This window comes from Phormidium sp. CCY1219 (assembly GCF_035615515.1).
GTDB lineage: Bacteria > Cyanobacteriota > Cyanobacteriia > Cyanobacteriales > Laspinemataceae > CCY1219.
In genome coordinates, this window is record NZ_JAJENT010000524.1 from 1 (window position 1) to 52,218 (window position 52,218).

Sequence of the window (52,218 nt, forward strand, 5' to 3'; positions counted from 1 at the left end):
TCGCCACTTTCCAGCGGTGGGGGGTTAAGGGCGGAAATTACAGTCATAGCACTCAGAGCGATCGGTGAATTTAAGTTAATTTTAGCTTGAAATTGCGGCGATGTGGGGTCTCATTCCTGCGGGTTGCCGTCAAGGTTAAAATTCAGCAGTTCTATAGAGAGATTTCAAACTGGGGAGAGTGTGGCGAAAGTCGAAGCCTATTATGCAGTTAATATTTTTTTACCCTTCAATTTTTTCTGACATAACCCTTAATCCAGGCGAGACTAATTTTGGCGATCGGTACCTCCAGCTTCACATAGTCGGCTTTTTATCAACTTGCAAAATTCTATAAAATCTTTCAAGCTTTTTAAATGATGTGAGTCGCCTTCAATTCTGTTAATAAGTTGGTCTAAACAATATTTTTCTTGAGCATCACCGGGATTTTTTTTTAGTATAGCGTCTATTCTTTGCTTCAAACACTTTTTTTAAATAAACGTAATGAAACTCGGCATGATTGTAGTCATCATTATAATTTCCCATTAACTCCGGATCCTTCGCCGACACATCATAATACTGAACATAATCTCGTAAAGGCTGTTGGAGCGGCTGCCTGGAGTCGAACATTTTTCGATTTCCCAAAAACCAAGTTTCAATACATCTGTTTTGAACGATTGGAATTAACTTTATATCCCCCAATTGAATATTTTCAGTTTTAATAAAATTGTCAATTTCTTGTTTCTTACTTTCTACCGTATCTTCATCAGCATCAAGACAAACTACTAAATATTCATACTTACCCGTTTCTTTTATTCTGCTTATTGCATCGGGAATATATTCATGGATAATAGAAGGGTACCCATGAGCGCTAATTAAAAAGTAGTTATTTTCCCAAACTTCATCGTAGTGGTTGACTCTCTGAAGTTCGGGCAGCATATATTGCAACCAAGATTTATATACTTTCTTTTCTGTACTTCTGCCTTCCAAAAGAAAATAAATATTCATTCCTCTTCTATTCCCTCAGGATATTCTTCCAGGATATTGATTAAATCAATAAAGGCTTTATGCCTTGATTTGGCAATTCCCAAATCTTGGGAATCTTTAACCTGAACGACACCACCTTGCCGCGTGACAATTTTCCAATGCTTCGGACTGATATTGTTGATAATATAGGGATGATGGCTGGTAATAATAAATTGCAACTCTTTATTTTCAAGGAGTATGTCTGTCATGCTGTCAATACAATTAACCCCCAGACTATTCTCAAATTCATCAATTAGAATTAAACTCCCTTTGGGGGATAAATAAAGTTCGCTGACGTACATTAATGCTTTTAACATCCCTGAAGATATGTTAACTTGTTTTATCCAATCATTAACTCCTTTTTCTTTAAAATAAACCACTGTTGATTCCCGCAACAACTCAGCCAATACAACCGGAATATCGTCAAGGTTTAACGCTTCTATTTTAATATCTTCTATTTCTGAAAATATTTCCCTAACTTTTTCTTTGATTTTTTGAAAAACCTCTGGGAAAGTTCTATACACCAAAGACAGTTTAAGGGAAAGAGGAAGCTCGCTTTCTTGAATGTCTTTTAAAGAAGCATTTTCGTACTGATTCAGCAAAGACACAGAAAGGGTTGAAATCTGTTCTCCGTATTTTAAATCCGCTAAAATAATTTTATTTATTTCCTCGGTTGCGAAACTAATTTCTTCTTCTTGTTTTAGCAAATGCAGGGTGCTTTGGCTTGGGGATAGTTTGGGAGTTTGTATTCCGTTAAAAAGTATTTTTTCTGCGCTTCTATCTACAATTATTTTGTCACTTTTCTCTAGTTTTTCCTTAATAAGTTTATACTCTTTGTCCGACTTGGCTTGACTGCCTAATAAGTGTTTTTGGGTTTCAAATTCTCCTTGCCAGCGATATCGTTGACCTTGACTTGTTAAAAAACATGCATCCCATTTTACTCCATTTAAAGAACCCCCATTTGCAATTTTTTTTAAAGCATGAATTGACCGAAGCACTTGTGTTTTGCCCGCCCCCGATCTGCCCACCAATAAAGTTGGGTTAGCGCTGAACTCAACCCGGTCTAATTTCCAATTGTATTCGCGATCGTGATACTCTAGAGTTTCCAGTTTCATGGTATTGTTTTCGATAGATAAGCGAGAGAGAAAAAGTTTAAAAAAGCTATGCTAAACTAGCATAGAGCATTAAGCCTCCAGGGGTCAAGTAAGATAAACAAATATTAACAGTTACCATTGAACTGGCTACGGCGATCGCCTGTGCCTGTTTTTACTGAACCTAGCGCCCTCCTCACGGATGCCTGAGTCAACAACAGTGGAGTGGAACTCGAGTTCTAACCACTCAACTGACGTTTTTGGCAAACTGTTAGCAACCGATCGCATGCCGCATGTCTTCAAAATCGGTCAGATTGTTTCGCTCTGGCAAAATTTCTTTTGCCTTCTAGAAGATAGTGTGGATGCGATCGCCTTTTTCGCTTCTTAACTTCCACCTTCAGCCATTTGTGCTTCAAATTCTGCTAAAGCTTCGTAGGTTCCCACCTGCCAAGCGCGTTCGACAACTGTAGGAATGATTTCGGCGATCGCAATATCTGGAAACGTGGGACTGGTTTCTGAGGTGACATACTCTCCTTCTCGGAACAAATAGATAGTCAGCATGCCCTTATGGTACACCCAAACTTCCGGAATTGCGATCGCTTTATACGCTTCAATTGTCGTTTTAGACGTCACATCAGTTTCGATTGTGAAATCCGGTGGCGGATCCTCCGGTTCGAGTCGGCGTTTTCCGATCGCCTGCTGATAGTTTTGGATATAGAAACTGGCATCGGTTTCAATTCCTGCCCTTCCTTCTCGTTTAAAGGTGGTCGATCCGAAAGGCTGATATCTTATGCCTGTTGCTTTCAGCAAAGTTTTGACAATATCGGAAATCAGATCGTTAGGGATTTCCTGTTCGGGTAAGGGAGCCATAATTTCTAAGGTGTTGTGACTGTAGGCGATTCTGGCGGCTCTTTTTTCGCGTAATTCCTCTAACAGAGACTCGAATTCTTGCCAACTGACGTTGGGAATGGTAACGGTGCTACCGGGAGCCAGTTGCATGTGACTAACGGGTTTGACAATTGGAGTAATAACAGTCATAATAATTACCCAAAGTGATGATTAATTTATCTCTCGCGTTTCTCTGGGTGATGCTGTCAGTTTTGCCAGTGGATTTCGGCACCATAATCTAGCGCAACTCTATCCTCACCCAAATCAGAAGCGCTATCGGGTTTATTCTAGCAGCCAGCGAAAGATGTCTGCCACAGTTAGCTGAATTTTACTGGTAAAAAGGGGCGGGGTAATTTGTTATTGTGGCTCGTCAAATACCTCCGGTTGTTGCTGCTGACGATCGACAAAAGTTGGGTGGGCGATCGCCCACCGCAACCTGAGAATAAAACAGCGCGCTTACACCTTAAACTTTTCGGTAATGCGCTTCATTGCAGACTCGACATTTTCGCGGCTATTAAATGCCGAAATGCGGAAATAACCTTCGCCAGCCGCACCAAAACCAGAACCGGGAGTGCCTACCACATTGCAATTTTGGAGCAATTTATCGAAGAAATCCCAACTGGATAAACCATTGGGGGTTTTCACCCAAACGTAAGGGGCATTCACGCCACCATAAACCGTCAAGCCGGCTTGGGTGAGTTTTTCCCGAATGATTTTGGCATTTTCCAGATAGAAACCAATCAGTTCTTTGACTTGTTTTTGCCCGGGTTCCGAGTAGACAGCTTCAGCACCGCGTTGCACGATGTAGGACACGCCATTAAACTTGGTAGATTGGCGACGGTTCCACAGTTTCCACAGTTCTACATCGGAACCATCTGCGGCTTTTCCGGTGAGGCTTTTCGGAACCACAGTTAAAGCGCAGCGAGTTCCGGTAAATCCGGCATTTTTGGAGAAGGAACGGAACTCGATCGCGCAATCTTTTGCCCCTTCAATTTCATAGATGGAATGGGGCAGATTGGGGTCAGTAATAAAGGACTCGTAAGCGGCATCAAACAGAATGATAGAGCCATTGGCTTTGGCATAATCGACCCATGCTTTTAAATCTTCTTTAGTCGCCGTGGCCCCGGTGGGATTATTGGGGAAGCACAGGTAAATTAAATCGACTTTTTCCGAGGGAAGTGGGGCGGTAAAATTATTCTCGGCAGTGATGGGCAAATACACCAATCCTTCGTATTCGCCTTTCTCGTTTACCGATCCGGTATGCCCCGCCATGACATTGGTATCCACATAAACGGGATAAACCGGATCGGTGACGGCAATTTTGTTATCTTTGCCGAAAATATCGAGAATATTTCCGGTGTCGCACTTGGAACCGTCGGAGATGAAGATTTCCGTGGCGTCGATCGCGCATCCGCGCGCCTGAAAGTCATGGGCGGCAATTTTCTCGCGCAACCAGAGGTAGCCTTGTTCGGGTCCGTACCCTTTGAAGGTGGCGCGATCGCCCATTTCCTCCACCGCTTTCTTCATCGCATCGCAACAGGCTTGGGGCAGGGGTTCGGTGACGTCACCAATGCCGAGTTTGATAATCTCCGCCTCCGGATTCGCCTGGGCAAAGGTGTTCACCCGTCGCGCAATTTCCGGAAACAGGTAGCCTGCTTTTAATTTCAAGTAGTTGTCGTTAATCGTTGCCATAGTCAATCCTTACAAGCGCCGTAGTACAGTTTACGGCAAAGGGTGACATTACCGATAGAGGGTGCAGTTGCGATCGCCGCCCAGGGGAAACCCAAACTCTCCCGCGATCGCCTTTACAGCGCCCCATGCGGGGAATTTACCATCAATTTTCCAGAATTTCTAACTTATTCTAGCCATACAAGCGCAAATTAAACCCTTTTATAGGTTCCTTGACTCCTTATTTTGCCGGGAATGATTGAGCGTTTTTTTAAGTTACTGCGAGAGTTATTTTTTCTGGATTCTCTCCTGCGCGGGAATGACAAATGCCACCTTTTTACCTCATCCACTTAGAAAAGAGATTCTGTTAATGTTCGGGGAAGTTACACTACTTGTTTTATACGAAATTAATTCGCAAATTACAATTTATATACAAAACAATCGAAGCCTCATCTAAGTGAGCCGCCCGTTTGAAACCGGGCGGTATTTGTCTAAAACCACAACCACCCAAACAAGACCATTGCGATGCCCACGATCGCCGCCACTAAAGTTGCCGTTTCATTGAGCGGGTTAGACTTTCCCAAGGGTTCATTGGGGGTAGTTGGGGGGTACTTTCGTTCGCGAACGGTTTTCCAATCTTGGGTCGAAATCGTTTTGGATAAGCCTCGCCATACGCCGGCTTGCACGATCGCCTCTTCGCTTTTAATTCCGGTCACCACCACTAAAACTCCCTCTCTTTTCGGTAAAGCATAGCACTCCAATATTTCGGCTAAATCTTCTTTTAAAAAATCGCAGTTATTTCCCACTTTATCCGTTGCCAATTCTTCCCGTTCTCGTTCGAGATTTCCGGAGGATTGCATTCGGGGGAGATTGTCGGATAAGCGGGAGAGTTCTTCCCAGGAGACTTGAAACCCATCTGCACCGCCGAAGACAATGGCGCGGTCAATATCTGCATCCAAATTGTCGGCTTTATCTGCCTCTAAAAAGCTGCGTAATGCCCGCACTGCGATCGCCCTTAATTGGGTGGAGGTTTCTGGGGAGTCTTCCCCCACCCAGGCGATGGAATTGCGGATTTTGCGATCGCGAAAATCCAGTCGCCCTTTTGCCTCTAACCCCGTCACCAGCAACAACAACTGACGCCCATACCGGGCCAAAACCAGAGAATGTGCTTCGCTTTGAATTAATTCCGTCACCCGGTTTGTGGTGAGAATCGAAGGGGTTTGGGGAACCCAGCAATAGCCATTTTCCTGAGAAAACCCGCGACTCCTGACGTAAATTTCCATCGTGAAAAACTCCTATCCAATATTGAGCCAACTGTCACCCTGCAATACTGCAAAACCGCTAGTATTTTTACAGCCTTTAGCGAATTCGCGCACCGCATCTTTGAGATGGCTATCTAATCTCAACCATTCTCGGAGGAAATTAAACAATCCCCACTGGCGGCGATCCAAATGCAGTTTGAGCAAAAAACGCAACAAATAGCGCAGGGGTTGTTCGCTATCTTGGGGATTGTATTGGGCGTCGTGACTGGTTTTTCGGAAAATAAACAGCGGTTTGCTATCCTGCTCTTCGATGCGAGAAAATACCACGGTTCCCACGGTTTGCACGGGGGTGACGACAACGGCGACATTGGGCAATAAAGAAGGCGATCGCAGCAAATCCAGCAATCGCGCATACCCACTCTGCACGCGCCTCACCAGTTCCGCAGTGGTTTTTTCATTTTGCAGGTATTTTTCACAGCGAACCGGCGCTAAAATGACCAACCTCGGCGCATCTAATTCCCGATACACCCGTTGAAACAAATTGGCAATTTGCTGAGGTTTGTTAATCGTATCATGCCACCGACCATTTTTCTCCATCAGGGCGGGGGTATCGATCGCGATCGCCACCGCCGCCGATTCGCGTAGAAAGCTTTCTACCTGTTTCTTCTCTTCCCGAGAACTTCTGGCGGATAAATATTCGCCGGGATAATCTTGAAACTGCAATTCCAAGGAAGGAGTTGCCCCTTTTCTGCCCAATTCAAAAATAAAAGATTTATAATCTTCCGTACTTTGCATCCATCCTTTGGTTTCAAAACTATCGGGCAAGTTTTTTAGTTCTGCCAACCGTTCTTGCAGCAGTGCCGAACTTTCCAAATCTGGCGTCAATTGTAAGTCGGTGAACCCGATATTGCTTTCAAACTGCTCGTACATCGCCGTTAACAGACTGGTTTTGCCAACCCCACTCGGTCCGAGCATCGTCAATTTCAGTTCGTGCATGGTCTTGAAAATTTTACCGTTTAGATGTGTTCTGTGGATGGTTGTTCGCGTTTTACCTGGTTCTAACAAAAGCGCGATCGCCTCTGAATGCGCTGCTTTCATCGGCAATTCGCGAGCGACTTTTATCCGTCGCCTGGTGGCAACCACTTCTCGACCCCTCCATTAAATTATACCCGGTTTTCTGGTAATTTCCACGGCGCGATCGCAAATTCGCCGCTGGGGGCAATTTTAACGTAAAAGAGTTTATCGAATCCTTCCCGATAATCGGGGAGAACTAACTTTTTCTGGGTAATGTAAATCGCTTTATCCGGAACTTTTGCTTTGCCAGTGCGCTGTTGGTTTCGCTGCAAGCAGTCCCGCACCTTAGATTGAAAATAATACCCGATAACCATCGCGGGGTAATTTTTGGCGATATCGATAATCGCGGCGCGGTCTTCTCGGGTGGGATTGGTATTGTCTACCACCACTGAGTTGCCCGAGGTCAGGTTTTCTTTGATAAGCTGAGCTTGTCTTCTGGCTGGTTTTTTATTATTTCGCATCAAGTCTTTACTGATTAATACATGGGTTTGGGCAAAGTTGCGGCGGTAAAAGGTGCTTTTACCCGCCCCTTGCAAGCCGATAAAAATGATGAGTTCCATTGGGGTATTTTATCATTTACACTGGTTTTCTCGCACAGCTAAGGCTATCAGAATTATTTGATTCCAAACTGCCTGCTGCCTCATGTGCTATAATTAAGCACTGCTGCCGCCAACTCTGACGGCTTCTTTCATTATTATAAGTAGCCGTAGCCGTAGGGTGGGCACTGCCCACCTCGCTCCTGGGGTTTTGATTATTATCAGTAGGATGGGCAGTGCCCACCCTAATTTTCGTTGCAAAACTACACAAAATTTAACCATTAGCCTGCTATCGATTAGGAAAAAATTGGGTAAATTTGTGGTATAGATTTGGGGAAAATGTTCCCTCCAGGTGGAACCTTGCAAGTGGTGTTTCCTGGGAAATTGCCGGGGAAGGAATGGGAAAACCTTGGAAATGAAGAGGAAAGCGAAAGCAATGGGACTCAAACGCCGGAAAAAATTTAAAGTGCTTACTAAAGCTGCATCGATAAAAGTGGTTATCCTGTTTGTTTTTATTGCTGTTGTTTTAATCGGGAGTTGGTTTACAGTCGTGAGAATGCCGGGAAAAAGTTTTGCGGGAGATTTGCCGAAACTGACGCAGGCGGAGCAAGTGTTGCGGGATGAACTGCGCCAAGATGTGGATCGAATTGCCGGGTCGGAGATTGGCGATCGCAACTATATGTTTTACGAAAATTTAGTGGCGGTTGCCAATTATCTGGAAAGCTCATTTGCCGAATCCGGGTATGAAGTAGCGCGACAAAGTTATGAAATCCACGGGCAAGTATTCGATAATTTGGAAGTGGAAATAACCGGAAATAAAAAACCGGATGAAATTGTGGTGATTGGCGCGCATTACGATTCGGTAGTCGGTGCGCCGGGAGCGAACGATAATGGTTCGGGTGCGGCGGCGGTGTTAGCGCTGGCGCGGCGGTTTGCGGGGAAGGAAACGGCCCGATCGCTGCGATTTGTGGAGTTCGTGAATGAGGAACCGCCATTTTTTTGGAGCGAGGAAATGGGCAGTTTGGTTTATGCCAAACGGTGTCGCGATCGCGGTGAAAATATCGTGGCCATGCTCAGTTTAGAAACCATCGGATATTATTCCGATGCGCCGGGTAGTCAAGAATATCCCCTGGGTTTGTTAAATTTGGTCTATCCCATCACGGGGAATTTTATTGCCTTTATCGGCAATCTTGCTTCGGGAAATCTGGTGCAGCAGGTGGTGGGTTCTTTCCGCAGTCATACGCAATTTCCCTCGGAAGGGGCGGCGATGCCAAGTAATGTTCCGGGGGCGGGTTGGTCCGATCGTTGGCCATTTTGGCAGATGGGATATCCGGCATTAATGGTGACGGATACGGCACCGTTTCGCTATCCCCACTATCACACGATAGCAGACACGCCGGATAAAATCGATTTCGACCGTTTGGCCCGCGTCGTGGGCGGAATTGAACGAGTGGTGCAGGAATTGGCGAATGGGAAAATCGGCTAGGATGCTGATTCAATAGGCGCGATAAACCGGGTTAATTTCCCTACTTTGTTAAAGCAAATAATTGGCAGCATCAACCCGGTTTTTAACCTTTTAATTCCTAGCAATTTGACTAACTTATTTGGCAGCTTTATTGGGGGGAAGGCGGAGCCTCGGGGAGGGTTGCCCGTGAGCCGGGGAACGAGTCAAGAGGAAAATTATAATTGTGACGCCTTCATTCTCCCCGGTTTGCCGCTAATTCACTTATTTGACTTAGCGGTTTGCTGCGGATTGTAGTTATAGTTTAGGGCATCAACTAACCATCCATCGTCGCTTTTTACTAACTCCATCAACAAGGGAATTTCTCGGCCATTTTTGGTAATGACCGTGACTTCTAACCGATGGGTCTTGCCTTCGACGGTGGGGATGGAGAGGGTAGTGCGCTGGTACTGGTGCAGTTTGTTGGTTTTCACGAATTTGGCAAATTCTTTTTTGGAAGTGCGACTTTGCAAGCGTTCGGTGGTGGACTGATAAGCGCCTGTGATATCTCCGTCAGCAATGCGAGTGAAAAAAGCCGCGATCGCCTGGGGCAGTCCTTTAGTTCGCAAAAAAATCGCAACGGAAACGATAATCCAAACCAGAACTAACCCGCCGAGTAGGGCACCCAAGCCGATTCCGATATAAGACAACCAAGGCTGAAATGATTCCACCGTTTTCTCCTCTACAGGTGTTGACGAGTTTTGATTGTAATTCCTCCCGGGGCGATCGTTCAAGGAGAAGGTTTTTGGGGGGCGATCGCGAGGAGGAGGGCAGGGGAATTCTATACTTAGCGCCAAATTGCACTCTTGCAAGCCGCACAATTGCCGTAAATATACTAAACATAAAAAACATGTTGGGCATTGCCCACCCTACCGGAGGGGGATTGGAGAGGGATTGCAGGGTTGCAACGAACCTGTGACCCCTGGGCCTACTCAGGATCCAGCTTGGAACCCAGTCGCCTCCTGAGCCGAGTGGGGCGGCTATTTCATCATTTTAGCAAAACCATCCGGATAACCTGAGCCTAGTATTGTAAAGATCTGACTAAGTAAAACGAAGAACTTTATCTGTTTTTCACATTTTTTCAACATCAAAGGGTGTCACTCATGGATTGCATTAAACTTACCGGAATTCGCTGTTGTAGCTGCGTGGGGTATTTGCCAAAAGAGCAGGTACTCGCTCAGTGGTTGGAAGTGAATCTCCGCTTATGGCTGGATTTAGCACCTGCGAGTCAACGCGATCGCCTGGAAGATACCCTAGACTACCGCAACACCATCGCCACGGTTAAGCATCGGGTCAACACCGCGAATTTCGCTTTAATCGAACGGTTGGCGGAAGCGATCGCCCGACTTCGCCGGCGCGCCGAGTGGGGTAAACAAGTCAAAATTCGCGTCACCAAACCCTATGCCCCAATTCTCGATTTTGGTGGCAAAATTAAGCATGAAAATCATTCTACCCAAATCAGACTTGGGGCGATCGCAATGTAGGGGATTACCCTTTCACCCTTTCACCCATTACCAACTCCAAAAACCCTCTTATTAATCGATCGGGAGAAGCCAAATGACTTATCGCATATTGAGCATTGATGGTGGCGGAATTCGCGGAGTGCTAGCTGCCCGCATGTTGCAGCACCTCGAAGAACGGATTCAAGTTCCGCTGCATGAGTATTTTGACTTGATTGCAGGTACTTCAACCGGGTCAATGGTGGGCGCTGCGATCGCACTAGGAATTCCCTGCGAAAAAATCGTCAAACTCTACCGCAAAAAAGCCAAAAAAGTCTTTCCGTACACCACTCGCTGGACGATTAAACGACTTCCATTACTCTTACAATACGGTCCTTCTGCACCCAAATTCTCCGAAAAAGGACTGGTGAAAATGCTCAAAGATTTATTGGGCGATAAGCTACTTGATGACGTTACCAAACCTAAGCTTTTAATCACCAGCTACGACACCATTGGTCGAATGCCACTTATTTTTAAAAGCTGGAAGGAAAAATTTGCCGAAATTCCGTTGTGGGAAGCCTGCGTTTGTTCCACCGCCGCCCCCACGTTTTTCCCCGCCCATCGCCTAGAACTCAATGGCAAAATTATCAGCGCGATCGATGGCGGTTTAGCTGCCAATAACCCCACCGCCTGCGCGGTTGCTGAGGCGATTCGTCTGGGTAATCCTCTGGAAAGCTTGGAAGTCCTTTCTGTGGGTACGGGAGCGGCAACTAGCGTGATTCCCTGGGAACAGGCGCGCTCTTGGGGCACTTTGCAATGGATCTGGGATGGGCGCGTGGTGAAAGTAATGACCGATGCCCCCTGTGAAGTGTATCACTATATCACGGACTACATAATTGGCGATCGCGCTCGTTATGCTCGCTTGCAATTCCCTCTAGACCGACAGTTAACTCGCAAACCGCTGAGCGATGAAATGGACGATGCCAGTAAAGAAAACCTGAGCAATTTAATTGAAGCCGCCGATGCTTACATGAACCTACCCGATGTAGTTGACTGGCTGAATTTATGCTTCACATTTCCCCCTTCTGAATCCTTGGAAGGGTTTAATGCGTAGCTTCAAACGCCTTGCCCATTAACCCTAAAATTTCCTTCCATTTTCTAGGGTTGTTCCTCAGCTAAGGCTGAGTTTCGGAAAAAAATAAACGCGCTTTACCTGTAGAGAAGATTTTCAAATCGCCTCTCTACAGGTTTATTTTCGCTTGCCCTTTTCTGGCAAGGATGGCGGCGGGATGAAATGAACTCGAATCACTCTTCCGGTAGAGGGCGATCGCTCCGTCGGTGAGCCAAAATGGAGAGAGTCCAGCCGTCAATCTACCACTCTATTATGACTCCCCAAAACAACCCTCGCACCCGCGATCCGGCAGAGGAATCCATTTCTCACGAGTCGGCCAATTTTGCAGAAATGCCCACCACGCGCAAAGCATTAAAGCAGTTGAATATCCTGGTTGGCTTTTTACTCATTGTTGGCGTAGGAATATTAGCGGTTTGGTTGGTTTCTATTTTCAACGCCGAGGAATCCATAGAACCTCAGCCGAATGTTGAAGAATTAAGCGAATAATTTTAGGCGATTCTATTGCGATAAGTGGTAGGGTGGGCATTGCCCACCTTTATATCTCTCGGGAGAAATAGCTGTAAAAAAGGTGCGATTAAAATCGCCCGCTTTTTATTGCCTCCTCGACAAAATGAAGGCGATCGCGCAAATTGCCCACAACAGACCTAACAACCATTCTCCCCACCGCACGTATAAGGTTTGGGTTTGTCGGCGATAAATCGTTGCGCTATGTAACTGATAGGTATTCAGTTCGGAAATCCAGCGAGTTCGACCTTGGGGATCGACAATTGCCGAATAGCCGGTATTGGTGGCCCGAATTGCCCAGCGATCGGTTTCGATCGCCCGCATCACATCTTGCGCGTGGTGCTGGATTGCCATTGCTGCGGTATAATGAGCGTCGTTAGAGGCGCTAATAATAAATTCTCCCCCTGCAGCAGCTTGACGGCGAAACAGGGCAGAAAAGGCCGAATCGTAACAAATGCCGACGATCGCCCTGCCAAATGGCGTGTCGAAAACTTGATTCGGATTCCCCCCTTTTAACTGCGCTTCCAACGGAGACAGGCGGTTAATAATGCGCCCCAAAATCTCCTCAAAGGGAATGAATTCTCCCAAGGGCACTAACTTCACTTTATCGTAACTGCTGTAGGTTTCTCCGGTTGCGGTTACGGTAAATAAACTGTTGGTAATCCGATTTCCTTCCTTGCCAAAGGTGCCCACCCACGCCAGCACCCCTTTGTCTAAAATTGCCCGATAAAATTCACTGTAGCGCCGATTGTCTTTCGTCCATAAAAAGGGCAAAGCAGTTTCCGGGGTCAAGACGGCATCCACGCCGCGATCGGCCAGTTCTTGATAACCGCTGGTATAGCCGGCTAAGGCGCGCCGCCATCCCTCGGAATTCAGTTTAATGTCATTGGGAATATTCCCTTGAATAATCCCCACAGTTAAAGCAGTTTCCGCCGGGTCTATCCGGGGGATGCGATACAATAAAAATCCGAGAGAATGCAATACTAAAAACAGAATAATTGCGAGGAAAATCAGCAGGTTTTGAACCGAGGTAGTCGTTGTTTTTCTACCCTGAATGGGTGGATGGGCATGTTGCTGCCATGCAATCCAAGCTTCGGCAATTAATCCATTGACGGCGACGATCGCCGCCGTTACGGCGGTGGTTCCGGAGAGCTGACCGAGGTGCAAAATCACTAAATTCGTCGGACTTTGGGTATAGGCTAAAGAGGTCCACCACAGGGAGGTGGAACTGCCTAAATATTCCACACTACACCAAAGTGTCGTCCCGATTAAGACGCGCAGGAAGGGGGAAAAAAAGGCGGAGGAAAGCGGGGCAAATTTGGCGGCAAATAACCCTTGACCCAATGCCCAAATGAGGACTAAACCCGCGCCCCATAGGGTAATAAAGACCCAACAAAAGCTGGCGATCGCCAAACTGGCTAACCAGGGCACCCCCAACCAGGTCATCGGATGAATGCCGGTAATCCAAAATAGGGCGAGTCCGTGATAGGCAATTCCCCACAATACGGGCAACAGAAAAAACCACCCGTTCACCGGTTTGCTTTTGGTTTCCCGGTTGGATAAGAAAGCGATGGGAGGGCGTTTTGTGCCTTCTTCCACCACCAACACCCACAGGGGAACTAAGGCAATCCAAGCCAAAGGCCAAAGGTTGAGCGGGGCGGGGGTAATTCCCATCAAAATGCCACCTACAAATGCGGCGGCAAATTTCCATAATTTTTGGGGTTTTAGGGGGTTAGCGATAAATTTGGCCACGGGTTTTTTCTTGGAATTTAGCAATGCCCAGTTACTTATCTCAAGGTAGGGTGAGCCATGCCCACCCTATGGAAATATAGGCGGGTTCACCGAAAGGCTTTGCATTGAGCAAAAAATGAGGTGAACCCGCCTTTACGCTTGCACGTAAAAACCCCTAAGCAGGAGTTTAAGGAAAGGAAATCTTATTCCTCTTCGTCAATTATCGGTTCGTCTTCTTCACCGGATAGGGGAACTAAGGCGACGCCCACGATCGCATCATCGGCATCTAAGCGCTGGACTCGGACGCCGCGCGCGGCACGAGATTGGGAAGAAATCGCTTTGATGGCTTGGCGAATAATGATGCCACGGCTAGTAATCATCATCAACTCATCATCTTCGTTGACGATTCGCAGGGCAGCCAATTGGTCTTTTTCGTTGCGGAATTTAATCGCAATTACGCCTTTTCCGGCGCGCCGTTGCAGGCGGAATTGGTTCACCGGGACGCGCTTACCATACCCTGCAGTGGTAATGACTAATGCCCAAGGACCGGTAAAGCTGCTTTCTGCTTCGGTCTCGGAATCTTCGCTGTCGCCGTTGAGATTGTCTTCGACTTCGGGTTCTTCATCGCCTAGGGCAGCCATCTGGGCACTCACTTGGGAGGGTAGCACATCCATGCTGATAATTTCGTCCCCTTTGCGGAGGTTCATGGATTTGACCCCTCGGGTGGCGCGACTTAGGGGACGCAATTGCTCGTTATCGGCTCTGAAATGAATTGCCATTCCTTTGCGCGAGCTGATAATGATGGTATCGTCGAGTCTGGCTTTTCGCACCCAGCGCAAGCAATCTCCTTCGGAGAGGGAAATGGCAATTAACCCATTGGCGCGGATATTGCTAAAGGCAGAAAGTGCCGTTTTTTTGATATAACCGCCTTGGGTCAGCATCACCAAGAATTCCTCGTCGGTGAATTCTTCCACCGCCACCATCGAGGTGATTTTTTCGGCGAGGGGAATGGGGAGCATTTGGGTGATAGCTACCCCGCGTGCGGTGCGAGAGGCGGTGGGAATTTGATAGGCATTGAGGGAGTAAACCACGCCGCGATCGCTGAAGAACAGCACCTTATCGTGATCCCGGCACGTGAGAAAATGCTCCACCCCATCATCTTCTTTCATTTTGGTGCCGGATTTGCCTCGGGTGGCGCGACTTTGTGCCTCGAAGGTGTTGACGGGCATTCGCTTGATGTAACCTTGTTCGGTCATCATCACGATCGCTTTTTCGTTGGCGATCAAGTCGGTGGGATCGATTTCCCCTTCGGCATGTTCGATGACGGTTCTGCGCGGGGTGGCAAATTTTTCTTTGATTTCCAGGGCTTCGGTTTCGATGATTTCGAGAACCCGTTCGCGCCGTGCCAAAATATCGCGCAAGTCGGCGATCGTGACTTGTAGTTGTTCGTGTTCTTGTTGAATTTTCTCGGCTTCTAAAGCGGTCAAGCGTCGCAATTGCATTTGTAAAATTGCGTCGGCTTGCTCTTCGGTGAGTCCGAAGGAGTCGATTAATTCTTGTTTGGCGGTGGGGGTATCTGCTGCGCCTCGGATCAGGGCAATGATTGCATCTAAGTTATCCAGGGCGATCAATAATCCCTGTAAGAGGCGATCGCGTTGTTCGGCTTTCCGCAGTTCGTACTGGGTGCGCCGTTCGATGGTTTGGATCCGGAATTCGATAAAGACTTCCAGGTATCGTTTCAGGGTCAGCAGTTGCGGTTCGGCTTCCACCAACGCCAGCATGTTCGCCCCAAAGTTGGCCTGCAGGGGGGTTTGTTTGTACAGGTTATTGAGCACCACGCGCGGATAGGCGTCGCGTTTGAGTTCGATGACGATTCGCATTCCGTCGCGATCGCTTTCATCTCGAATATCCGAAATCCCCTCTAAGCGCTTCTCGTTCACCATTTCGGCGATTTTTTCGATCAGCGCCGCTTTGTTGGTTTGGTACGGTAATTCGGTGACGATAATCGCGTTTTTGTCGGGACGTCCGCGCTGTTCGATGACTTCAATTGCGGCTACGCCGCGCATGGTAATCGAACCGCGTCCCGTGGTGTAGGCTTCCCGGATACTGCTGACGCCGAGGATTTGTCCTCCCGTGGGAAAGTCCGGCCCGGGAATGTAGTGCATCAGCTCGATGTCGGTAATCTCGGGGTTGTGGATCGTGGCGATCAATCCATCCACCAATTCCCCGAGGTTGTGGGGGGGAATATTGGTCGCCATCCCCACGGCAATTCCGGAGGAACCGTTGAGCAACAGTTGGGGGATTCGCGCCGGTAGCACGATCGGTTCTTGCTGGGATCCGTCGAAGTTATCGAGAAAATCGACGGTTTCTTGGTCGATATCCCGCAGCATCGCATCGGTGCTGAGGGCTTGCAGGCGACATTCGGTGTAACGCATCGCCGCCGGCGGGTCGTTGTCAATGGATCCGAAGTTGCCGTGTCCGTTGATTAAGGGCGATCGCATGGAAAAATTCTGCGCCATCCGCACCAAGGCATCGTAAACCGCTGTATCGCCGTGGGGATGGTACTTACCCAGCACTTCCCCAACAACTCTGGCGCATTTGCGGAACGGGCGGTCTGGCGTCAAGCCCAATTCGTGCATGGCATAGAGAATGCGGCGGTGTACCGGCTTGAGACCATCCCTGGCATCTGGGAGTGCCCGCCCTACAATCACGCTCATGGCGTATTCTAGGTAGGACTGTTGCATCTCGTTACGCAGATCCGTTGGGAGTATCCGCTCCTGGGAGGTTGTCATAAGATGAAAAACTCCAAATTTGTAAGAGGAAAGGTAGCAATGGCGAAAAAAAAGCTTCACCTACTACCTGACTTCTAAATCTTTCCTATTTTCTGATATTATTTTATCATATTTCCCCCCGGCTAGCGAGGCTTTTCTGGCTCAATAGCTGCCGGAAATTTTCCCGGTGGCAACCACCCAGGAATCCCCTGCCGCGATCGCCCGGGATGACCCCCCGGATTGGCTTGGATTTCGCGCCCTCCCGAACATCGGAAAAGGCTGTTGTAATCGGCGGGAATCTTTATCAAAATTCTCGATAAAATCCATAGTCAAACCCCATCGTTTTTGAGGGTCTGTCGGTTTCTCTCAAACCGCTTTCTATTCGGCGATCGCCTGTAGGGCTTCTGATGCTGGTTCAATGACAATCCTGGGCTGCGATCGCGGCGGAAGCCGACGGGAGGGCGTTTCCCTTGCCTGGGCCAACTCTGGCAATAAAAACTGCACGCCAGGAAAGGGGGATTGAAGTGACATGAAAAGGCGAGGGGGAGTTGATAGTTAAACCTGGCGAATTTCTTAATTTTTACTTTTTAATTCTTCCTTTCTCCATCCGGCTTTCCACCCTTGGCACAGGTGGGGAAAGTCCGGCAAGATATCAATAGTTGAAAAGGTAACAAATGTCAAGCTCGATGAAACTACCAGTCATTTATTCGGATGAATTTCAACTGCACCAAACCGGGCGATCGCATCCGGAACGTCCCGCCCGCTTGGGTGCGATTGTCGAAGCGCTCAAAGCCTCTCCCTGGGCGGATCGCATCCAGTGGGAACTGCCCACGCCGGTGGAGGAGCGATCGGTGATGGCGGCGATCGAGCGCCTGCATGCGCCGCGCCACATCCATGAGGTTGAAGTGTTGGCCCATCACGGCGGTGGGAGAGTGGATATGGATACGGTGGTCTCTCCCCACAGTTACGAGGTGGCGTTGCTGGCGGTGAGTGGGTGGCTTGATGGGGTCGATCGCGCCTTGGCGACGGGAAAACCGGCGTTTGTGTTGGCGCGTCCCCCGGGACATCATGCAGAACGCGATCGGGGAATGGGGTTTTGCTTGTTTTCCAATGCGGCGATCGCGGCGTATTACGCGATCGAACAGTGCGGCTTAAACCGGGTGGCTATCCTGGATTGGGACGTTCATCACGGGAATGGCACCCAAGCGGCGATCGAAAGCCACCCCCAACTGGCTTACTGTTCCCTCCATCAGTCCCCTTGCTATCCCGGTACCGGTGACGCTAGCGAAACCGGTCAGCATCACAACGTCCTCAATTTACCCATGTCCGCCGGAAGCACCCGGGCTGACTATCAGCCGATGTTCGAGTCGAAAGTGATGCCGTTTTTAACGAGTTTTCAACCGGATTTATTAATTGTTAGCGCCGGATATGACGCCTGTGCCTCGGATCCGTTAGCCAGCATCAACCTGCAACCGGAAGATTACGGCATCTTTACGGATTACTGCCTGCAACTGACGCGCCGGATTGTCTTCGGACTCGAAGGGGGCTATCATCTCGATGCCCTCAGTCAATCGGTTGTCGCAACAATCGGGCGCTGCTTGGCCTAGGCGTCGCGCGGCCAACCGCCGATTCAGAGCGGCTTAGAACCGTTTGTAGAGACGCTTTCGGGCGTCTCTACCGTCCAGCAGGCGATCGCGCGATCGCGCTCGCCACAACCCGCAACCGGCAAGGGGATTATTTGCCAATTTTGAGCGGCGGTACCTCTAAGCCAACTTGCCACAGCGCCTCGCGCCACTTGTTGATTCTCGTTTGAATCCGCTCTTTATTTTTCGTTGAAGAGGTAATCGCTTCATCAAACTCCGGGTCGATACAGACTTTTTTGAGTGCCTCGATAATCTCCTCTTTTTTGCTGCGAATCGCCTCGGACTCCAAAGAAGCAAACGTCAGCATAATGACGTCATAAATGGCGCGGTTAATCGATTTTTCCCATCCCACCTCGGGATTGTAGCGTCGAAACGCTTGGTCGCCAAAGACATAGAAAACATCGTCGATGGTTTTGCGGAAAACTTCGCGATGATGTTCCAGGGTTTCTTCATCGAAGTTAATGCCGCTTTGCAAATAGCTATCGAGAAAGCGAGACAAGGTGCCGCGATAGGCGATCGGATCGAAAAAGAACGCAAAAAAGCGCAGAATCATTTCGCAGTCTTGCATTCGCTTGTCGATGCCACTCACCCGGCGAGCTTTTTGGAAAACCTCATCCTCCGACAGTTTGAGAATTAAATCGTTTAACTTGCCCCGAAAAACGCTGTTGCGAAGTTCCTGAGCATTGAGGGGCACAAAACCGCTATTGAGTCGTTCAAAGACATCGAATTTAATATCCGGGTGGGACTCTTTGAGGATAACAATACAGCGAATCGTGCGCGACAATAGCAAGCGTTGGTATCCCATGTCGAGATCTTGGAATTTCTTCCGGTTAATTTCCGGAAGCACTTTCAAGGCGCGCAGGGGAAACTCATTATTCAAAAAGCGATAAATTGCCGTTAGGCGCTGCTGACCGTCGATGACGCTATAGCAGCCATCATTCAATTCGGCGAAATAGCAAACTGGAATCGGAACATTGAGCAACAGCGACTCGATCAAGCGACTGGATTTGGTGCGGTCCCACACGTGACGTCGCTGAAACTTGTCTGCCAAAACCAGCGTATTGTCATCGATTTGTGCTTTGAGCGTTCGGATGACAAAATCGTAAGGGTGAGTGACGAGCTTTCTTTCCTTCAAGGGAATGTCGAATTCGCCGAGTTCTTCTTCGTCTTCCACTTCAAATTGTTGTTCGAGTATTTCCTGGCTGTTGTTTTGATTTGCGCGATCGCCAATATTTTGTTCGAGCATGGCCTCCCTCCTTGTTCTGCGCGTTGCTTGCTCTCTATAGCTATAGAGCTATTTGTACTGGCTGGGTGTTCCGAGTTCCGGGGGACGTAACCGTAAAGGCAACGGTTGCGGGCGATTTTTCATTTTTCCAGTGTAACAGTTTGTTGGAAATCAAGCATTTTTTACCACTCAGTTTTTCACTAACCGGCGATCGCCGTGGGATTTCTGTCATCCTAAAAGGAACCATCTGAAAAATTTTACACCCAGATCACACACAAAAGCCCCTATGACTCAGCGATCGCTGCTATTGGTCAATCCTCATGCGCGAAGAGGACTGCTAGCACAACGACAAGCGCTACAAATTCTGCAACCACTCGGATTTGAACTCATCGAAGTCTCTGCTGCAGCCCCGCAGGACTTGAGCGATCTGATCCGCCGCTATAAAACCGAGGTGGATTCGGTAATTATTGCCAGTGGTGACGGCACCATCAATGCCGCAATCGAGGGATTGCTCGAGACGCAACTTCCCTTGGGCATTCTCCCCGTGGGCACCGCGAACAATCTAGCGCGCAGTCTCGGCATTCCCTCGGCGTTACCGGAAGCCTGTGCCATTATTGCCCGGGGTCATCTGCGATCGATTGACCTGGGGTGGGTGAATGGCAAATATTTTTTCAATGTAGCCGGTATTGGCATCAGTGGCGAAATCAATCGCACCGTGAGCAAGCGGTTCAAGCGCCATTTCGGGGTACTGGCATATGCCTTCACCGCCATGCAGGTGCTATTGCGATCGCGTCCTTTTCGGGCAAAAATTCGCACCCCAACCCAGACCTATTCCGTCAAAACCATTCAAATCACCATCTGCAACGGTCGCTATTACGGCAGTGGCTTAGTGGTGGCAGAAGATGCCCAAATTGACGACCAACGTCTGGATCTTTATTGTATCGAAATCCGCCACTGGTGGGAAATGCTCCGAGTGCTACCGGCGATGCTACGGGGCAAAACGGCGCAAGGCATCCATACCTTGCAAGGTCAAGACATCGAGATCGTTACCCGAAAACCGCGCCCCATCGATACCGATGGGGAACTCACCACCCACACCCCCGCCTCGTTTCGCGTGTTACCTCATGCCTTGCGGGTGTTTGTGCCGCAAAGGCGCGATTGAGACCCATTGGGGCGCTACCCAACCGCCTCAGTTTCCCCCTCTGCAGAAGGTGCTACGGTGGCTTCGAGTTGGCTAACCACCCGGTCTAATTCGTCCACGATCGCACTAGAACTCACCTTGCGTTATGTTTCCACCAGGGAACGATAATACCACAAGGTGCCCGATTTGCCGCCTTTGAAGCGGTTCTTTGGTTGTTCGCCCACCACTCGATAATCTTGCAGGATCGACCGCGCCGCCGTGCAGCTTGTCTGCCGCACTGACCAGTATAACAGCGGGAGAGGCATGATGCAGGTGGGCGATGTAAGCTTCTTTGCGCTTTCGCCACGGGGGTTTCGGGGTGGTGTGAGCGTCGGTGCAGCCTTCCACGATCGCGGTGACGGTATCCCCAAAGCGACGGCGAATGTCTTCCCGGGTGGCGACTCCCCCTTGGTCCTCGATCGCATCATGCAGTAAGGCGGCGATCGCTTCGTCTTCTTGCGCCCCATATTCTAGGGCGATACTGGCAACTCCCAGCAAATGGGCAATATAAGGCACTCCGGATCCCTTGCGCGTTTGGGTCGCATGCAGGTCCGCCGCAAAAGTCAGGGCTTCGTTAAATCGCTTTGAAAGCATCAGATAGCAGTGTTTAGACTGTTTAAAGTTAAAAGGCGAAGGTTAAAATGGCATAGGTTTGACAGCGAAGCATCAAAACAACATTTTCCCCTCTGGCTCATTTTAAGCTAAAATGACTTCCCAATGGTTTCCACCCCGAAGGGGAATTTCTCTAAACCATTCCTCGAATTGTTAGTGGAGATTTGCTCTATGTAAAATAATATGCCTCCCCCGGACTATTTCTATCCGTAACATCCCGCTAGAGGAATTGAGCAATCTGGCATCGATAGCCTCAAATTTTGGGGCGATTGAAGCTGGCTCCGAAAGGGTGCCTGAACCCCAGAAGTGACGCGAATCGATTCGTGCTTCTATAATAAAGGAATGCGGTTTTTCATCCGCGCCCCCGTATCCCTTCGGGATTGTCCGGTGGGTCAGTCAAGCGCTGGGAAGAATTAACCCCTTGCACCGGCTAGCCAAAGCTCCGTTTGGCGGAAATTTATTCGCCCCGAAACGCGAATGGACATTAATATGGAAACACAAAAACCCGAAGATGTAGCGGCATACAACTCGCGCTCGTTAAACACGTTATCCCGGGCGATCGCGTTGGGATCTGCAGAAGGAGAATTTGCGTTAATTTTGGTGCGCTGCAACTATTCGGATTTGCAATGGGAAACGATCCAACGCTTGTCACGCCACTGTCCGATTCCCCTGCAAACCCTGCGGTTATCGCCATCTGCGACAACGCTTTACGGCACGATAAAAGAAGAATTAAACCCCGCCGATCGCCCATCAGTTTTGATGGTGGTGGGATTAGAATCGGTATTGGCCATTGATGAATTGCTGACGCGCCTCAACCAAGAACGCCCGTTATTTCTAGAAGAGTTTCATTTTCCCTTAGTGTTGTGGGTGGCGGACGATCTGCTGCACAAATTGAGTCGATTTTGCCCGGATTTCAAGAGTTGGGGACCTCCTTCGATTAAATTCGCGATCGCTCCCGATCGCGCGGTGGCTTTATTGCGCGAAAAAGCGGAAATTTTATTCCAGTGTATTTTAGATGCCGGTGCGGATCGAATTCAAGCCAATGCAGTGCTGGAATTGTTAAGCGATAACCACCGCCGAGAATCAACTTTTGCCTTGCAAGATATTCAACGTAGTGGAAACCCGCTCGATTCGGAATTGCAAGCCTGTTTGGATTTCGTGCGCGGGTGGGACGCTTATACCCGCGACGCCCTGGAAACGGCCCGGGAACATTACGAAAGCAGTCTCGCCTTTTGGCAATCCGGCGCGCCAGGGGACTCGCCGTCTAAACTCCCGAATCGGGCGTTAGAACGCGCCGGTTGCGTGTTATTTTATCTGGGGGTCTGTTGGCATCGGGCGGGGGTACTGCACGGCGGGGCGATCGCTTCGGCTGCGTGGGAAGAAGCACGGCGTTATTTTCAAGCCTGTGTTGAGGCGTTCGATCGCTGCGGGCGTGCGGATTTGGTGGCTAAGTTTATCAATGCGTTGGGAGAAGTGCTGCAAAGACAAGAAGATATCGCCGCACTCGAACCGGTGGCGGCGCGGGCGCTTTCCCTGCACGATCGCTACCCGGATCCGATCGCCCAGGCACAAGATCGCGGCTTTTTGGCTCAGGTGGCCCTGTGTCGCGCCCGCTGGGCGATCGCCAAGGAAGAAGCGTTAAGGGCGCTGGAAATTCTCGGCAATGCCTATGCTGCGGCAACTACAGTGTGCGAATACACTTGTTTGCACTGGGCCTGGTGCTATCATCGCGGTTGGTATTTACTGCTGCTGGGTCGATCGCGGGCGGCGTTGGGTGAGATATCCGTGGCGCTCCAAATCCTGGAAACGGCTCAAGCCCAGACGAAACCGGAGTACGACCCGCCGCTTTACCTTCGCATCGTGCAGGAGTTGCGATCGCTGTATTGCCAAAGTGGCGAGGGGGTTGCAGCCCTGGAATGCGATCGCCGTTATCGGGCGATCGCCTATCAGTATAGATTGTCTGCCTTTATCGGCGGCCAACCTTTGCTCCTGCGCCGTCACCCCATTAACCCGGCGCGCGTCTTGCAGAAACACTCGCCGGTTCCTTCTGTATTACAGGATCCGGCTGCTGCAAAAACTAGGGATAAAATTGGCCGATTCTCTCAAATCCACCACTTGCTGGAACGCATCAGCCGCGATGATTACAAGCTCACGATAGTTTGCGGGCAACCGGGCGTCGGCAAAACCTCCCTGATGCGGGCGGGTTTGGCTCCCGCTCTCGCACAACGGGCGATCGGGGTCAAGGTGGCGTTGCCGGTGGTGGTGCAGGTTAATGCCGATTGGGTGGCGGCTTTGTGCCGAGGATTGGTCAACGCACTGGCGGATGCGGGCTTATCTGAGATTGCTGAGGCGCAAGCCGAGCCTTCATTGCCAGCGGTTCTGGAGCGTTTATGGAACAATGTGGATGCCAATCTGTTAACGGTGCTGATTTTGGACTGGGTGGAAGAGGATTCTCATTATACTACAACTCGTGAGTTTTGTCAAGCCTTCGATCGCTTTTTAGGTGAGTGTCTCGATATTCCGTTCCTGAAGTTGATTTTGTGCTGGCGCGACGAGTATCTGCCCGCTTTTTTGAGGGACAATCGCCTACAATCCTTGAAATTAATGGCCAATTCCCAGGGGGAAGGCTCTTATTACCATCTAGAGAATTTATCCCTGGATGAGGCGCGCATCGCCATCGCCGGCGCGATTGAAGGCACTCCCTACTCCGTAGACCCCGCTTTGCGCGATCGCCTGGTGCGGGATTTGGCGGAGGGGGGAAACCGGGTGCGATCGCTGATGTTGCAAATTGTGGGAACGCAACTGGAAGCAGAACAGATAACCACTCTGGATGACTACTTGCGATATGGCGGGGTCGAAAAACTGCTGGAACGATTTATGGAAGCGGCGATCGCCTACTGGGGAAACCAGCACAATCCCCCGGTGCGTCTGATTCTCCAGGGTTTGGCGCAACATAGCCCGCACTCGGTATCCAAGGGCGAGTGTCCCCGCAAGACGCGCACAGAATTGGCAGCGTGGATAGGAGAAGGACGCGATCGGCTGGATGCGGTATTAGATGGGTTAGTGTCTTCTGGATTGGTATTGTGCCGCTTCGGGCTTCCGGAAAAGCAATATCAGCTTGTAGATCGCCGTTTTGTAAGGGCGATCGCGAATCCACCGGAATTCCTGCAGTTGTGAGTTACAATTATTCCCCACATGAGGGTGGGCATTGCTGAAGTGACCTGAAGCAACGTTCTAGTTAATCTGGTTGGTTAAACGATTCACTGTATCCGCCATTTTTTCCGGCTTTCCAGACAGGGGAAAAAACAAAATATTTTCGATTTTTGGGTTGTCCACTAATTCTTCTAAGCGATTAAATTGGCGCTCGCTAATGGAAATTCCATCATGGGCTTCTACATATTTCAGTTCATCTTTAAAGTTCCTTTCCCCATACACTTGAATAAACACGCGATCGACCCCCCAGGTTTGCCAATCCGCTGCAAAATATCGTTTCGCCCAGTAGGGGTTATGATGACAAATATCAAAGCTAACCGAGGGATTGGCGGCTTTCATGGCAGCGATCGCATTTTTTACAAAGTTAGTGAGTTGAGGGGTGCGATCGACTTTTCCGGGTAACTCCGCATGATATCCCAAATAATCATCCCATTGCACCGCATCAATGGTAGGGTATTGGGTGACAAACTCGACCAGAATATCGGTAAAAAATTTCGCGACTTCCGGTTGGCTCACATCTAGCACGTAATGCTCGACTCCCGGATGGGTGCGATCGATGCCCGGGACGATCCAGCCTCGCTCAACCGCGATATCGAATACCGGACTTTCTTCGTCTATTTTAATCCCTTTCTCGAAGTATGCATGCACTTCCATTCCCTGTTTGTGCGCTTCATCAATCAACCAATGAAGCCATCGGTCTTGAAACTCATTCGGACAACTTTGATAGCCGAATTTCGCCCGCATGACTTCGCTTTTATACATCGGGCAGGCATTTCCCCAGACGCCATGAATGATGGTGTTAATGCCGCGATCGCGATAGTATCGCACTCGTTCGCGAATGGTTTTTTCGCTGGCATTATTCGTGGCTTGATAGCGACTCAAATATATCCCTCTAATCTCTTTTTTCTCCCCAGGACTTTGCGGTGTTGAGGGGGTTGCAGTGGGTGTGGGTTCCGGTGAATTTGCTGGCGGGTTATTTTCCGCATTTTGCCCCGGCGGCGCTGGGGAAGGAATTGGATTTGTCGGTAAATCTGCTGGCGGATTCGATGTGTGCGGCGCTGGGGGAACTGTGGGGGTCGCTTCTGTAGAAGGCGTTCCATTCAAAAAGGGAATATTCCTGGGTAAATCGGTGGGTAAAAACCGACTCAGTTCTAAATGTTCTCGCTGGGTGAATAACCAATATCCCCCACCGAAGATGAGGAGGATGACCGAAAACGGAATGCTTGCACATCCACATCCACTGGGTTCTTTCTTTTTGGCGGACATAATTTGTTAATAATTTCTCAGATTGTCGAAGAATTGAGTTGTACGCAGTACCAGCAGTTCCACAGGGATGATAAGTGTTTGTGCTGGCCAAACATTGGCAAGGCTATTCTATTAGCCATCATAATATTCCGATAGTGCGGATTTGTCAATCTGGCGGTGAGGCGGAGAATAGCTGTCAGGAGTTGGCGAGAGGGAAAAGCGATCGCGCCTTACCCTTAACCTGCCCCCAGGGACGCGAATAGCACCCTAAAAGTGTGGGATTTCAATCGCCCCAAACGCGCAACAGTTGCGCCAACTGCCATCCCTGCGGCCCACCTGGCTACAGCACTTTCACGGTTTCTTCAAACTCTTCTATAATGATATGTACTCGGGCAAAAATAATTGCAGTGGGTATGGTGGGCAGATCCAGATGAGCGAGGTGCCAATAGCAACTGATTCAAGGAACTGCCTACCCTACAAACCTCAAAAATGGATGGGCAATTTATTTGGCATGAGTGCTTAGTAGAATTCCCAATGAAAACCAGACCTAACGGAGAGGAATTACCCCTTATGATTGCTGTTTCTGACCATCAAAACCTAACCCCAGAAGAATACCTAGAACTGGAAAGCCAAAGCGCCATAAAACATGAATATATTAATGGCGAGGTCTACGCAATGGCAGGAACAACCGACACCCATAACACCATTGCTTTAAACTTGGCCATGCTGATTCGCAGCCACCTACGCGGAACGGAGTGTCGCGTTTATTTTGCCGAGGTCAAAGCCCGACTGGAACAACGAAACTGCTTCTATTATCCCGATTTGTTCGTGACTTGCGACCCGCAAGACCGAGAAACATCGACTTATAAACGCTTTCCCAAACTGATTGTTGAAGTGCTTTCGGAGAGTACCGAAGCTTTTGACCGAGGGGATAAGTTCAACGATTACCAAACTTTAGACAGTTTAGAAGAATACCTGTTAGTCAATACCAGACACCAACGAGTGGAAATTTTCCGACGCAACGAAGTCGGGGGATGGCTGTTTCATGCTTATAGCGCCACTGATGAAAATTTTACCTTGGAAAGCATTAATTTAACGGTAGCTTTTGCGGAACTCTATGAGGAGGTTAACTTGGAGAGGGAATCGGCAGAACTATCAGACGCCTAAAGTAGAGGGATACTTTATTGAAAGTGGGAGGAGGGGAGAATGACGATCGCAGCGCAAATCATGTCTTTAGAGGAATTTTTCAACTATGACGATCGCACGGATACCCGGTATGAACTCGAGGATGGGAAACTGCTGGCTATGCCCACCGAAAGCGAGATAAATCGACGAATTGCCACCTTTTTGTTGGTGTATTTTGCCCAACTCGGGATTGCATTTTCTCGATTGACGATGAAGACAGAAGTGGTGGTGAGTGGTAGGCGGGCAACGGTGCGTCTCCCGGATTTGATGGTGTTAACGGAGGAGTTAACGGAGGAGTTGGCGGGTGCGAATCGTTCTCTGGTGACGCTAGATATGCCCCCACCGCAGTTGGTAGTTGAGGTGGTGAGTCAGGGGGGAGAAAATGAGGCGCGAGATTATCGCTACAAGCGATCGCAATACCAAGCGAGAGGAATTGCTGAGTATTGGATTGTTGACCCGATGCAGGAGCGAATTACGGTATTGTCTTTGGTGGCAGGACTTTATGAGGAAGCGGTGTATGAGGGGTTGCAGCGATCGCCTCTGCACTGTTGAAACAGTGGGAACCGCGCTCATCCTTAACCGCAGTGCAGGTATTGCAGGCGGGGATAGGCGGATGAGAGGGAGTCAGGAGTCAGGAGGGAGAGATTTTCATCTCTCGATCCCTTCTCCCCCAAGAAAAAAGCCCCCTGATGGGGGCGAGGTTGCCAAGACCCCACTGCGAGTGGATGTGGGGTGAATTCACCAGAGTTTTAGCCCTGACCCAGAGGAACTGCAGGGACGAGGGGTAGGGTTTCCGGTTTCAACAAATCGGTTAATATTTCAGCAGGTGGTTGCTGATGAGGCCATGCAAAGGCATGACGGAATGCGGCTTGCTGACAGGCTTGCATTTGACGAAAATCGATGATATCTCGAGTCAGCAAGGTTTCGTACTCGAACGGTAGGCGGACGTTGTGCAAGCCGGCATTATCGGTGCAGATGGCAATATCCACTCCCGCCTCGAAACAGCGATCGAAGACGATTTTTAACTGTTTGAGGTCATCGAGGGTGCCGGTTTTGAGATAGGTCGTCGGACAGACTTCCAAACACTGACCCCTTTTGGCCACTTCAGTTAATAATTCCGGATGCTTCAGGGGAATTTGAATCCCGTGACCGATTCGCATTAAATAAGGGAGCAATTCGGGATAGCAGCCCTCGGGAGTTTCGTAAAGGTGCCCAGTGGTATTGATGCCCAGAGTGCGGGCATAGTCGTATAATTGGATGAATTCATCCAGGCGATCGCCGTAGTGATTGTCGCCACCGGCTAAATCCACCGCACAGACATACTCTGATTTTTGATGGGCCAAATCCACGATCGCCCGGTTCACCTCATAAGGCAAACGGGCGTGCATGCATAAAATTTGGCCAGTGACGATCGGGTACTCGTTCACCTCAGACGCTTTCCCCACCACCTCCACAATCTCCGCCATTTGGTCGATCCGGGCAGATTGACTCAACTGGTCCGAAGTTCGTAGATAAGGGGTGTAGCGCAGTTCCAAGTACGCTAGATTTTCAAAAATATAAGCACCCCGAATCAGCCGATAAATAAAATACGGCAAAGTTTCGATAGTTTGGACCCCTTCAACCAGGGTGTGTAGTTCTAAATACTCATCTAGGGTATTGCGCGGTTTGGTGTAAAATTCCTCAAACGCCGGGTATTCGGGAAACCGACGGCCCAACGCCGGATCGTGACGCTGAAAATAGCGCCAGAGAATGCGAGGAACCACCGAACCGCCTAGATGTCGGTGCAGTTCAGCATATAAAGCCACAATAACCTCTCAGGATTGTCAATAATAATAGATGAACGCGATCGGTGAGGGGTGTAGATGCATTCTAGCTAGCATAGCGCAAAATTGCGATCGCCTTCAAGCCCTCAGCCCCGATCGAAAGATTACGATTTGTAACTCCAATCTTAACGAAAATTTATTTGACAAGCGTGACACTCTAGGATGATAATCGTAGATTGTGTAAACTTTCGCTTGTAAGACCCTTGGCTAACGTCGTAGTAATAGGTGCCCAATGGGGCGATGAAGGAAAAGGCAAGATTACCGATCTGCTGAGCAAGTCAGCAGATGTTGTAGTACGTTACCAAGGAGGGGTCAACGCGGGACACACGGTCGTGGTAAAAGACCAGACCTTCAAACTGCACCTGATTCCCTCTGGCATCCTCTATCCGGCAACCGAATGCATTATTGGTTCCGGAACCGTCATCGATCCGAAAATTTTAATAGAAGAACTCGTACGCCTAGAAGAACTCAATATTTCCACGAAAAACCTATTAATTTCGCAAACCGCCCATGTGACGATGCCCTACCACCGCCTCATCGATCGGGCATCGGAAGAGCGGCGCGGGACGCATAAAATCGGCACCACCGGACGGGGCATCGGCCCGACCTACGCCGATAAATCCGAGCGGACCGGGATTCGGATCCTGGATTTGATGGATCCGGAAGGGATGCGAAAACAGCTCCACTGGACGATTAACTACAAGAATACGATTCTGGAGAAGCTGTACGATTTACCGCCGTTGGATCCGCAAGAGATTATCCAGCAGTACAGCGAATATGCCGATCGCCTGCGGCCTCATGTGGTGGATGCCTCGTTAAAAATTTACGACGCAGTGCAGCATCGGCGCAATATTTTATTTGAAGGGGCACAAGGCACCCTGCTGGACTTGGATCACGGGACTTATCCTTACGTCACCTCATCCAACCCCGTAGCCGGCGGTGCTTGTGTGGGGGCAGGGGTCGGACCGACCACCATCGATCGCGTGATTGGGGTGGCAAAAGCCTACACCACCCGGGTGGGAGAAGGGCCATTTCCCACCGAAATGACCGAAGGCATTGGGGATGTACTGTGCGATCGCGGTGCGGAATTCGGCACCACCACCGGACGCAAACGGCGCTGCGGATGGTTCGATGCGGTCATCGGGCGGTATGCGGTTCGCATCAACGGCATGGACTGCCTTGCGATCACCAAACTCGACGTGTTAGACGAACTCGAGGAACTGAAAGTCTGCGTCGCTTACGAAATCGACGGTAAGCGCTGCGAAAACTTCCCCAGCAGTGCCCGTCAGTTTGCCCGGTGCAAACCGATTTACGAAACCCTTCCGGGCTGGAAGGAGTCTACCATGCACTGCCGCAACCTGTCCGATTTGCCCAAACAAGCCCTGGACTATTTGAAGTTCTTGGCGGAATTGATGAAAGTGCCGATCGCGATCGTTTCCCTCGGGGCCAGTCGCGACCAAACCATCATCGTCGAAGACCCCATCCACGGACCGAAACGCGCCTTATTGGATGCCAACGGCACCCCAGTGGAAAACACAAACGCCTAAGTGTTTCGCCGGGGAAAAACCAGGCTCTTGTCCGGGATGTTTCCGCCCTGAATCGTTCGAGAGCGGCGATCGCATCTATTCGAGAGCATCACGCGATCGCCCCACGGGCGATGGATGAAAAGTGCAATTGAATTGTCTATCCAGAATTTGATAGGATAGGAGATTGTGGCGTTTTGTCGCTCCCGTTGGGGGCGAGTCGAGCAGCGCCATGCCTCAGTTATAACGAACCAGTAACCCGTAACCCGTAATCAGAAAGATGGCAGTAACAGTTGAATGTCAAAAACGGGCCGAAGGCAGCAAGCCGAAAGCCTTACGCAGAGAGGGATTAATCCCCGCCACCCTCTATGGGCATCAGGGAGCTCAATCCGTCTGCCTCACCATCGATGCGAAAACAGCAGAACTACTGCTCAAAGAAGCCTCGGTGAACAACACCCTGATCGATTTATCCGTTCCCGACCTCTCCTGGAAAGGAAAAACGATTCTGCGGGAAGTGCAAACCCATCCGTGGAAACCCTTCCTTTACCACGTCAGCTTTTTTGCCGTCGCCGCTCAAGCCAGCCTGGATTTGGTGGTGCCGTTAAACTTCGTCGGCGAAGCCTATGGCGTGGAACAAGAAGGGGGCATGTTGGATCTGGTCGTCACCGAATTGCCGATCCAATGTGCGCCAGATGATATTCCCGACTCGATTGAAATCGACGTTTCCCAACTAAAAATGGGAGAGTCGATCCACGTTGGCGAACTGATGTTGCCCACAGGCGTCACCCCGCAACTGGAGCCAGAACGCACGGTCGCGACCATTTTGGCTCCCAGAGTCACCGCGCAAGAGGAAGAAGAGGAAGCGGAAGAGACATCCCCAGAGGTGGCTTCCCTTCTGGAATCCTATGGCGAGACCGACGAGGAACCGAGCGGCGAAGAATAAAACCCGCGATCGCTTTCATATTGTCCTCAAATAGTGGCGATCGCGCCTCGCTCCAGCTTTCAATTCACCCAAAGAAAGCATTAAAAAGGAAAAAGCGACTGAAACAACGGTTGCCTTTTTCCTTTTTCATTTGTAAGGTGGGTGTGGAACACCCCTAAAGGTTTTACCACACTCAATTCACACTTCTAGATTTATGAGCAAATACCACGTTTATGGCATCGGAAATGCTCTGGTAGATATCGAATACGAAATCTCCCCCGAGCAGATGGAAGCGATGAAAATCGAGAAAGGCGTAATGACCTTAATCGAGGAAGATCGCCAAAAAGAAATCCTAGAGCAATTGAGCAGCAGCCCTTGTAAAAAAAGCTGTGGGGGTTCCGCCGCAAACACCGCGATCGCCATCAGTCAATTTGGCGGGAAATCCTTTTACTCGTGCAAAGTAGCCAAAGACGAAATCGGTGCTTTTTATCTCGAAGACCTGATTCGCAACGGTGTAGACAGCAACTTAACCGTGCATCCGCGCGCCGCCGGGATCACCGGCACCTGTTTGGTGTTCGTGACTCCCGATGCCGATCGCACCATGAACACTCATTTGGGCATTACCGCCAACTTTGCCGATTCAGAACTGGTTCCCGAAGCGATCGCCAATTCTGACTATCTCTATATCGAAGGATATCTCGTCAGTTCCCCCACCGGGAAAGCCGCTGCCATTACTGCCCGCGATTCCGCCAAAAAAGCCGGGAAAAAAGTGGCCCTTTCCCTGTCGGATCCGAACATGATTAAATTCTTCAAAGAAGGTCTCTTAGAAATCATTGGCGAGGGAATTGACTTTATCTTTGCCAACGAAACCGAAGCCTCGATAATGGCGGATACCGATGACCTGAAGGTGGCGATCGAATATCTAAAAACCCTCACCTCCTGCTTTGCCATCACCCTCGGACCGAAAGGTTCCTTGATTTTTGATGGCCAAAACCTCATCGAAATCGAAGGGGTGAAGGTTGACGCGATCGATACCGTAGGTGCGGGAGATATGTATGCCGGTGCTTTTCTTTACGGCATCACCAACGGCATGAGTTTCGAACGCGCGGGCAAATTAGCTTCATTGGCATCCGCCCGCCTCGTTACCTCTTATGGACCGCGTTTGGACAAAGAAGTAACTCAATCTTTGTTAACCGAAATTTAACCCAAATCCCCCACCCAGGGTAGCGGTTAATTCGGGAGATTCGGGGGCGAAAACGCGCCAGTCGCGCCCAGAATTGCGACCAAACCACCTCTGGAAACTCACAGGGCGATCGCCAACCCCAACTCCAACATCCGCTTCGTTTGTCAAAAAAACCAGGGAACTCTCCCTGGTTTTTTGTTTGCGCTACAATTGACAAAACATTCAGGATAGAAATGAGCGAAACAACACTGCCCCCCGTTATCGAACACATGTTGCAGCCCGAATTCTATCCCCATCCGGTGCAACAGCCCATCAAGCTGATGCAGACTCATGCCTCTTTCGTACTCCTGACGGGGGATTATGCCTACAAAGTCAAAAAAAATGTCGATTTTGGTTTCCTCGACTACTCCACATTAGAAAAACGGCATCATTTTTGTAATGAAGAATTGCGGATGAATCGACAGATTGCCCCCCAGGTTTATCTGGATGTAGTGGCGATCGCATCTTTAGGCGATCGCTACCAACTCGATGGCAAGGGCAACATCGTAGAATATGCCGTCAAAATGGTTCAATTTCCCCAAGATGCCCTCTTTATCAACCTGTTCGAACGGGGGGCGCTGACCGAACAACACATGGAAGACTTAGGGCGAGTCGTGGCCAATTTCCACGCCGAAACCCGCACCGATGAGACAATTCGCAGCTATGGCACAGTGTCGCAAATTCGCAAAGCCATTGACGAAAACTACCAACAAACCGAATGCTATATCGGCGGGCCGCAAACCGAAACGCAATTTCAGGAAACCAAGGCATTTAGCGATCGCTTTTTTGACCGCAGACCCTCACTGTTCCAACAGCGCATAGACGGCGATCGCATTCGCGAATGTCACGGCGACTTACATTTAAAAAATATCGCCCTCTGGCCCGATAAAATCTTCCTGTTCGATCGCATCGAATTTAACAAAACCTTCCGCTTCGTCGATGTCATGTACGATATTGGCTTTGCCGTCATGGATATCGACTCCCGAGGACGCCCGGATTTAGCCAATGCCTTTTTAAATACCTACATCGAACATACCGGCGATTGGTCCGGCTTGCAAGTGCTACCGCTATATTTAAGCCGGCAAGCTTACGTTCGCGCCAAAGTCACCTCTTTTCTCCTCGACGACCCCAATATTTCTGATGAAAGAAAACACAACGCCCAATCTACTGCAGCCAATTATTACCAACAAGCTTGGAAATACACTCAGCAGCAACAAGGACGGTTAATTTTAATGTCCGGGTTATCCGGGTCGGGAAAAAGTACCTTGGCGCGGCGTTTAGCCAGAAGAATAAATGCCATTCACATCCGTTCCGATGCCGTGCGAAAACATCTAGCCGGCATTCCCCTGCATCAGCGCGGAGGGGACGAGATTTATACCGCAGAAATGACGCAAAAAACCTATGGAAAACTGTTGGAACTCGGGCTAATGTTGGCCCGGGAAGGATATCCGGTGATTTTAGATGCGAAATACGACCGCCAGGGGTTGCGCGCACAGGCGATCGCCGCAGCAGAAAAACAGGGATTTAATCTGAAGATTTTACACTGTTGCGCCCCGATGCCCGTCTTGCGCGAAAGGCTCAACCAGCGCAGTTCTCAAGCGGTTTCCGATGCCACCGCCAATCTCCTGGAAAGTCAGCAAGCGGCTGCCGAACCCTTTACCGAAGCGGAACGAGTTTACGTGCAAACAATCGACAGTACCCAATCGCTAGAATCCCAACTGCAACAAGTCAAGGGGTAGGGTGGGCACTGCCCACCGGATTACCTTGTTCCTAGCATGAGCTGGGCAACCCTCGCGTAGAGACCCGATTAATCCCGCGTCTCTACGCAAGTAAAATTATTTGTTTAATTGCTTAAAAACCTCTCTATTTCAGGTAGAAAATGGCAGAAGAAAAAAAAGAAAAAAAACCATCCCCAGTGAGCCAAGGAATTATCCGGGGATTACAATTGTGGTTGTTTTTTATGTTTGCCTTTGCGTTTTTGGGGTATTCTAGATTTTTCAGTATTGTGCTAGGCACGATCGCGGGAGTGGCAGGGGGATTGAGTGCGGCTTGGTGGCAGATGACGGATATTCCCACACCAAAGCCAACTTTCGAGCAGCAGAAAAGCTTAGCAAATGTGACCAAAGAACGGTTGGAAAAAACAGAGAATCAAGAGTTTAAGAAATTGTAATGTTCTGCGAATAAGTATCGGTAATCAGCCAATCTATAGGAATTTAAAAAAATGAAGTGCCGATCGCGCGACAACCCTGCCTTCCCTGGGGGAAGACAAGGGCGATCGCTGCAACGCGCAGGTGGGGATTTCATCGGTGCTTGGGGGGTGTCCTCAAGCCGCCAGAATTCAGGACAGGGGGTATCATTTCCGAGACAAATCCCCCAAAGGGCGATCGCAGAGCGAGCGATCGCCCAAAAAATTTTGTAGACTAGCTGAGATTGGCAATTCAATACCCTAAGCAAACATACACATGGAATTTCTCTCAGACACCGTAGTGCTGTCGCGCCTACAATTTGCGCTGACTGCCATCTTCCACATGTTGTGGCCCGTGTTGACCACTGGCATGTCCATTTACCTGGTGGTGGTTGAAGGGCTGTGGCTGAAAACCCGAAACCCTGACTACTACTACCACGCCCGCTTTTGGGCGAAACTCTACGTGCTTAACTTTGGCATTGGCGTCGCCTCCGGGGTGCCGATGGAATTTCAGTTTGGCACCAACTGGGCACCCTTTTCCGAAGCGGTGGGGAACTTTTTTGGCAGCATCATCGGGTTTGAAGCCTCCTGGGCCTTCATGCTCGAAGCCGCCTTTTTAGGCATTATGGTGTTTGGCTGGGAGCGAGTCAATCCCATCATTCACTATATTTCCACCATTTTTGTGGCCATTGGCTCCAACCTGTCCACCTTCTGGATTCTAACAGCTAATTCCTGGATGCAAACCCCTGCCGGCGTGGAAATGGTAGAGGGGCAATTTGTGGTCAAAGATTACTTTGAGGCAATTTTAAATCCCTTCATGGCAGTCAGCGTGCTGCACATGTTCTTTGCCACATTGGAAACCTCTTTATTTGTGATTGGCGGAATTAGCGCCTGGTACATTCTCAAAAAGCGCCACGAAGCCTTTTTTTCCAAAGCCTTCAAAATAGTCTTAGCCGTGGCGATCGCCGTAGCTCCCTTACAAATCTATATCGGACACTTAAGCGGCGAACAAGTCTACCGCTATCAACCCACCAAACTTGCCGCAATGGAAGCCCAATGGGAAACGGTTCCCGCCGGACAAGCTGCAGACTGGAGTATGTTAGCCATTCCCAATGAAACCGCCGAACAAAATGACTGGGAAATCACCATTCCCAACGCCTTGGGCTACATACTGGAATTCAAAAAAGAATTGCCCTATCCCGTGCGAGGTTTGAAAGAATGGCAACCCGAAGACCGACCGCACATGGTAGGTTTAATCTACTACTCTTTTCGGATTATGGTGGGGATTGGCTTTTTCCTCGCCGGCTTGATGTTTCTCAGCGTTATTCAATGGGTGCGCGGACAATTATCCGAGGGTAACATTGAAAAACAAACCTGGCTGATGGTGGGTTGGATTGCCGCTGCACCCCTGGGTTATATTGCGATCGAATCCGGTTGGATCGTGCGCTGTGTGGGGCGACAACCTTGGACGGTTTACGAACAAATCCGCACGGTGGATGCCGTATCTAACCTGCCAGCGAGCAATGTTTTAACCTCTTTAACTGGTTTTGCCACAGTTTACACGGTGTTATTTTTTACTGCTTTGTACTTTGGCAGTCGCATTATCCAACGCGGACCGAATTTTAAACTTCCCGTCCCCGGAGTGGAAGGCAAACCCGCCGTGGAAACCAAACCCGGAGAATTCGTTCCGGACCAACGTCCCATCGAAACACAACAATAGGAGGTTGTATGGAAACGCTCAGTTATTTTTTGCCGCAAGTTTGGTTTGCAATTTTGGCGTTGTTCCTCTTCCTCTATGTCATGCTCGATGGGTTTGATTTAGGGGTGGGTATCTTGTCTCTGACCGCTTCCTCTGAGGAACGACGCGGCATTTTGATGACCAGTTTGAGCAATATTTGGGATGCCAATGAAACCTGGTTGGTGTTGATGGGCGGCGCGCTGTTTGGCGCGTTTCCCCTCGCTTACGGCACGATTCTCAATGCGTTGTACATCCCGATTTTTATCATGGTGTTTGGCTTTATTTTTCGGGGGGTAGCGTTCGAGTTCCGCGAGCAAGCAACCCGCAAGTTTTTTTGGAATGTAGCCTTTGGCGGAGGCAGTTTTTTGGCTGCACTGGGTCAAGGGTTATCCCTCGGCGCAGTGCTATCGGGAATTCGTGTGGATGATGCGGGTCATTTTATCGGTAGCACCTGGGATTGGTTGACCTGGCAATCGGTTTTGGTGGCTTTAACGCTGATTCAAGGGTATGTTTTGATTGGCTCGACTTACTTGATTTGGAAAACCACCGGAGAGTTGCAGCAAACTCACTATAAAACGGCGAGAATTGCCGCTTGGACGACTCTAGTAGGGGCTATTTTGATTACGATTACGACGCCGGTGTTTTACGAGTACGCCCGCGATCGCTTGTTTCATCAGCCGCAAATTTATATCTTTGCCCTGATTCCGCTTCTGGGGGTGTTGTTGGTGGCGCTGCTGTTAAGAAGTCTGAACCAACAGAAAGAAAGAACGCCGATTATTTGGACGATTCTTATCTTTTTGCTGACGTTTATCGGGTTGGCTTTGGTTGTCTTTCCCTACATCATTCCCACGAAAATCACCATTTACCAAGCGGCTGCCGATCCGAGTTCTCTGGTGTTTATGATTATCTGGATTGGGGGTTTGATTCCGGTGATGTTGTTCTACAATCTGTACCAATATTTTGTCTTCCGGGGCAAGGTGACGAGCGGCAGCTATGGCGGGGAATAATTTGCGCTCTGCCTAGCGATCGCTCTAGTCTCTGTTAACAGTTTTAATCGGTTAGATTCGCGTCTTGGGGATGAATCTTATCGTCTCCCAGGCGCTTTTTTATTGGGAAAATGCGGGATAATACCGTAGGGTGGGCAACTTGTTGCCCACCCTACAAGGGTAAGTAGAGATTAGGAAGGAGTGGGTTTAGGGGTGGGGAGGAAATATCCAGTATTTCTCGGATGCTGCTACTGTAATTGAGTAGTTCTGATTGGAAAATTCTCTGGGGGAAAGATGTTTTTATTTTTGTCCAAGCTGTTGCCGATATTTGTGTATCCGTTGGGGTTAAGTTGTTTGTTAATGGTGGTGGCGCTGGTGACGTTGTGGAAGCGCCCGAAATGGGCCGCCGGGGCGATCGCAGGTGCATTGGTTCTGTTGCTATTGAGCAGTAATAGTTGGGTGAGTTATGGGATAGTGCGATCGCTGGAAGCGCAGCATGTGCCCACCGATGAGTTGCCCAACGCGGCGGCGATCGTGGTGCTGGGGGGTGCCACTAAACCGGCAATTCCCCCGCGCCCCTGGGTGGATGTGAACGAAGCGGGCGATCGCGTGTTGCATGGTGCCCAATTATACCGCCAAGGAAAAGCGCCGGTGGTCATCCTCTCTGGCGGGCGCATCGAGTGGAAAGGGGGCGGTCCGCCGGAAGCGGAAGATATGGCGCGCATTCTCGAAACAATGGGTGTTCCCGAGTCTGCTATCCTGAAAGAACCCAATGCCCTCAACACCTATCAAAATGCCGTAGAAGTCAGAAAACTGCTGGAAGAAAAGGGCATCGAAAAGCGCGTTTTGCTGGTGACTTCCGCCACTCACATGCCGCGATCGCTCCTGGTTTTCAAACGTCAAGGCATCGAAGCGATACCCGCACCCACGGATTTTCAAGTGTCGGAACAAGAACTCGCAGAACTAAAAGGCACTTGGCAATCCACACTGCTCAATATCTTCCCCGATGCTTACCGCCTGCAAGAAACGACCAAATCCCTGAAAGAATACATCGGAATGGTGGTTTATCGTCTGAAAGGATGGATTTGAAGCGATAAAAAGGGGGCGATTGAAATCGCGCCTGGGCTTTTCTTCGTCCGCCTACGCGGACTCATCCGTATGATACTTTGTCTCTGGCATATCGATAGATATCTGCCGCCTGTAAGGACACGGCAGTGTCGTGTCCTTACATTTTCTCTCGGTCGTTCGTGCATAAAACATGCTATAAATTACTTTATGTGCGATTTTAGGGTTCGAGTTTTATACAAAAAACAACGGGATGGCGAACCATCGCACTTTTCAGGCTGCTTTTTTAGCACAATTGCTGCTCTCGACCCATTCCTAATTGTAAATTCTAAATTCTAAATTCTAAATTCTCTCCTTTGTCAGAGGCGAGTGCTAAGATGGAAGTCCATCGATCGGGAATCCTGAGACGGTGGGGAATGATAGATGAAGCGCTTATAGAAAAAAATTATGCTTCCCAAAGAGTTTCCTCAAATCACGCCAACGCCGCAAAATTTCGCTGAAAGCTTGCAAGCGGCGCAAGTCACGCGGGAGTTTTACGAAGAACTGGAATATCGAGAAGAGTTTGAGAATTATTGCCAGTGGTACCGGGACAGTGCAGAATGTCATCGCCGAGAATTGGAGAAAATGCGGGGGGACATCAATATTTTGGGTTGGTTTAGCCGAGGCAAAAGATAAATTTTAATTATAAATTAGCAATTAGCGGGTGCTAATTGCTAATGAAAATCGCTCCGAAATCAGTGGGGAAAGGTTCGGCGACACAAATCCGATGGCAAGAGAAGAGCCTAAGAGATAACCTCTAGTTCATCTTCTCGGAAGTGGGCCTTAAATTTTTTATCAAATTGGACTTGCACGGGTAGGTTAGCGCTAACGGGTCTGCCTTGCCATTCGTTAGCGAAGCCGATCACTTCCCCTTCCTCACCCTGTACGTCATAGGGTTGATTGCGATTTTTGGGACTGTGGTACACGATAACAGACTGGATGACGCGAACGCGATCGCCAACTTTCATATCCTTAAACCTGGTGTTGTGTCTCTAACTTTCTGCACCGAATAACAGTGCAAGTTTACAGTATCTTCTCAAACAGCTTTTCTATCTTCTCATATCGAGACCCCGGTTAAGGGATGAGGCGGTGAATCTGCATGAAGAATTCACCCCAAACCCCTACAGGGTGGGGAAGACAGAGCAATTATTCATCGAGATTTTCGATAGGTGTCGGTGAGGAATCGGATCCGGGGGAGGCGAGTTGCCACCATAGAGCAAAGCCGACCACAGCACTGACGAGCATCACTCCGATTAACAGCAGGGGGATTTTCCAGGGGGAGGAAGCGGGGCGATCGCCGCTGTCGGTTTCCTCGGAAGACTCCTCCTCATAAAGCAGCGCTTGAGAGGCGCGAGACATTTCCGCTTCGGAAGACTCGGAGGGCAATTGTGTGGGATCGAACAGCACCAACTTTTCGGGAGAGATGCGGAAATAGGTTAAAACCACCGAGGTATTGTCGTGACCGTTTTTTTCATTCGCCAGATTTAGCCAACCTTGGACCGCCTCTTCCACAGACATCTCCCCATTGAGAACATCGACCACAAAATCCCCCCAATACTGCTCCACGAGATCGTTATCGCTCAACCCATCAGAGCACAGCAGCAGCAGACCATCTTCTTCCACAATAAAGCGCTGAATGTGGGGGCGCAGCAGTTCCCCATCGCGGGTGCCCAGGGCTTGCGTTAGCGCCCCGGCGTCTCGTCGTTGCAGGGCTTCGCGATAAAACGATCGCCCCATTCGGACTTCGCGCGTGGCCACATCATCATCCACCGTGAGGCGCTGACAGTAATGGGGGGTAATCCAATAGGCGCGAGTGTCCCCCACATGAGCGAGATAGAGTTCGTGACCGTTTTCGCTCTCGATGCCCTCCTCGCTTCGCACCGATTGGGGAAGCTGAAGACCCAAAACCAAGGTGGTGCCCATGCGCTGACGTTCCGCGCGTCCTTGCTGGTCATTTTGGGCGGCGATCGTGTTATTCACCACTCGGATAATCGCTTCGAGTTGCTCGCTGACCAGTTCTGGGCTGGCCAGATCCGGTTGGTCGGCAATTTCGGCCATCAACGCTTGGATAGGCAGTTTGAGCGATTCTACCGAGAGTTGGCTAGCCACTTCACCGCCTTCGTGACCCCCGACGCCATCGCAGACCATCGACAAGCGACCGAGCAGAGGGGTCTTGCTTTTTTGTCCGTCTTGCGATAAATCGGCTAAAGTCGGATAGCAGGCATCTTCATTGTGGTGTCGGTGCGGGCCAGAGTCGCTCAGACCGGCGACGCGCCAGCGCAAGGGCAACTGACCCGCCAGTTCGAGCAGCAGTTGATTGACTTGGGGGAGAATGGCGGATAAATCCGCATCGGGACGGCGCATTTGCTTGCCGATGTCTTGCAGGCGATCGCCCAGGGGTGGGGGAACCTTGCCCGCCCAAGTCAACCAGTGATAGCCGAGATCCTGCAAATCCGGTTTGGTAATCAAACCCGCATCAGCATAGAGTTCGCGCAACCACACGCGCCACCCCTGCACCCGGATATTGTCCGCTTGCAGTAAGCTCGAGGCGACCCCGACTTCTACCAGGGGCGTCCACAATTCCAGAATTTGCCACAACCAATAGACTTGGCGCACCGGTGGCGCTTCCGACCACAGGTCTAGCATTGCCGGATAGAGGGTGCCGCTTTTGCCATCGATGGGGGCATTCTCGAGTAATAGCAGATTTGCCGATTGGGTTTGGTCCCCCAGGGGACAAAAGCCATACACTTGGGGAATGTGGAGTTGCAGTGGATATAATTTGAGATAGGGAAGAATCGCTTCTGGCAGGTCTTCGGGGAAAAACGGTGGCGTTGCCGGTTGGGTATCGAGCCATATTTGCGGCGCGATCGCAGCATAGCGATCGCCCACCCATTCCTCGCGATACTGGGCCGCCGCTGACCCCACCGCCCACAAATAGCGATAAATCAGCGGGGTTTCACAGGATTCGCAGAACCGACTCCCCAAGGCGTTATCCGGTTTGCCACAAGCGGGATTAGGGCAAGACAACAGCGGCTCAAAACTGCTCATAAACTAGACGAGGTGGTACACAACAGTGTGAAGAGCGCCCGATCGCGCTAGCATCAAAGGGCTGACACCAGCTAAAACGGATTTGAGCTGACCGGAACGAAATACACTCTGCTTCGGTCCGGGATACCCACAACGGCGATCGGCTCTCGGTTTTTCTAGAGACACTGGATGAATTACCCCTTACTGGATCGGGGATGCCGTTTAGACTAGAAAAACATCACCCTAATTCTATCCCTAAGTTCTCGCAAGCACGGCGATCGCGATCGCGCAGGTTGCACCGCCATACCAACCTCACCCCATAAGGTGACATTATGCCAATCAACGCCACCCCGACTCTATTACAGATGGTTTATCAAATGAGTCCAACAATCCTTTGGTTATTGCTGGGGGCAATTCTCTGTTTGATGGAGCTGTTTGTCCCCACCGCTTTCGTGGAATTTATGATGGGTTTGAGTGCCCTCGCCGTCGCCGCTATCGCTCTGGTGGTGCCGAATTTCGCCCTCCAGGTGGTACTGTGGATTGCACTGTCGGCAGGTTCGATTTTCTTATCCCGCCGGATCCTGTCTCGCGGCAAACTCCCTCATACCCTCGCCGACGCCCAAGAGGCCCAAACCTTAACCGCAATTCCCCCCGGAGAAGCGGGACGGATCCTCTACGATGGTAACTCCTGGCGAGCGCGTTGCGACGACCCCCAACTGGCGATCGCACCCAATCAAAAAGTTCTGGTGGTGGGCCGCCAAGGCAATACCTTGGTTGTCGTTCCCGAATCTCTCCTGCATTCGTAAATCGCTTTTTTCTAATCCGGCGTTTCTGAGGCTTCCCCTGGGGTTAAATCCCCGCTATTCTCCCTCGATACGACGATTTTAACAAACCCAAACCCGGAGGTTTAACGTGGAATCAATCTTTATCATTGCTGCCGCTCTTTTCGGATTTTCTGGCATCGCCGGCTCGGTCAAAATCATCAACCAAGGAAACGAAGCCTTGGTGGAAACCTTGGGAAAATATAGCGGCAAAAAACTCGAACCCGGTCTCAACTTTGTGCTGCCTTTTTTAGACCAAGTGGTTTTCAAAGAAACCATCCGCGAAAAAGTATTAGATATTCCCCCGCAGCAATGTATCACTCGGGATAACGTGGCAATTACCGTGGATGCGGTGGTGTATTGGCGGATTATGGATATGGAGAAAGCCTATTATAAGGTAGAAAATCTCCAGTCGGCAATGGTCAATTTGGTGCTGACTCAAATTCGCTCGGAAATGGGCAAACTGGAACTGGACCAAACTTTTACCGCCCGCACGGAAATTAATGAAATCCTGTTGCGAGAACTGGATATCTCTACTGACCCTTGGGGGGTGAAAGTGACGCGGGTGGAACTGCGCGATATCGTTCCCTCGAAGGCAGTCCAGGATTCGATGGAATTGCAAATGGCGGCGGAACGTCGCAAGCGCGCGGCTATTTTAACCTCGGAAGGGGAACGGGATTCTGCGGTTAACAATGCCCGAGGTAAAGCCGAGGCGCAAGTGTTAGATGCAGAAGCACGACAAAAAGCAGCTATTCTCGATGCTGAAGCGCAACAAAAGGCGATTATTCTCAAAGCACAAGCTCAACGTCAAGAACAAGTGCTGAAAGCTCAAGCCACTGCAGAAGCACTGCAAATTATTGCCAAAACCCTGAAAACTGACCCGCAAGCTCGCGAATCCCTACAATTTTTACTGGCTCAAAATTATATTGAAATGGGCTTGAAAATTGGCAGCAGCGATAGCAGTAAGGTGATGTTTATGGACCCGCGCACTATCCCAGCTACCTTGGAAGGCATGCGCTCGATTGTCAGCGAACAACCGAACAATAGCGAAACCGTCTAACGGCTAAACCCCCGAGGATGAAGGAAAAATAACTTCCTTCATCCTTTCGTGATTCTTTGACTCGTTCTCCGACCAAAAAATTCCTCGCTTGCCCCGAAAAATATCTTTTAAAAAAGTTATTCAATTCGAGATTTAGTCGGCTTTTTTGAGTCGATTTTTAACCCTTAAAAAGCACAGAAAATCCCTCGCTTTAGGTGGGGGGTGAGCAGTACACAACCTCGGAGAATTCTATTCTGCAGTGGAGTCTTTTTCCTGTTCGAGAGCGCAGCGATCGCACAGACCAAAAAATTCTAAAGTATGATAAAATACTTTGAACTGGTGCGTGGTTTGTAGCTGGTTTTCTAACTCGTGAACCGGACACTCATCAATCGGAATGGATGCGCCACATTGCAAGCAGGTCAAGTGATGCTGGTCTTGATGAATGCAGCTATAAACAGACTCGCCATTTGCCAACGTCCGCACCTGAACCACTCCTTCGAGCTTCAACGCATCCAAGGCGCGATACACCGTTGCCAGTCCCACCCCTTGATTGCGCTTGCGTAGCTCCACATACATATCCTGAGCCGAAATCGAGCGATCCAGGGTGGTAAGCAGGTTGAGAATCCGTTCTTGAGAGCGAGTGCGTTTGACTGTCATGGTCACTGTGGTTATCGGCTTTTTCTGGGTGAGCCTGGGTGAATTAATAATTTAACACCACAAGAGGTGAAAAACGAAAACGCAAATATTGCGAGTTCGGGGATTAAAATGAAAGAGACACCAGCAACTGTTAAGCATTATCGCAAGAATTGAGGGCGAATCGCTGTGACTCAAAAAAAATATCAGGCTCATATCTATGTTACTCTGCGTCCCTCGGTGTTGGATCCGGCAGGAACCGCTGTAGAGTCTGGGGTGCAAAATATGGGATATGACAATGTAGAGGGGGTACGGATTGGCAAGTACATCGAACTAACTATCTCCTCGGGTAGCGAAGAGGAGGCGAGAGAACAACTCGATCGGATTTGCGATCGACTCTTGGCAAATCCGGTGATTGAAAATTATCGCTTCGATTTGAATGAAGTGTCTGCAACCATGAATGCGGGGGCAAAAGCGTGAAATTTGGCGTAGTCGTTTTTCCAGGTTCGAACTGCGATCGCGATGTGGTGTGGGTGACGCAAGGGTTGCTCAACCAACCCACGCGCTTGGTATGGCATCAGGAAACGGATATCTCGGATCTCGATGTGGTGGTTCTCCCGGGAGGTTTCAGCTACGGGGATTACCTGCGCTGCGGCGCGATCGCCCAGTTTTCTCCGGTAATGCCGGAAATTATCAACCATGCCGAAAGCGGCAAACTGGTGTTGGGCATTTGCAACGGTTTCCAAGTGCTAACTGAGGTGGGACTCCTACCTGGGGCGCTGATCCGCAACCGGGATTTGCACTTTATCTGCGATCCGGTGTCGGTGAAAATCGAAAATACCGATTTGCCCTGGACTTCGGCATATTCCCCCGGGGAAGTGGTCTCCCTTCCCATCGCGCATGGCGAGGGGCGCTACTATGCCGATGCAGATACCCTGGCGCAACTGGAAGACAATCACCAAGTAGTCTTCCGCTATTGTACGCCCGCCGGGGGAGTCAATGTGGCGGGGAATTGCAATGGGTCTTTGAACAATATTGCCGGGATTTGCAACCGCCAAGGGAATGTGTTGGGCATGATGCCCCACCCGGAACGCGCCTCGGATCCCATGCTCGGTCCCACCGATGGCAGAAAGTTGTTTGAAAGTTTGTTAAGCCCTGCATTTGCCGCAGTTTAATCCGGGTAAAATGTGGGGGGTGGCGGGAGAGTGTTTGATGACTCTCCCGGTTTGATTCTTAGCTGCAAGCCCGTTTTTCTACTGGTAATTTCAGGTGGAATAGTTAGAGGATACATTGCGTTTTATTCGGCTACAATGGATGGAGGTGAACCCGTGCGATCGCCGAAGTTAATGGCTTTAGTTATGGCCTTGTCCGTGGCGATGACGCCACAATTGGCAGTAGGTCAAACTGTGGAAGAGCTTTATCAGCAAGGCAATGCCGCATTTAATGCGGGCAATTTTGACGCGGCGGCAGAAATCTGGCGTCAGGTGATTGCCCAGGATGCCAATGATGCGGCAGCTTATGTGTGGTTGGGACTGTCTTTATTTTATCAGGAGCGAGTGGAGGATGCGATCGCCGCCTATCGCAATGCCCTGGAAATCGATCCGGAGAATGCCAGCGCTTATAATAATTTGGGAAATGCGTATAATGAGTTGAATAATGCCAGGGAAGCGATCGCGGCATATCGCCAAGCGCTGCAAATCAATCCCAATCAAGCGCAGACTTATTATAATTTAGGGGTGGCACTGAGTGCGGCCAATCGACTGGATGAGGCGATCGCGGCCTATGGCAGGGCGATCGAACTCAATCCCGACGACGCAGAAGCCTATGTGAAAGTGGGTCTCTTGCTGCAACGTCAGAATCAGTTGGATGAGGCGATCGCGACTTATCGGCAAGCGATTCAGTATAATGCCGAGTATCCCGAGGCTTATTTGAATTTGGGGTTAGCGCTGGCAAGTCAGGATAAAATCGACGAGGCGATCGCGGCATATCGTCAAGCCCTGGAAATCAATCCGAATTTAGCAGAAGCATATAATAACTTGGGGGTGATGTTCCGCCGCCAAGAAAATTGGGATGAAGCGCTGCAGGCATATCAACGGGCGATCGCCATCGAACCGGAACTGGCAACGGCGTATAATGGTTTGGCGGTGGTCTATCGCCAGCAGGGCAATCTCGACGAGGCGATCGCCTCTTATCAGCAAGCCCTCAGTTACCCCGATCGTCCCGCCTTACCCGCCAGCGCTCACACTTTGGCCTATAATGGGTTGGGGTTGGTGCTGCAAGAGCAAGGGAAAACTGAAGCGGCGATCGTCCAGTTTGAGCGGGCGATTGAATTAGACCCGAATTACCAACCCGCACAGTACAATCTGCGTCAAGCTTCGGCAGGGAATTAAGCCCCTGACAGGGTGATTCGTTGGCCTCGTTCCCCCGAGGGGGGAACGCCACTCCCGAGGGTGCGCCTCGCCGAAGTTCGCACAAGCACGACCGCACTTGATTAGGCGATCGCTTCTTGGAAGGGCAACTGCGATCGCTGACGTGCTGCGGCGACCAAGGATTGAAAGATCCGCTGATGAGAAGTATCCCCCGGCGAGAGTTCCGGATGCCATTGAACCGCGATCGCAAACCCACAGTGCTGATGTTCCACCGCCTCGATCGCGTTATCTTCCACCGAATGTGCCACCACTCGCCAACCGGGCGGAATCGTCCGCACCGCTTGGTGATGCCACGACACCACCGCCAATTCCGCATTCCCCACAATCCCCGCCAGACGACTTCCCGGCGCAACTCTCACATAGTGCTGCGAGGGATAAAGAAGTCCCGGGGAGGGATTCAGGCGATGGTTGACTTTCGTGCCATACTCATCCGGTATGTGAGCAATTAACGTGCCGCCACAGGCCACCACCAGCAGTTCCATCCCTCGACAAATTCCCAAAACCGGGACATCTCGATCCAGTGCCAAATGTGCCAAAGCCAGTTCCGATTCATCCCGCTCTCGGTCTATATTGTAGGTGAATTCGTGCGCCGTCCCGTTATATAAGGCGGGGTTGATATCCCCACCGCCAGATAAAATCAAACCATCTAATCGGTCTAAAATCGCCTCCGGATCCGGTTCTCCCGGCGGTAACATCACCGGGACGCCACCCGCCGCACGCACCGCATCCACATAGATCGCCATCAGGGAAAAAGCGGTGGCTCCATTTCGACCAGAGGTGGTAATTCCCACAAGGGGTGCTTTTAGAGATTGCGTCATATTTCAATGGGTTGAAAGGTCTATTGCTATATTCGGGGTTTGACAGAGAAAAGCAGTATAGCCGATCGCATTTTCCGGAAAAATTCGCGATCGGCTGGCGTTTTTTTATGGCTGTTAGGCGTTGGTGCGTGACCCCCGGATTCGATTGGGCGATCGCCCTACCCATTCAGTCGCGGGGGCCACACACCTTAATCTGGGAAAACAGTAACTCATGGGTTTATTGCCCTTGGCCATGATGCTCAAACCGTTTTTAGAAGATATCTGCATGCAAATAGAGTTTCTACGAACCCTTGCACCCTGTAACTCTGGCGATCGCATTAAGCCGCCTGAGTTTTGCCCGGGGCTAATGTCACCAAATAGGCTTCATTATTAACCGCCAAAAACACCGTCTCTTGACCCAATTCTACTAAAATTTCGGCCAATAACTCCTCAAGGGCTGCTTTCGCTTGTTTCAGACCCACTTCAGTCGTCCAAGCTTCAATTTCAAACACCGTTTCTTTGACCAATCCGTGATTTTCGCTGATGTAAAAGCCCAAAGCGGCTGGTTTGCAGGTTGCTCCACCAAAATGCGCTGAGAAGAGCTGATTGGCACGATCGACCCATGCGGCGGTATTGGCGGGATGGTCGATATCCTCGGTGGTGGGAATTAAAACGCGGATGTGGCGGGTGAAGTGCTGGCAGACTCGCACTTTCGAGCCTTGGCGAGTGGGGTTGGGAAACCGGCGATCGCCACAGTTGGGATGATAATCTACGCGATCGGTCATAATCCTGTCCTCTTTGAGGTAACACTCTTTTTATTATTGGGAGGCGATTTTTTATGCGTTGCGATCGCCGCAGGGCATATCCATCAGAATTGTTCGCGCCGTTTAACTCCCTTGAGTGATTCGCGATCGCTCCTTCTCCGGTGCAGCAGAGGCACCCCACCCGAAGCTCTGCCTCATTCTATCAACCGCCCTCAACCCCCGCCTTTTTGCCAACCCGCCAGATATTATATCCCCATCGCTCGCCCATGCCATTTTTTCAACCTTCCTACAGACTCACTCACTGTCAGCACACCGCCTGCCACCTGCTTATATTTCCTCCCCATCATTCAGGCCAAAAATATAGGACAAACCACACATAACTCGCCTCAGAGCGGCTCCGAACGCAAAAACCCCACCCTGGGGGCGGGGCTTTTTCCAGCCAAGCTGGTATTTATTCTAACGCCTCTCGCACAGAGTGAAAAATTCGCCGCAAAATCGAGTATAACTCAGCGCGATCGCCGCTTTCCCTGTCATCCTCCTCCCTGAATGCCAATTCTCGGTCTACCGTGCCCCCAGTGTCTTCATGGATTAAGGCTTCTAATTCCTGAGCCGCTGATGCGAGTTGTAACGATTCAATATCCTTTACCAGTAAAACCCGCTCGAGTTTGGCCACGATCGCTTGTCGCCGTTGCTCCGACCAACTCGCCTGTTGTTTTTCCCAATAGGATTCTAACTCAGAAAAAACCGCATTTTCTGCCAAGGGTTCGGCCATTTCCAGTAAATCTAACAGTCTATCTGCGGAAAAGAGTTCATCTCGCTCGAAGCTCAGTTCTGGGAACTCGGTTTCTAGGGCCGGGGTGAAACCCACGATCGCCCCCCAAGTCTGTTGCGGGTTCACTTCCACTGCAACATAGGCGATGCGATCGCCCATCACCAAATGTTCCGGAATCTCCAAACTTTCCACATCCGGCGGAAGTAGCAGACATTCCACCGTTCCTAAAAAGCACTGGTCCTCAAAAATCTCTAACTCTGCAAAATCTGAGAGAACCTGCAAATAGAGATTCCAAGCACTGCTGTTATCTATCCGACAATCATAGCCAAAACGATTCAGATAGCGAGCCACCACCCAAACAGCGATCGCCCGTTGACGAACCCCCTCCACTCGTTCCGGACTCACACCAGCGGTCAACTCAGCGAGGCGCTGGTGTAAACTCGGGGGAATCGGAACCCTTTGGCCAAATTGTGCCACGTTCAGTTCGGCAGTCATAATCAACCTCTTCAAATACTGTGAGTGTGCAAAAGCAATCGACAAAATGGGGAAATTACAATCAACGCCCGGGATAGAAATCGCACGTGAGCCAGCCCGAGCCAAGCCATGCGCCACAGCGCCATCGTTCCCCCGCGCCGACTCATTCCTTTCGTGAGAATCGCTCCAGACATGAGATTAAACTCGATCGCGAAGGCGATCGCCCATCCGTTTCAGTAGCGGATTCAGAGTGCGACTCCAGGCTGAATTCATCGCCCCTGGCGGCATGTCAAACGCTGCCGCCACTGTTTTCAAAGTCCATTTTTCCCCACAAGACGCACAATCATAAATCTTCAGCAGCACCGCTTGCGCCGTAATCGGAGGCGGTGGACTCTTGCGGACATACGTTCTCCGTAACTCCCCGGTAGGGTCGGTTTCAAACTCCTCGCGGACCAATTCCAGTCGCGGGATATCCCCATCGGGAACAGCCACCTCATCCAGATTCAGGCGTTCTCCCGTTCTGGCATCCCTGGGGTGAGAATGAATCGACGCTTGGTGTTCTTGCCGGAACCTGCGATACTCTCCCTTGCAATATTTATTCCAAAGGGTAATCGGGCTAGCACCGCCTTTATCCGGGTCATAGGCTTTTTCCGCCGCCGTCCCTTTCCCGCGAATCTCACCATTGATTTTGCGCTCGATGTAGTCCCAGGCGCGATGGGAAGCTTCCAGATAGAGAAGGTCGTTATCCCACTGCGGGGCTTCCCCCCGCCAAAAACAGCCCGGTGGCGCTTGCATCATTCGACGCAATCCCTGCTTTCGCAGGCGTTTGCGCGCTTTGGCTGACTTCGCCCGTAACGCCTCGCGAAAAATCCCTTTCAACTCTTCGTGGATAGGATGATTCAAATCCTCTGTCACCGTTCCCCTCCTCAAGTTAGTGGACTGGAAACGATTATCCCTCATCAATTGCATGTTTGACCTCCCAGTAAAAGAAACTATTGGCTGTTTAACTCGTTCCCAGCACATGCTGGGAACGCCCCGCTCGAGGCTCCGCCTCCCCCCCCAATCCATCTACGTGCAGATCCCACCGTCATGGAGGGGAGGGCACGCTCACCAGCGGATTCACCCCAATCCATAGCACGCCAAACCGGCCCAATGCACGGGATGCTGAAACGGGCATCCCTTATCCGCTGCATACTGGCGAATCAACTTTTCTGCATCGGTTGCTGGTTCCACTGGTTTCCCGTTCTTGTCGAGGCGTTCCCCTTCCGCCTTCACCGCCCGTTTCATCGCCTTGCTGTGATGCTCGCGAAACTCCGCCCCGGTCATTTGCCGCATCTCCCGTTGTGCCAGTTGCAGCGCCCGGGGACGATTCCGCCCCTGCTGGCGGTATTTGTGATACAAACTGGACAGCAACGCCGAGGAACAATCGTAAATCGACCATTGACTGGCAATCACCCCCCGCGCCCCGGCACAGAGGAAGCCGGTACTCACCGCCACCGGTTCGTCAATTCCACTGCGGGGCAGAAATAGGCCGGTTTCGCAACAAGACAAGTAAACCTCCTCCAGTTGCCGGAAACGCCAAGCCGGAGAAAACAGTTGACTGACGCTAATTGTGCCATCACTCAGCCGCAACCCGGACTCCAGAGGATTGTCAAAGCGACTTTGGGCGTGGTGAGTGCTGACCAGGCAGTTGGCAGTGGCGAGTAACTGGCGGTACGCTTCCCGGGTGGCGTTGGCCCCGATGAGTCGCCGTTGTCGGTCAACCTGGAACAGTTCCGCCACTTTCATCCCTTCAAAACAACTGAAAGGCAGGTCATCGGTGGCGTTTTCTGCCGTGGCATAGGTGGCATCGGAAACCGAGGGGCGATTGTGGCAAAAGCCGAGCACTTGCAAGCTGGGGGCATAACGCAGAAGGAATTTATCTCCCAGATATGTTTCGGGGAAAGCCGCTGCCGTGGGCTGTTGCGCCTGGGATTGGCCTTGTTTCGCGGTATTTAAGGGCAAGGCGGCGAAGGGGATGTGATGCAGCAACAGATGGGGCACCAGCACCAGTTCCTCCATGTCTTCCAGGTACTCTCGAATCAGGCGATCGAGTTCCAGTCGTTGGGAGAGTTCGGCCAGCAATCTGGGGAATTCCCGTTTCCATTTTTGTTTGCGCGGTTTGGGTTTCTCGTTCTGCCCGCCATACCCGGCATAGGGAACCACCCACTTTTCCCACAACCACCCTTGTAGGGTTTCGTAGCCCTGTCCTTTGCAGGTGAAGCAGTGGGGTTGGTGCGCTCCCGGGCGGAGGATGAAGATATGAGTATCCGCATCGGTGGTATAGAAGCTCAGCAGGGCGGTTTTCTCTTGCCGGAGGGGTTGAAAATCCGCCAGTTTCGGCGGTTGGAGTTCCCGCAGTTTGGCAACCGCTTCATCCATGCCGCTGAGTTGGTCGAGGATGGCTTGTTTTTGGTCTTCCAGGTGGGTAATTTCAACCGTAACCTCCGTGGCGGCGCGCAGTTGGCGGCGGTGAGAAACCCGGGACTTGGAGGGGGTCTGCGGGTCGTCCCCTGGCGATGGGGGGTTGTCTGCCGTTTCTGGTTCCCGGTATTCCTGACGTTTTTGCAGGATTTCCCCGTCTAACTCGTCCAGACGTTGCAGGCATTGCCGCACTTCCCGGGGGATATCGCCCCCTTGATAGAGGTCGGCAGTGGCCATCAAGTCTACCAGGCGTTTGGCTCTCACTCGTTCCACGATTTCCAGGGCGGTGGAGATGCGGTTGAGGTTGATAGCCGCTTGGATGGCGTTTTCGTAAACATGAAGAGACTCTCGCACAATCTGCTGCCGACGGTCTTCACTGAGGGCAGAACGGCGAGACCGTTCGATTGCTTCAATGGCAACCTGGTACTGGGTTAAGGCCGCTTGCCAATGCCCTTCCGTAAATTCTAGGTTGGCCCAATTGCGAGCGGTTTGCAGGCACTCCAGGGGAAAGAGCTCCGGCGTCCAGACGGTGAGGGCGGCTTGGTAGCACTCAATTGCCCGTTGCAGGTGGGCGGCGCGATCGCCGGTGGGCAGGTC

48 protein-coding genes and 1 pseudogene are annotated in these 52,218 nt (G+C 50.4%); 26 read left to right on the forward strand and 23 right to left on the reverse strand.

The genetic code is table 11. The annotated features are described in order from the left end of the window. Positions 1-411: 411 nt before the first annotated feature. The gene (locus tag LKK83_RS13775) at positions 412-981 is read right to left on the reverse strand and encodes a hypothetical protein (protein WP_324631745.1); all 570 of its coding nucleotides are present in this window, start codon (positions 979-981) and stop codon (positions 412-414) included. After that, positions 978-2,114: an AAA family ATPase gene (locus LKK83_RS13780; protein WP_324631746.1), complete on the reverse strand. Its 1,137-nt coding sequence runs from the start codon at positions 2,112-2,114 to the stop codon at positions 978-980. Before LKK83_RS13780 ends, LKK83_RS13775 begins: the two co-directional genes overlap by 4 nt. Before the next feature lie 178 nt (positions 2,115-2,292). Here LKK83_RS13780 and LKK83_RS13785 point away from each other — a divergent pair, with 178 nt between their 5' ends. Next, positions 2,293-2,478: a hypothetical protein gene (locus LKK83_RS13785; RefSeq protein ID WP_324631747.1), complete on the forward strand. Its 186-nt coding sequence runs from the start codon at positions 2,293-2,295 to the stop codon at positions 2,476-2,478. Here the strand turns inward: LKK83_RS13785 and LKK83_RS13790 are convergent. Both LKK83_RS13790 and LKK83_RS13795 read right to left on the reverse strand, forming a co-directional pair. Continuing rightward, positions 2,475-3,128 (reverse strand): Uma2 family endonuclease, encoded by a 654-nt coding sequence (locus LKK83_RS13790; RefSeq protein ID WP_324631748.1) that lies wholly within the window; start codon positions 3,126-3,128, stop codon positions 2,475-2,477. The two genes, LKK83_RS13785 and LKK83_RS13790, sit on opposite strands and share 4 nt — an antisense overlap. Positions 3,129-3,434: 306 nt before the next feature. Further along, complete coding sequence (locus LKK83_RS13795) at positions 3,435-4,670, reverse strand: LL-diaminopimelate aminotransferase (protein WP_324631749.1); 1,236 nt, start codon at positions 4,668-4,670, stop codon at positions 3,435-3,437. Positions 4,671-4,712: 42 nt separating this feature from the next. Here LKK83_RS13795 and LKK83_RS13800 point away from each other — a divergent pair, with 42 nt between their 5' ends. Next, entirely contained in the window at positions 4,713-4,862 is a 150-nt protein-coding gene (locus LKK83_RS13800; RefSeq protein WP_324631750.1) for a hypothetical protein, read from the forward strand. Positions 4,863-5,137: 275 nt separating this feature from the next. Here the strand turns inward: LKK83_RS13800 and LKK83_RS13805 are convergent, their stop codons facing one another. From LKK83_RS13805 to LKK83_RS13815, 3 genes are read right to left on the reverse strand one after another with little or no spacing between them, the layout of a single operon-like run. After that, positions 5,138-5,929, reverse strand: coding sequence for a hypothetical protein (locus LKK83_RS13805; RefSeq protein ID WP_324631751.1), 792 nt, complete (start codon positions 5,927-5,929; stop codon positions 5,138-5,140). Between the two features lie 12 nt (positions 5,930-5,941). Next, a complete protein-coding gene (locus LKK83_RS13810; protein WP_324631752.1) occupies positions 5,942-7,051 on the reverse strand; it encodes a TRAFAC clade GTPase domain-containing protein in 1,110 nt (369 codons plus the stop codon). 20 nt (positions 7,052-7,071) lie between these two features. Then, positions 7,072-7,542, reverse strand: a complete 471-nt coding sequence (locus LKK83_RS13815) for an ATP-binding protein (RefSeq protein WP_324631753.1) — start codon at positions 7,540-7,542, stop codon at positions 7,072-7,074. Between the two features lie 391 nt (positions 7,543-7,933). On the opposite strand from LKK83_RS13815, the gene LKK83_RS13820 reads away from it, so the two are divergent. Further along, a complete protein-coding gene (locus LKK83_RS13820; protein WP_324631754.1) occupies positions 7,934-9,004 on the forward strand; it encodes a M28 family peptidase in 1,071 nt (356 codons plus the stop codon). Between the two features lie 236 nt (positions 9,005-9,240). Here LKK83_RS13820 and LKK83_RS13825 read toward each other — a convergent pair whose 3' ends face one another. Then, positions 9,241-9,690 (reverse strand): DUF4864 domain-containing protein, encoded by a 450-nt coding sequence (locus tag LKK83_RS13825; protein WP_324631755.1) that lies wholly within the window; start codon positions 9,688-9,690, stop codon positions 9,241-9,243. Between the two features lie 432 nt (positions 9,691-10,122). Between LKK83_RS13825 and LKK83_RS13830 the strand changes: the two genes are divergently transcribed. From LKK83_RS13830 to LKK83_RS13840, 3 genes are all read left to right on the forward strand, one after another. Beyond that, the gene (locus LKK83_RS13830; protein WP_324631756.1) at positions 10,123-10,503 is read left to right on the forward strand and encodes a dihydroneopterin aldolase; all 381 of its coding nucleotides are present in this window, start codon (positions 10,123-10,125) and stop codon (positions 10,501-10,503) included. Between the two features lie 73 nt (positions 10,504-10,576). Continuing rightward, positions 10,577-11,572, forward strand: coding sequence for a CBASS cGAMP-activated phospholipase (locus LKK83_RS13835; protein WP_324631757.1), 996 nt, complete (start codon positions 10,577-10,579; stop codon positions 11,570-11,572). A gap of 270 nt (positions 11,573-11,842) precedes the next feature. Then, a complete protein-coding gene (locus LKK83_RS13840; protein WP_324631758.1) occupies positions 11,843-12,076 on the forward strand; it encodes a hypothetical protein in 234 nt (77 codons plus the stop codon). Between the two features lie 105 nt (positions 12,077-12,181). Here the strand turns inward: LKK83_RS13840 and lnt are convergent, their stop codons facing one another. The 3 genes from lnt to LKK83_RS13855 form a co-directional block, all read right to left on the reverse strand. Continuing rightward, complete coding sequence (gene lnt, locus LKK83_RS13845) at positions 12,182-13,768, reverse strand: apolipoprotein N-acyltransferase (RefSeq protein WP_324631796.1); 1,587 nt, start codon at positions 13,766-13,768, stop codon at positions 12,182-12,184. A gap of 260 nt (positions 13,769-14,028) precedes the next feature. Next, positions 14,029-16,617 (reverse strand): DNA gyrase subunit A, encoded by a 2,589-nt coding sequence (gene gyrA, locus LKK83_RS13850; protein WP_324631759.1) that lies wholly within the window; start codon positions 16,615-16,617, stop codon positions 14,029-14,031. A 357-nt stretch (positions 16,618-16,974) separates the two neighbouring features. Next, positions 16,975-17,127, reverse strand: coding sequence for a hypothetical protein (locus tag LKK83_RS13855; RefSeq protein WP_324631760.1), 153 nt, complete (start codon positions 17,125-17,127; stop codon positions 16,975-16,977). A 155-nt stretch (positions 17,128-17,282) separates the two neighbouring features. Here LKK83_RS13855 and LKK83_RS13860 point away from each other — a divergent pair, with 155 nt between their 5' ends. After that, positions 17,283-18,203 (forward strand): histone deacetylase family protein, encoded by a 921-nt coding sequence (locus LKK83_RS13860; RefSeq protein ID WP_324631761.1) that lies wholly within the window; start codon positions 17,283-17,285, stop codon positions 18,201-18,203. A gap of 127 nt (positions 18,204-18,330) precedes the next feature. Here LKK83_RS13860 and LKK83_RS13865 read toward each other — a convergent pair whose 3' ends face one another. Continuing rightward, a complete protein-coding gene (locus LKK83_RS13865; RefSeq protein ID WP_324631762.1) occupies positions 18,331-19,485 on the reverse strand; it encodes a DUF262 domain-containing protein in 1,155 nt (384 codons plus the stop codon). 265 nt (positions 19,486-19,750) lie between these two features. Here LKK83_RS13865 and LKK83_RS13870 point away from each other — a divergent pair, with 265 nt between their 5' ends. Further along, complete coding sequence (locus tag LKK83_RS13870; RefSeq protein ID WP_324631763.1) at positions 19,751-20,626, forward strand: lipid kinase; 876 nt, start codon at positions 19,751-19,753, stop codon at positions 20,624-20,626. 14 nt (positions 20,627-20,640) lie between these two features. On the opposite strand, the pseudogene LKK83_RS13875 reads toward LKK83_RS13870, so the two are convergent. Further along, a pseudogene (locus LKK83_RS13875) lies at positions 20,641-21,238 on the reverse strand (HD domain-containing protein). Positions 21,239-21,745: 507 nt separating this feature from the next. On the opposite strand from LKK83_RS13875, the gene LKK83_RS13880 reads away from it, so the two are divergent. Next, complete coding sequence (locus tag LKK83_RS13880) at positions 21,746-24,433, forward strand: ATP-binding protein (RefSeq protein ID WP_324631764.1); 2,688 nt, start codon at positions 21,746-21,748, stop codon at positions 24,431-24,433. Positions 24,434-24,490: 57 nt separating this feature from the next. On the opposite strand, the gene LKK83_RS13885 is transcribed toward LKK83_RS13880, so the two are convergent. After that, the gene (locus tag LKK83_RS13885; protein WP_324631765.1) at positions 24,491-25,735 is read right to left on the reverse strand and encodes a family 10 glycosylhydrolase; all 1,245 of its coding nucleotides are present in this window, start codon (positions 25,733-25,735) and stop codon (positions 24,491-24,493) included. Positions 25,736-25,815: 80 nt separating this feature from the next. On the opposite strand from LKK83_RS13885, the gene LKK83_RS13890 reads away from it, so the two are divergent. The 3 genes from LKK83_RS13890 (at position 25,816) to LKK83_RS13900 (ending at position 27,451) form a co-directional block, all read left to right on the forward strand. Next, positions 25,816-25,977, forward strand: a complete 162-nt coding sequence (locus tag LKK83_RS13890; RefSeq protein ID WP_324631766.1) for a hypothetical protein — start codon at positions 25,816-25,818, stop codon at positions 25,975-25,977. 307 nt (positions 25,978-26,284) lie between these two features. Then, positions 26,285-26,881, forward strand: a complete 597-nt coding sequence (locus LKK83_RS13895; RefSeq protein WP_324631767.1) for a Uma2 family endonuclease — start codon at positions 26,285-26,287, stop codon at positions 26,879-26,881. 39 nt (positions 26,882-26,920) lie between these two features. Then, positions 26,921-27,451 (forward strand): Uma2 family endonuclease, encoded by a 531-nt coding sequence (locus LKK83_RS13900; protein WP_324631769.1) that lies wholly within the window; start codon positions 26,921-26,923, stop codon positions 27,449-27,451. Between the two features lie 197 nt (positions 27,452-27,648). Here LKK83_RS13900 and LKK83_RS13905 read toward each other — a convergent pair whose 3' ends face one another. Then, a complete protein-coding gene (locus LKK83_RS13905) occupies positions 27,649-28,704 on the reverse strand; it encodes an adenosine deaminase (protein ID WP_324631770.1) in 1,056 nt (351 codons plus the stop codon). 221 nt (positions 28,705-28,925) lie between these two features. On the opposite strand from LKK83_RS13905, the gene LKK83_RS13910 reads away from it, so the two are divergent. From LKK83_RS13910 to LKK83_RS13950, 9 genes are all read left to right on the forward strand, one after another. After that, positions 28,926-30,269: an adenylosuccinate synthase gene (locus LKK83_RS13910; RefSeq protein WP_324631771.1), complete on the forward strand. Its 1,344-nt coding sequence runs from the start codon at positions 28,926-28,928 to the stop codon at positions 30,267-30,269. A 256-nt stretch (positions 30,270-30,525) separates the two neighbouring features. After that, a complete protein-coding gene (locus tag LKK83_RS13915) occupies positions 30,526-31,188 on the forward strand; it encodes a 50S ribosomal protein L25/general stress protein Ctc (RefSeq protein WP_324631772.1) in 663 nt (220 codons plus the stop codon). 193 nt (positions 31,189-31,381) lie between these two features. Beyond that, a complete protein-coding gene (locus LKK83_RS13920) occupies positions 31,382-32,371 on the forward strand; it encodes an adenosine kinase (RefSeq protein WP_324631773.1) in 990 nt (329 codons plus the stop codon). A gap of 212 nt (positions 32,372-32,583) precedes the next feature. Then, positions 32,584-34,128 (forward strand): bifunctional aminoglycoside phosphotransferase/ATP-binding protein, encoded by a 1,545-nt coding sequence (locus LKK83_RS13925; protein ID WP_324631775.1) that lies wholly within the window; start codon positions 32,584-32,586, stop codon positions 34,126-34,128. Between the two features lie 140 nt (positions 34,129-34,268). Beyond that, positions 34,269-34,559 (forward strand): hypothetical protein, encoded by a 291-nt coding sequence (locus LKK83_RS13930; RefSeq protein WP_324631776.1) that lies wholly within the window; start codon positions 34,269-34,271, stop codon positions 34,557-34,559. 292 nt (positions 34,560-34,851) lie between these two features. Next, on the forward strand, positions 34,852-36,294 hold the full coding sequence (locus tag LKK83_RS13935; protein ID WP_324631777.1) for a cytochrome ubiquinol oxidase subunit I: 1,443 nt from the start codon (positions 34,852-34,854) through the stop codon (positions 36,292-36,294). 8 nt (positions 36,295-36,302) lie between these two features. Continuing rightward, the gene (gene cydB / locus LKK83_RS13940) at positions 36,303-37,319 is read left to right on the forward strand and encodes a cytochrome d ubiquinol oxidase subunit II (RefSeq protein WP_324631779.1); all 1,017 of its coding nucleotides are present in this window, start codon (positions 36,303-36,305) and stop codon (positions 37,317-37,319) included. A 273-nt stretch (positions 37,320-37,592) separates the two neighbouring features. Next, on the forward strand, positions 37,593-38,387 hold the full coding sequence (locus tag LKK83_RS13945; RefSeq protein WP_324631780.1) for a YdcF family protein: 795 nt from the start codon (positions 37,593-37,595) through the stop codon (positions 38,385-38,387). A 423-nt stretch (positions 38,388-38,810) separates the two neighbouring features. Beyond that, on the forward strand, positions 38,811-39,038 hold the full coding sequence (locus tag LKK83_RS13950) for a hypothetical protein (protein WP_324631781.1): 228 nt from the start codon (positions 38,811-38,813) through the stop codon (positions 39,036-39,038). A 107-nt stretch (positions 39,039-39,145) separates the two neighbouring features. On the opposite strand, the gene LKK83_RS13955 is transcribed toward LKK83_RS13950, so the two are convergent. Then, positions 39,146-39,370, reverse strand: coding sequence for a ferredoxin-thioredoxin reductase variable chain (locus tag LKK83_RS13955; RefSeq protein WP_324631782.1), 225 nt, complete (start codon positions 39,368-39,370; stop codon positions 39,146-39,148). Positions 39,371-39,548: 178 nt separating this feature from the next. Beyond that, positions 39,549-41,450: a protein phosphatase 2C domain-containing protein gene (locus LKK83_RS13960; RefSeq protein ID WP_324631783.1), complete on the reverse strand. Its 1,902-nt coding sequence runs from the start codon at positions 41,448-41,450 to the stop codon at positions 39,549-39,551. A gap of 356 nt (positions 41,451-41,806) precedes the next feature. Between LKK83_RS13960 and LKK83_RS13965 the strand changes: the two genes are divergently transcribed. Next, positions 41,807-42,235: an NfeD family protein gene (locus LKK83_RS13965; protein WP_324631784.1), complete on the forward strand. Its 429-nt coding sequence runs from the start codon at positions 41,807-41,809 to the stop codon at positions 42,233-42,235. Between the two features lie 106 nt (positions 42,236-42,341). Continuing rightward, positions 42,342-43,310: an SPFH domain-containing protein gene (locus LKK83_RS13970; protein ID WP_324631785.1), complete on the forward strand. Its 969-nt coding sequence runs from the start codon at positions 42,342-42,344 to the stop codon at positions 43,308-43,310. Positions 43,311-43,538: 228 nt separating this feature from the next. Here the strand turns inward: LKK83_RS13970 and LKK83_RS13975 are convergent, their stop codons facing one another. Continuing rightward, entirely contained in the window at positions 43,539-43,946 is a 408-nt protein-coding gene (locus tag LKK83_RS13975) for a Fur family transcriptional regulator (protein WP_324631786.1), read from the reverse strand. A gap of 165 nt (positions 43,947-44,111) precedes the next feature. On the opposite strand from LKK83_RS13975, the gene purS reads away from it, so the two are divergent. The 3 genes from purS (at position 44,112) to LKK83_RS13990 (ending at position 46,312) form a co-directional block, all read left to right on the forward strand. Further along, the gene (gene purS, locus LKK83_RS13980; RefSeq protein WP_324631787.1) at positions 44,112-44,402 is read left to right on the forward strand and encodes a phosphoribosylformylglycinamidine synthase subunit PurS; all 291 of its coding nucleotides are present in this window, start codon (positions 44,112-44,114) and stop codon (positions 44,400-44,402) included. After that, positions 44,399-45,097: a phosphoribosylformylglycinamidine synthase subunit PurQ gene (gene purQ / locus LKK83_RS13985; RefSeq protein ID WP_324631788.1), complete on the forward strand. Its 699-nt coding sequence runs from the start codon at positions 44,399-44,401 to the stop codon at positions 45,095-45,097. The genes purS and purQ overlap by 4 nt, the downstream gene beginning before the upstream one ends. A 135-nt stretch (positions 45,098-45,232) precedes the next feature. Further along, positions 45,233-46,312, forward strand: coding sequence for a tetratricopeptide repeat protein (locus LKK83_RS13990; RefSeq protein ID WP_324631789.1), 1,080 nt, complete (start codon positions 45,233-45,235; stop codon positions 46,310-46,312). A 101-nt stretch (positions 46,313-46,413) separates the two neighbouring features. On the opposite strand, the gene LKK83_RS13995 is transcribed toward LKK83_RS13990, so the two are convergent. The 5 genes from LKK83_RS13995 to LKK83_RS14015 all read right to left on the reverse strand — a co-directional run. Further along, the gene (locus LKK83_RS13995) at positions 46,414-47,169 is read right to left on the reverse strand and encodes a gamma-glutamyl-gamma-aminobutyrate hydrolase family protein (RefSeq protein ID WP_324631790.1); all 756 of its coding nucleotides are present in this window, start codon (positions 47,167-47,169) and stop codon (positions 46,414-46,416) included. A gap of 317 nt (positions 47,170-47,486) precedes the next feature. Then, positions 47,487-47,933 (reverse strand): hypothetical protein, encoded by a 447-nt coding sequence (locus tag LKK83_RS14000; RefSeq protein WP_324631792.1) that lies wholly within the window; start codon positions 47,931-47,933, stop codon positions 47,487-47,489. Positions 47,934-48,363: 430 nt separating this feature from the next. Continuing rightward, entirely contained in the window at positions 48,364-49,179 is an 816-nt protein-coding gene (locus LKK83_RS14005; protein WP_324631793.1) for a DUF1822 family protein, read from the reverse strand. Positions 49,180-49,356: 177 nt separating this feature from the next. Beyond that, positions 49,357-50,073 (reverse strand): hypothetical protein, encoded by a 717-nt coding sequence (locus LKK83_RS14010; protein ID WP_324631794.1) that lies wholly within the window; start codon positions 50,071-50,073, stop codon positions 49,357-49,359. A 204-nt stretch (positions 50,074-50,277) separates the two neighbouring features. Beyond that, a partial coding sequence (locus LKK83_RS14015) for a CHAT domain-containing protein (RefSeq protein ID WP_324631795.1) occupies positions 50,278-52,218 on the reverse strand: 1,941 nt, incomplete at its 5' end.

Excerpts from the sequence above, each read along its gene's own strand:
- LKK83_RS13925 (WP_324631775.1), top strand. The coding sequence starts at position 32,584 with ATGAGCGAAACAACACTGCCCCCCGTTATCGAACACATGTTGCAGCCC.
- LKK83_RS13840 (WP_324631758.1), top strand. The coding sequence starts at position 11,843 with ATGACTCCCCAAAACAACCCTCGCACCCGCGATCCGGCAGAGGAATCC.
- LKK83_RS13935 (WP_324631777.1), top strand. The coding sequence starts at position 34,852 with ATGGAATTTCTCTCAGACACCGTAGTGCTGTCGCGCCTACAATTTGCG.
- LKK83_RS13815 (WP_324631753.1), bottom strand. The coding sequence starts at position 7,542 with ATGGAACTCATCATTTTTATCGGCTTGCAAGGGGCGGGTAAAAGCACC.
- LKK83_RS14005 (WP_324631793.1), bottom strand. The coding sequence starts at position 49,179 with ATGACTGCCGAACTGAACGTGGCACAATTTGGCCAAAGGGTTCCGATT.
- LKK83_RS13880 (WP_324631764.1), top strand. The coding sequence starts at position 21,746 with ATGGAAACACAAAAACCCGAAGATGTAGCGGCATACAACTCGCGCTCG.
- LKK83_RS13885 (WP_324631765.1), bottom strand. The coding sequence starts at position 25,735 with ATGTCCGCCAAAAAGAAAGAACCCAGTGGATGTGGATGTGCAAGCATT.
- LKK83_RS13785 (WP_324631747.1), top strand. The coding sequence starts at position 2,293 with ATGCCTGAGTCAACAACAGTGGAGTGGAACTCGAGTTCTAACCACTCA.
- LKK83_RS13990 (WP_324631789.1), top strand. The coding sequence starts at position 45,233 with ATGGATGGAGGTGAACCCGTGCGATCGCCGAAGTTAATGGCTTTAGTT.
- LKK83_RS14000 (WP_324631792.1), bottom strand. The coding sequence starts at position 47,933 with ATGACCGATCGCGTAGATTATCATCCCAACTGTGGCGATCGCCGGTTT.
- LKK83_RS13865 (WP_324631762.1), bottom strand. The coding sequence starts at position 19,485 with ATGCTCGAACAAAATATTGGCGATCGCGCAAATCAAAACAACAGCCAG.
- LKK83_RS13920 (WP_324631773.1), top strand. The coding sequence starts at position 31,382 with ATGAGCAAATACCACGTTTATGGCATCGGAAATGCTCTGGTAGATATC.
- LKK83_RS13950 (WP_324631781.1), top strand. The coding sequence starts at position 38,811 with ATGCTTCCCAAAGAGTTTCCTCAAATCACGCCAACGCCGCAAAATTTC.
- LKK83_RS13795 (WP_324631749.1), bottom strand. The coding sequence starts at position 4,670 with ATGGCAACGATTAACGACAACTACTTGAAATTAAAAGCAGGCTACCTG.
- LKK83_RS13830 (WP_324631756.1), top strand. The coding sequence starts at position 10,123 with ATGGATTGCATTAAACTTACCGGAATTCGCTGTTGTAGCTGCGTGGGG.
- LKK83_RS13945 (WP_324631780.1), top strand. The coding sequence starts at position 37,593 with ATGTTTTTATTTTTGTCCAAGCTGTTGCCGATATTTGTGTATCCGTTG.
- LKK83_RS13820 (WP_324631754.1), top strand. The coding sequence starts at position 7,934 with ATGAAGAGGAAAGCGAAAGCAATGGGACTCAAACGCCGGAAAAAATTT.
- LKK83_RS13855 (WP_324631760.1), bottom strand. The coding sequence starts at position 17,127 with ATGTCACTTCAATCCCCCTTTCCTGGCGTGCAGTTTTTATTGCCAGAG.
- LKK83_RS13805 (WP_324631751.1), bottom strand. The coding sequence starts at position 5,929 with ATGGAAATTTACGTCAGGAGTCGCGGGTTTTCTCAGGAAAATGGCTAT.
- LKK83_RS13975 (WP_324631786.1), bottom strand. The coding sequence starts at position 43,946 with ATGACAGTCAAACGCACTCGCTCTCAAGAACGGATTCTCAACCTGCTT.
- LKK83_RS13965 (WP_324631784.1), top strand. The coding sequence starts at position 41,807 with ATGAGTCCAACAATCCTTTGGTTATTGCTGGGGGCAATTCTCTGTTTG.
- LKK83_RS13895 (WP_324631767.1), top strand. The coding sequence starts at position 26,285 with ATGATTGCTGTTTCTGACCATCAAAACCTAACCCCAGAAGAATACCTA.
- gyrA (WP_324631759.1), bottom strand. The coding sequence starts at position 16,617 with ATGACAACCTCCCAGGAGCGGATACTCCCAACGGATCTGCGTAACGAG.
- LKK83_RS13960 (WP_324631783.1), bottom strand. The coding sequence starts at position 41,450 with ATGAGCAGTTTTGAGCCGCTGTTGTCTTGCCCTAATCCCGCTTGTGGC.
- cydB (WP_324631779.1), top strand. The coding sequence starts at position 36,303 with ATGGAAACGCTCAGTTATTTTTTGCCGCAAGTTTGGTTTGCAATTTTG.
- LKK83_RS13995 (WP_324631790.1), bottom strand. The coding sequence starts at position 47,169 with ATGACGCAATCTCTAAAAGCACCCCTTGTGGGAATTACCACCTCTGGT.
- LKK83_RS13790 (WP_324631748.1), bottom strand. The coding sequence starts at position 3,128 with ATGACTGTTATTACTCCAATTGTCAAACCCGTTAGTCACATGCAACTG.
- LKK83_RS13870 (WP_324631763.1), top strand. The coding sequence starts at position 19,751 with ATGACTCAGCGATCGCTGCTATTGGTCAATCCTCATGCGCGAAGAGGA.
- LKK83_RS13860 (WP_324631761.1), top strand. The coding sequence starts at position 17,283 with ATGAAACTACCAGTCATTTATTCGGATGAATTTCAACTGCACCAAACC.
- LKK83_RS13930 (WP_324631776.1), top strand. The coding sequence starts at position 34,269 with ATGGCAGAAGAAAAAAAAGAAAAAAAACCATCCCCAGTGAGCCAAGGA.
- lnt (WP_324631796.1), bottom strand. The coding sequence starts at position 13,768 with ATGGGAATTACCCCCGCCCCGCTCAACCTTTGGCCTTTGGCTTGGATT.
- LKK83_RS13900 (WP_324631769.1), top strand. The coding sequence starts at position 26,921 with ATGACGATCGCAGCGCAAATCATGTCTTTAGAGGAATTTTTCAACTAT.
- LKK83_RS13775 (WP_324631745.1), bottom strand. The coding sequence starts at position 981 with ATGAATATTTATTTTCTTTTGGAAGGCAGAAGTACAGAAAAGAAAGTA.
- LKK83_RS13780 (WP_324631746.1), bottom strand. The coding sequence starts at position 2,114 with ATGAAACTGGAAACTCTAGAGTATCACGATCGCGAATACAATTGGAAA.
- LKK83_RS13835 (WP_324631757.1), top strand. The coding sequence starts at position 10,577 with ATGACTTATCGCATATTGAGCATTGATGGTGGCGGAATTCGCGGAGTG.
- LKK83_RS13915 (WP_324631772.1), top strand. The coding sequence starts at position 30,526 with ATGGCAGTAACAGTTGAATGTCAAAAACGGGCCGAAGGCAGCAAGCCG.
- LKK83_RS13955 (WP_324631782.1), bottom strand. The coding sequence starts at position 39,370 with ATGAAAGTTGGCGATCGCGTTCGCGTCATCCAGTCTGTTATCGTGTAC.